Raw genomic sequence first — 57,671 nt, 5'->3', positions numbered from 1 at the left:
CGGCGTTGATCAGATCCGCATCGACATCGGCTTCTTTGGGGAAAGGACCCATGCCCAAAAGACCATTTTCGCTCTGTAACATAACGAATTTGTCTTTTGGGATGTAGTTGGCGACCAATGTAGGAATCCCGATTCCCAAATTTACGCAGTAACCATCTTCAACTTCTTGAGCGATACGTTGTGCAATTTGCTCTCTTGTTAATGGCATAAACTTTCCTAACCTTTGGCAATCGTTTTTTGTTCAATGCGCTTTTGGTAGTTCGTACCTTGGAAGATACGCTGAACATACACGCCTGGAGTGTGAATCTGATCCGGATCCAGTTCGCCAATTTCCACCAGCTCCTCGACCTCGGCCACTGTGATTTTTCCAGCAGTCGCTGCCATCGGATTGAAATTGCGTGCAGTTTTGCGGAAGATCAGATTTCCGAACTTGTCGCCCTTCCAGGCTTTCACAAAGGCAAAGTCACCGACGATGCCTCTTTCCAGAACATAGTCACGGCCGTCAAAGTTTTTAATCTCTTTGCCTTCAGCCACCAAAGTTCCCACTCCTGTCGGTGTGTAGAACCCGGCGATACCCGCACCACCGGCGCGGATTCTTTCGGCTAAGGTTCCCTGAGGGCAGAACTCAAGCTCCAGTTCGCCACTCATGTAAAGCTTTTCGAACAAAGCGTTTTCACCCACATAAGAGGAGATCATTTTTTTGATCTGGCGCTTTTGCAAAAGCAGACCCAGGCCGAAGTCATCCACACCTGCGTTGTTGGAAACGCAGGTCAGATTTTTCACGCCCATTTCATTCAGGACCGTGATGCAGTTCTCCGGGATGCCGCAAAGGCCGAAGCCGCCCAAGACCAGAGTCATGTTGTCCTTGACGTCAAAGAGCGCACTCTTGGCGTCCTTAAAAACTTTTTTGCTCATGACTAAGCCTTCTCGATGATCAAAGCCACCGCTTCGCCGCCGCCGATGCACAAAGTAGCCAAGCCATAGCGCTTGTTGTGTGTGTGCAAAGCGTGAACCAAAGTTGTCAGAATGCGCGCGCCCGAAGCTCCGATCGGGTGACCGATAGCCACCGCACCACCGTGAACGTTGACTTTGGCAGCCGGGATTTCAAGTTCTTTCATCGCCACCTGAGTGACAACAGCAAAGGCTTCGTTGATCTCCCAAAGATCAATGTCGCCCACCTTCAAATTGGCTTTTGCCAATGCGCCCTTGATCGCGCCCACAGGAGCTGTGGTGAAGTATTTTGGATCATGAGCGAAAGTGCCATGCGCCACGATTTTCGCCAAAGGTTTGATGCCACGTTTTTTGGCTTCAGATTCAGACATCAAAACGTGCGCCGCTGCACCGTCGTTGATTTTGGAAGCATTAGCCGCAGTGATGGTGCCAGTTTTGTCGAAGGCAGGTTTCAAGCCTGGGATTTTGTCGAAGTTGGTGTTGAACGGTTCTTCGTCCTTATCCACAGTCACAGCGCCTTTGCGACCTTCAACAGTCACAGGAGCGATTTCGTTTTTGAACAGATTCTTAGCCCAGGCATCCTGAGCTTTTTTGTAGGATTCAACTGCGAAAGCATCTTGTTCTTCACGAGTGAAGTTGTGCTCTTTCACGCAGATTTCCGCCGCATTTCCCATGTGGAAGTTATTGTATGGATCCCACAGGCCGTCTTTGATCATGGAGTCTGTCATTTGTGTTGGACCCATGCGGTAACCAGAACGGGAGTTTTCAAGCAAGTGCGGCGCCAAAGTCATGTTTTCCTGGCCGCCGGCAACAGCGATTTTTGTGTGCCCCAAAGCGATGGAGTCGGCCGCCAGCATCACAGATTTCAAACCGGAGCCACAGACTTTGTTGATGGTCAGACATGGAGTGGAATTTTTAAGCCCGGCGAAAAGAGCTGCCTGACGAGCTGGAGCCTGACCCACGCCTGCAGTCAGCACTTCACCCATGATGCATTCGTCAATTTCGTCAGCAGAAACACCTGCGCGAGTGATGGCTTCTTTGATGGCCACAGCGCCCAGTTTGGGTGCTGGTACGGAAGCAAAACCACCTTGGAAGGAGGCTACCGGAGTTCTCACACTGCTCACAATTACGACATTTTCCATTTTTTACCTCTTTAGCTTTTTGTCCAAGCTTTTCTCTTGGGCTTGGGGGCCCTTGCAAATTTATTGTAAATGCCCGCATACTTTTTTATATTTTAAAGGCAGAGTCAAATGCCAGGGTTAAGGAGTCAACGCATGTCAGCGATCAGTTTCATTCTTGTCCACCTCGTTTTTCAGCCACTGATGGCCGCCACATTTGAAGTTCCCGTCTCTGAAGGAGATCGCCTGGTCCTGAAAGGTCTGGAGGCGCAAGTTCAGATGGTGGGGCAACCCGGCACTGCGCTGCGTGTCTCTGGGGTGGAGCAATCCAGTGCGGAAGGTTTATTCACGATCGAAAAGAAGAATAATATCATCGAAGTCCGTATGAATGAATACGACGGAAAAAGAACCTGGCTGAACATCTTGCCGAAGGCCGCTTCACAAATGAAAAAAATCGAAATTATCGGCCCGGCGCTTCCTGCGGACGTTCAATTGCGCGGTGGGTCTGTGGTGGCGCAGAAGTGGAACAAAGACTTGAAAGTGAGCCTGACTCAAGGGCGTGTGGCCTCCATGAATGGCGCGGGGTCTTTGCAGGTCTATGTGCAAAAAGGGGATGTGTCCGTGGTGGATCACCTGGGGAAAGTCAGTGCAGACTCCTATTCTGGTTCCATGACTTTGAAGAACGTTCAGGGGGATGTTGAGGCGTCCCTTTTCTCGGGGCAGATGAACGTTGAAAAAGTGCGCGGCTTCCTGACTGTTTCAGCCCAGCAGTCCACGGCGAAGGTCAATCAAAGCAACGGAACCATTCAGTTTGAAAGTGGCAAGGGCAGCCTGAATATTCAGGGCTTCCAAGGACGCATCGAGGGCCAGAATCAGGACGGCGCTGTGACGATTGGTATGGCGTTGGATTCGGAAGTGGATGTGAAGTCCAAATCAGGCCGCGTGAGTATTCAGACTCCGCCGGGTTCAGGAGCCAGTCTGAATCTGATGACGGTGGAAGGTGAAATTGTCGTTCCGCCAGAAGTTCGCGTGACGAAGTTGAGCGCGGAGAAAACAGCACGTGGTCGTTTGCGTGGCGACGCGCCGAGAGGAAGCATTTTTGTTCGCAGTCAAGAAGGCACTATTTCAGTGAAATGAGTTGACAGCTTTTCTCAAATGTCTGACAGATGGAATGATCTCTAAAGCACTATCTAGGTAGAACTATGGCAAAAATCGTAAAAAAGAAGCCCGCAGCCAAGGCTGCAGCAAAACCAGCTAAAAAAGCGCCCGCAAAAGCGGCGGCCAAGCCAGCTCCAAAAAAGCCAGCTCCTAAGGCCGTTGTGAAAAAGAAGGCTGATAAGGCCCCTGTAAAGGTGGCAAAAAAGCCTGAGGCGAAGAAAAAACCGGAAGTGAAGCCTGCGAAGGCCCCGGTGAAAGCTGTAAAAGAGACCAAGGAAATTAAAGAAACCAAGGTCGAAGCGGCGAAAAAGCTGGAAAAAAAGGTCACGCCACAGCCGGTTCCTGAAAAAGCGGCGCCTAAAAAAGAGGCGAAAGCCCCTAAAAAAGGCAAAGCGAAAAAGGAAAAGGAAGAGGAAGAGCTGGAAGACGATTTTATCGCCGATGACGACCTGATGGGTGATGAAATCGGTGAATACGAAGAAGAGCTCAAAGCCGTCGAGGAATCCGAAGAGGAAATCGAAGTCGACGAAGAGTGGGTTTCTGAAGAAAAGGTCAAAAACGACGAAGAAGTGGTTTTGACTGACGCAGAGGGTCGTAGATACTGCCGCGCTCGCGATTGCGATCAAATCGCTGTCGTGGATGCTTATTGCCGTTACCACTACCTGATGTTCTGGAAGAAGATCCAAGTTCGTAAGAAGATCCTTCAAGATGGCAAGCTTGAGCGCTACGTGGAAGAACTGACGTCCCGTTATCCAGACAAGTTCCTGGAAATGATCCGTCGTGATTTGCGCACGGAAAAAGACTTCTTGGCTGCTATCCAAGAGCTGGAGATCGATGAATCTGCAGTGGATAATGAGTTTGAAGAGGATAATAGCGCATTTATTGAAGAAGTGCGTGGGATGGGAGAGGGTTCCGGTTCCGGCGTAGAAGACGACGAATACTAGGTCGGCCGTTGAAAAGGGCCCATCCGACTGCGTTGTCGGCCCCTTTTCTTCACTCCGACGTGCTTGGAGCACGCCTCCGTTTCGAAAAGGGGCCTCCGCCTTGCGGATGAACCCTTTTGAACGGTTAGCTCTCGGTTATTGGGGATAAATATAAAGATTTTGGGAAGACCTGCCTGAAGAGGGTGGGTCTTTTTTTGCTTTTTTTTGATGTGCTTAGGTGCGTTAATGGATTTGAATTTTATTGCAAATGGGAAATCTCAACATTACTACTAACCCCGGTTACTCAAATATAAGTCAGAGATAGGGTCTGACGTTTCTACCTGCCACCGTAAAGGGCAGTCTATTTGGAGCGGATATGTTTAAGCGCGCAGCTTTATTTGTTGTGGTTTTGTTCTTTGCAACCTTGTCTCAAGCATTTGAGGCATTTCCTAAAGGGCCGGACGAAGCGTTGACACCGGGCGCCCTTTGTAACCGTCCTAGCGAATACCGATATCCTGAAAAAATCAAATACTGCGAACGTGATGTGTCCACATCTCAAAAAGCAGCTATCTTCCAAAAGTACGATCAACTTGGTTACAGAACTCGCTCTATGAAGCGTCAGGCTTTCAAGATCGATCACTACATTCCGTTGTGTGCAGGTGGCAGCAATGACTCCAGAAACTTGTGGCCTCAGCATGAAAGTGTCTATGAGATCACGGACAAATTGGAAGCTTTGATCTGTGAGAAAATGGCGGCGGGTCGTTTGTTGCAGAAAGATGCCGTGGAAATCATCATTCAGGCCAAACATCACCTGGATGAGGTTCCAACAATTGAAGCTCGCGTAAGAGCTCTTTAATCTACAAGAATATTCTCTCTGTCGAGGGGGCGCCCATGTCTGACGAAGGCATGGGCATTTTTGTTTTTAAGGTTTTTATTTTTCGGATTGAACTGCATTGAACTTTGCAGTGATGCGAGCGTAGGTTCCGTTGCTGATGATGGTTTGTAATCCTTTTTCAAGAATGGCGGCGTACTTGCTTCCGTCTTTGTGTTTCTTTGAAAAACTCAGATATAAACCTGTGCGGGAGATGACTCCCAAGGGTTTTACCTTTTTACTTAAGGCAGGATTTTTCCGCAAAAGATGGGCCGCAGTCAGGCCCCAAAGAACGGCATAGTGAACCCGTCCACTGGCCAGCTTTTCCAGCTGGGATCTTTCGGTGGGACCTGGTGAATGAGTGATGCGTTTGTTCTGCAGAAACTCTGTAGGGTAAGTGTAGCCGTTGGTGGTTCCGACAATTTTGCCTTCCAGATCATTAAAGTTCGTCGGGCGTTTGGTTTCATTCAGCGATCCGTAAACAACCATGTCTGCTTCAAATATCGGTGTCGAATGAAAGATGTACTTCCCTTGGGTTTCGATGCTGATCACGGTGTCAAAGCAGCCAAGGGCCTTGCCTTCGTCCACCTCATGCAGGCAGCGTGCAAAGGGTACGGGGCGGGTGATGACTCGAACTCCTTGTGATTTAAAAGCGGCTTTTACTATATCGGGTGCAAGACCGATGACGTCTTTATAGTCTGGCGAGGCTGATGCATAGGGAGCCCAGTCGTCCTCACCATTGATGATGATAGTCTCGGATTGAGCGGCGAAGGGCGTGCAGAATAGAAGCAAAAAGAGGGCATTTTGAATCATGATAGATTCTCATTATCTCTTGTTCGTGAGAATGAACCAAGTGAAAAAGAATCTTGTTCAAGAAAGCGCAACTATTCTGTTCTGCGGAATTTTGGGAAGCTTTTTAGTGCAAAGACTTCTTCCCTTTTCCGCCAAACATTTTGGGGCCTTTGTCTTCCTCTGAGTCGTCCTCGCTCTCGGTTTCTGAGTCTTCGTCGGTGAAGTCATCTTCATCGCGAGGAGGAGAAAGCTCTTCGCTGTGTTCTGCGCGGCTTAAGGCATCTTCGTCCATTTCATTTTCGTCATCATGAAGCATTTCGTCTTCATTCAAACCTAAAAGTTTGTTGGCCTCGGCCTCCAAAGATGAATTTTCAGTTGAGAAGCGCAGATAGATTTTTTTGCCTTGAAAAGGAACTTCTTTCCAAGTGTAGGGGAAATCGACTTCGCCGTTGTTTTCAAGATACTCCATCATCATGCTGGCTGCGGCATCGACACAGTTGTGGATGCGTGTGATGGCGTCTTGCTGTTCCTGAGAATAGTTCATGGAAACTTCGAAGTTCGCCTGAGCCAAACGACCTTCTTCCAGATAGCCAACGCGTAGCGCTATTTCTTCCTGGTAAATGCGGCCTTCGATAAGAAGTTCGGCGTTGCCAAGATACTGGGCAAAGTTTTCTTTGAAAACTCCCAAAATCTGATCTGAGTACTCTTTAGGGAAGGCGGTCCATTTTTTTGAGCTTTTCAGTCTTGGGTTCATGAGCAGATCTCCATCGAACTTCATTTTTTGACATTTCTAAGACGCTCCTCTATAACTCAACTTTTTTGATGACACAAGAGGTAAGAACTCGTGGATAACATCACTCAAAATCCTGAAAGCGTTGAGAAAAATACGGACATCGGTATGGGCCGAGGGGTCTATATTTCCACTTACGGTTGTCAGATGAACGTGAATGACACGGAACGAATGTACGCCCTCTTGGAGATGCAGAACTTCGTTCCTGTGCGCGATCCGAAAGAGGCGTCGCTGATCATTATCAACTCCTGCAGTGTGCGTGAAAAGCCGGTGCACAAGGTCTATTCCGAGGTCGGCACTTACAAACACATGAAGCGTAAGAATCCGAATCTGAAAATCGGAGTCGGTGGCTGCGTGGGGCAGCAGGAAAAAGAGAATCTGATCAAGACTCAGCCCATGATCGACTTTGTCTTCGGAACCGATCAGATCGACAACCTTCCTCAACTGGTGGCGCAATCGTTCGCCGGCGAAAAGAAACTGGTCAACTCCCGCTTCCAGCACAGGACGCCTTATCATATTGAAACTCTGGTGCGAAATCCCGGTGTGGCGACCTATGTGAATATCACCAAAGGGTGTGACAACTTCTGCACTTTCTGTGTTGTACCCTATACGCGCGGACGTGAAAAGTCCCGCCCGGTTCAGCACATTCTGACCGACATTCGTCATCTGGTGAAGCGTGGTGTGAAAGAAGTCACGCTTCTCGGTCAGAATGTAAACTCTTATAAAGGTGAAGAGGGCGTTGATTTTGCGGATCTGCTGGCCTTGGTGGCCAAAGAAACCGACATTGAGCGCATTCGCTACACGACGTCTCATCCCAAGGATTTCAATCAGAAGTTGGTGGATGTGATGGCAGAGCATTCTGATAAGATCATGGAATACATCCATCTGCCATTCCAGGCGGGCAGTACCAAGGTGTTGGAGCGCATGAATCGCAACTACACCAGGGAAGAGTATCTGCAGCGGATTGCCATGATTAAAAAGGGTCTGCCAAATGTCTGCTTTTCGACCGATATCATCGTGGGTTTCCCTGGCGAAACGGAAGAGGATTTCCAAGACACTTTGAATATGGTGACGGAAGTCGGATTTGAAACGATCTTTGCTTTCGCCTATTCCCCACGTCCGTTCACAAAAGCGGCGAAGTTCGAGGATCAGGTGCCTGAAGACGTCAAAAACGAACGACTGAATCGTCTTTTTGATGTTCATGAGGCCATGGCCTTTGAGGCTGTGAAAAAGTACGAGGGCACCACCATGAAAGTTCTGGTGGAAAGTGTGGATCGGGATCACGGAAAAATTCAGGGACGCAGCACCAGCAATAAGCTTGTGCACTTCCTGGGGACGGCGGATTTGATCGGTAAAACGGTCGATGTGAAAATCACCAAAGCCTTCCCTGCGGTGTTTAGAGGAGAGATGGTTTAATCATGAAAGAAGTTTTGGATTTTGAGAATTTCAAAGCGCAAATCGTCTTTGCAAATGAGACTCAGGAAGAGGAAATCTTCCATCAAAATGAGCTGGTGCAACTTTTTCCTTACGGGCTTTCCGTGACCACAGATGCGACTCGCCCTTTTTTGCTTCTAAAGGACGAAGGGCATCAGTACACACTTCCGGTGGCGGTCAGTGCGATTGATGCAGGGGTTGCGTTGTCTCAAAGCAATCGTATGATTCTGGAATCATCTCCGCACAAGTTCACGGCGATGCTTTTGAATTCTTTGGGAATTGAAATCAAACAGGCTGTCTTTGTTGAAATTAAAGGAGCCCATCAGTATCTGCGTCTTTATATCAGCGGCCATCCGCAGATGAATTCGGTGAAGCTGCGTGCGGATGAGGCCATGTCGTTGTGCTTGTATCTGCAAGTGCCTCTATTTGCGACAAAAAGCTTTATCGGTCGTTCTCGTGTGATGAGTGCTGAGACTGAGGGCGCTGCACAAAAGTTGCAAAATTTTGGTCTGTTGGACAAAGGATCTGGATATTTGAACTAGTTTTTGTAATCATTGAGGCATGCATCATCTGCCTCATTTGATTACGGATCTTGGTTTTATCCTGATGATTGCAGCGTTGTCGACGCTGTTGTTTAAAAAGCTCGGCCAGCCTCAGGTTCTGGGCTATCTGATTGCGGGCTTTTTGGTTAGTCCCCATGTGCCCTTTCTTCCGACGGTTGTAGACAAGGCGAGTATTCAAGTCTGGTCAGAGATCGGCGTGATCTTTCTTTTGTTCAGTTTGGGTCTGGAGTTCAGCTTCAAGAAGCTTTTCAAGGTCGGGGGATCTGCGGCCTTCACGGCCGTCTTTGAAATTATCTTTATGATCGGCTTTGGTTATCTGGTCGGGCGCATGCTGGGCTGGAACAACATTGACAGTTTGTTCTTCGGAGCCATTCTGTCAATGTCCTCAACCACGATTATTGTCAGGGCATTCCATGAATTGGGAATGAAAGGGCAGAAATTTGTAGAGCTGGTGTTCGGGATTTTGGTTGTTGAAGACATTGTTGCGATATTGCTTCTGGTACTATTGGCGGCGATTGCCGGTTCCGGCGCGGTCTCCGGATCGGAGCTGGCCTTTTCAGGTCTGCGTCTTTTGTTCTATATCGCCTTGTGGTTTGTTGTCGGTATTTTCCTGATTCCGATCTTCTTAAGAAAGATACGTCGGCTTCTGGAAGAGGAAACCCTGCTTCTGGTGTCCATAGGTCTTTGCTTTATGATGGTGATTATTGCCGCGGGTGTGGGTTTCTCCCCGGCTCTGGGAGCCTTTGTGATGGGATCCCTGCTGGCTGAAACCCCCGAAGGCCATAAAATGGAGCATGTCCTGACTCCGGTGAAAAATCTTTTTGCCGCCATCTTCTTTGTATCCGTGGGCATGATGATTGACCCCAAGATCCTGATTGAGCGTTGGGATTTGGTGATCCTTGTGACCTTGGTGACGATTGTCGGTAAGTTCATCAGCACCTTCCTGGGGGCAATACTTTCCGGACAAAGCCGAAAGAAGTCTTTCCAGGCGGGGATGAGTCTGGCGCAAATCGGAGAATTCTCATTTATCATTGCGTCTTTGGGCGTGACTCTGAAAGTGACCAGCGACTTTCTTTATCCTTTGGCGATCGCCGTTTCGGCGGTGACCACATTCACGACACCTTACCTGACAAAAGTGGCGGAACCCGTGTATCGCTGGGTTGAGGCTCGGCTTCCCGAGGGGATTAAAAATATGCTGGACCGTTATCAGGCTTCTTTCAATCGGGAAGGTTCCAACGGTGTGGGCTCTTTGATTCTGAAAACCTATGGCATCAAGATTCTGCTAAATACCGTGATGGTCATTGCCATTCTGGGGGCGTACAAAGCCTTGCTGAACGCAGAGGTTCAACGTTACATGGAGCAAAGTCCCTGGGCTGGCGGCATTTCATTGTTCATCTGCTTGGTCTTGATGGCTCCTTTCTTCTGGGGCTTGGTGATGGGAGGACCTGCTTTAAAAGCGCAGCGCGAATTTGAAGAGCTGGAAAAGCTGCGAGGTCTTCAATTTGGAATTTTTGTAGGGCGTATTGTTCTGGCATTGTTGCTATTAAATGCTGTCGTCATTCAGTTTGTGACTTTGAAGATGGCTTTGGGGCTGATCGTGGCGGTGATTGCGATTGCCGCGCTGGCCGGACAGTTCTGGGTTCGCCGTTTGTATCAGTTTATTGAAAAAAACTTCCTCAAGAATCTGACTGAAAAAGAGAGGAAAGAACTGATTTCTTCCGACGTGGCGAAACATTTTCTTCCTTGGGATGCGAGCTTGGGAAGTTACGATCTTTCAGCAGAGTCGGTGCTGGTGGGTCAGAATCTGCGCAGTCTTTCATTCAAAGAAAAGTACGGCGTGAATGTGGCAGCAGTGTATCGTGGTTCCAAGCGTTATTTTGCGCCAGATGGCGAGTTTGTCCTGTGGCCCTATGATAAGTTGATTTGTTTTGGCAGTGAAGAAGAGCTGCAAAGTTTTCATACGTTCCTTGAGCAGGAAAAGGCGGCGCAGATTCTGAATCCCGAAGCAGTCACGCGGCAGGAAGATTATCGTTTGTCGTCCTTTGTGGTGAATGAGACTTCCAAGTGCAAAGATAAAACTATTCGCGACAGCGGGATTCGAGAGGCCTACCACGGCATGGTCGTGGGGATAGAGCGAGGTCCGCAGCGGATTTTGGGCCCGCGGGCCAGTTTTGTTCTGCAAGAGGGGGATCTGATATGGCTGGTCTCTGACAAAAAGCAAAGTCAGGTGACAGTTTAAAACTCTTTTCATTGCTTCAGGCCTCTTCCGCTACCTAAAATTTTAGCAGGAGGGGCTATGCCGACCCTGGGCCTTGTTTTATCTGGTGGTGGTGCCCGTGGGGCTTATCAGGCCGGTGTTATTGCGGCGATAGCCCATATCTGCTCGCGCCAGAAAATTGAAAATCCTTTTCAAATTTATTCCGGAGTCAGTGCCGGGGCTATCAACGTGGCCTTGCTAGCGGCACAAGCTTCCAACTTTGTTCCCAGCAGTAAAAATTTGGTCAACCTCTGGAGTAAAATCGACAGTGACAATGTTTTCTACGCCGATTTGATGGCGCTGTCCCGCGGGGGCTTGCAGTGGATGACGGAACTTTCTCTGGGAAGTCGGGGTAAAGATGGCATGGCCTTGAGATCGCTGCTGAGCACTCATCCATTGAGTACCTTTCTGACGGAGGCCTGCAAGTTTCAGGAAATTCAGAAAAAGATCAATGCGGGACAACTGCAAGCGGTGTCAGTGTCAGCATTGGATTATGAGAGTATCGCCACGGTGACATTTTTTCAGGGGCAATCTGATTTGCCGACCTGGGAGCGTGGAATGCATCGAAGTGAAAAGGCGATTTTGGGGGTGGAACATGTCATGGCCTCCTCGGCTATTCCACTGCTGTTTCCTCCTATTCAGATTCAGGGGCGTTACTATGGCGACGGCTGTATTCGCAATCAGTCGCCTTGTGGTCCGGCCATTTATCTTGGGGCCGAGCGGGTGATTGCCATCGGTGTGCGTCGTCGGCAGGATACGTTCTACAGTTATCACAATAAAGGCGACTCGGAGGTTCCTACGGTGGCTCGCGTGGCTAATGTTTTAATGAACGCGGTGATGATGGATGGGCTGGAGTCCGATATTCAAAGAATCAATCAGGTTAATGACAGCTTGAGTGCTTTGTCTGAGGAAGAAAAGGCTCGGGTTGCTATGCGTAAAGTCGATGCTTTGTGGATTGCGCCCTCAGTTGATTTTTCGGAATTGGCAAAAAAAAGGGAAAATGAGCTGCCACGAATCATTCGTTATATTTTGCGGGGGCCGGGATCTTTGGATGAGTCCAGTGAGATGTTCAGCTATCTTATGTTTACGCCCCAATACTGCCGTCAATTGATCGAAATCGGGTTTTCAGACGGAATGAAAGAACAAGATCGGATCACGGAGTTCCTGACGCAGAATAACCAGGAATCTGTCAGGAAACCGTCAAGATCCGCATAGTACAGGTTGCCTCCTGAGACTTAAGACTTTAGCCTTAAAGTTGAGGTGTCTATGAGTGAATTAGTACGTGCCCGTGGCAAATCCCCGGTTATTGCTGAAAGAGTTTTTATTGCTGATAACGCCCGAATCATCAGTGATGTGGAAATTGGTGAAGGGTCCTCCATTTGGTACAATGTGGTGGTTCGTGGTGATGTGATGCCTATCCGAATTGGCAGAGAGGTCAATGTTCAGGATGGCAGCGTCTTGCATGGTACCTATGGGAAATGGGGAACAACGCTTCATGATCGTGTGACGATTGGGCATCTGGTGATGTTGCATGGTTGCGAGATTGGTCGAGGCACCCTGGTGGGAATGGGTTCCATTGTGATGGATGGCTGTAAAGTCGGCGAACATTGTTTGATTGGTGCCGGAACGTTGTTGGTCGAAGGCACTGAAATTCCGCCACGCAGTCTGGTCGTGGGGCGACCCGGAAAAGTGAAAAGGTCTCTGACGGATGAAGAAGTGGCGTTGCTGGAAAAATCAGCCGATAACTACCTTCTCTACAAGACCTGGTACGAATAAATTATTGTCCCGGTTTTTCTTGAACTGAAGGGGATTTCCGCACAAAATAACAAAAACCTGCCTCTAGGAGCTTTGTTATGGATCGTGAAGTCCCTTACGCATTGACGTTCGACGATATTCTTCTTCTTCCCCAATATTCTGAGATCACCCCCACGGATGTGGTGCCTCGCTCGCTGTTTGCTCGCGGAAAGTACCTGAATACGCCCATTATTTCTGCGGCGATGGATACGGTGACAGAAAACCGCATTGCGCGTGTGATGGCTCAGCATGGTGGTCTGGGGATTATTCATAAAAATCTGGACATCGAAAAGCAGGCCTTGGAAGTCGAGAAGGTTAAAAAGTACGAAAGTGGAATGATCATGGATCCGATCACACTGGGGCCTGATCACCTTGTCGAAGAAGCCGTGGCATTGATGGAGAAGTATTCCATCAGCGGTGTTCCGGTGACGGTGAACGGCGAGTTGGTGGGGATTTTGACCAATCGCGATCTGCGCTTTGAGGAAAACTTTAATCAGCCCATTCGTAATCTGATGACTAAAGAAAATCTGGTCACAGCGAAAATGGGAACCACGTTGGATGAAGCAAAAAAGATCCTGCAAAAACACCGCATCGAAAAATTGCCGGTGGTGGATGCGAAAGGTAAGCTCAAAGGTCTGATCACGATCAAGGATATTGAAAAAGCCAAGAATTATCCACAGGCGACCAAGGACGAGCACGGACGTCTGTTCGTCGGCGCCGCAGTGGGCGTGGGGGCGGATTCTCGCGACCGCGTGGAGGCTTTGGTGGCCGCCGACGTGGATGTGTTGTGTGTGGATACGGCTCACGGGCATTCTAAAAACGTAATCGAAATGGTGAAGTATATTTCTCAGAAGCACAAAGATGTGATTGTGGTGGCTGGTAACGTGGTGACCGCCGAAGGGACTCTGGCCCTGCTGGACGCCGGTGCGGAGGTTGTGAAGGTCGGTGTTGGCCCGGGAAGTATCTGTACAACCCGCGTGGTGGCCGGAGTCGGTATGCCGCAGATCTCTGCGGTGATCGAGTGCGCCAAGGTGGCGCGCGCTCGTGGTAAAACCATTATCGCAGACGGAGGCATCAAGTTCTCGGGTGATATCACCAAAGCCCTGGCCTTGGGGGCTAATTCAGTGATGATCGGAAATCTTCTGGCCGGGGCGGAGGAATCTCCGGGAGAGACCATTTTGTTCCAGGGGCGAACTTATAAGGTTTATCGCGGCATGGGCAGTTTGGGTGCCATGTCCAAAGGCTCCAAAGATCGTTATGGTCAGATGGATGTGGAAGAAAATGACAAGCTTGTCCCGGAAGGCATTGAGGGCAAAGTGGCTTACAAGGGTTCCGCTTCCGGTGTGATCCATCAGCTTGTTGGTGGTTTGAAGTCCGGTATGGGATATGTGGGCGCACGCAATATCGATGAACTGCAAAGCAAGGCGAAGTTTGTGCAGATCTCCGCTATGGGGCTGCGCGAGTCTCACGTTCACGATGTCAGTATCACCAAAGAAGCTCCTAACTACAGAAGTGAGTCGTAAGTTATGCGTGGTTTTGTTATTCTTGATTTCGGTTCCCAGTTCACCCAGCTCATCGCCCGCCGCTTGCGCGAACTGGGTTTTTATTCAGAAATTCATTCTTTCGAATATCCTACGGCAGAGATTCGCAAAAAAAATCCCTATGGAATCATCCTGAGCGGTGGTCCGAACTCGGTTTATGAAAAAGGTTCTCCGCAAAGAGACGTCGCAGAGCTTCGTAACATAAGTCCTGTGATGGGTGTTTGTTATGGGATGCAGCTTTTGACTCATCAGTTGGGTGGAAAAGTCACGAAGGCGGATCATCGTGAGTACGGCTTGAATTATGTAACATGGTCCAGTCCGGTTCCAGGGGTTCCGCAAAAACAAAAAGTTTGGATGAGCCACGGCGACGTGGTTGAGAAGGTTCCGGAAGGTTTTTCGATCATCGGTATGTCAGACGGTCATCATCCTGCGGCGATGCAGGGGCCAGGTGTTCTGGCTGTGCAATTCCATCCTGAAGTGGCGCACACGGATCATGGTTTGGATCTTCTGAAATATTTTGCCTCAGGCATGTGTCAGGCTCCGGCCGACTGGGATGCACCTCATATTAAAGATATATTGATCAAGGAAGTTCAGGAAAAAGTGGGTCCGACAGATCATGTTCTGGTGGGCTTAAGTGGTGGGGTGGATTCCACCGTGGTGGCGACACTGCTGACCAAGGCTTTGGGGGCAGAGCGGGTTCATTGTGTGTTCGTTGATAATGGATTGCTTCGAAAAAATGAATTTGAAAGTGTCTTGGAATCCTATCGCGGCATCGGTTTGAATGTGAAGGGCGTGGATGCCTCGGAAGAGTTTTTGTCTGAGTTAAAAGGCAAGGAGGATCCGGAGGACAAACGCAAGACCATCGGTCGTGTTTTTATCGAGGTTTTTGATAAGAGCTACGATCACAGTTTGCCGATCAAGTGGCTGGCCCAGGGGACGCTGTATCCGGACGTGATTGAAAGTGTGTCTTCGATAGGCGGCAGTGTGACGATTAAATCGCATCACAACGTAGGTGGTCTGCCAGAGAAGATGAAGCTTGGTTTGGTCGAGCCGGTGCGTGAACTGTTTAAGGATGAAGTGCGTGCGCTGGGGGCGCAGTTGGGTTTGCCTCAGGAAATGTTGTGGCGTCACCCCTTCCCGGGACCTGGCTTGGCCATTCGAGTGTTGGGTGAGGTCACGAAAGAGAAATTGAAAATTCTTAAAGAGGCGGATGAAGTTTATATTTCAGAGCTTCGTCGGCGCGGTCTTTATGAGAAAATTTGGCAGGCTTTCTGTGTGCTCTTGCCGGTAAAGACCGTGGGTGTTCAAGGGGACTCCAGGACCTATGATCACGTGCTGGCGTTGCGTGCTGTGACCTCCAGCGATGGCATGACCGCAGACTGGTATCCGTTTGAATTCCAATTTTTGCGTGAAGTGTCCAACCTGATCACCAACAAAGTCAAAGGTGTCAACCGCGTCGTCTACGACATCACCAGTAAACCCCCCGGCACCATCGAGTGGGAATAATCCAAGGTACCTGCTCACTTTTGCAGAAGCTTGGCGTCAAGGGCCGATTCGCGGAACTTGAAAAGTCTAATAGGAATCAAACCTCAATAAGGCAGCATGATGACTTGCTGCTTCTGCAAAAGTGAGCAGGTACCTTTTATGTTTTTAATGATGTTTCTGTAACTGCTTTTGTTGGTGGGGCTTTGTTAGCCTCGATGAAATGAAAACAAAAGCACTTCAGAAATTTTCTAAAGGTATTACATTATTGATCGTTCTTTCCTGTGTGGCGGCCTTGGCTGCTGCCGGGCAGATTCTTTTTGAAAGTTCGGGGATTTCTAGTTTTAAGTTAAAACAGACTGAAGAGGGAATGCGGGTTATTCAGCGGGCCTCGCAGGACTATCAGACCTACCGTCGTTATACGGAAGAGGGCGGGGATGAACTGTTCCTTGTTTCCAGTGCAAAGACTTCAGAGCAGTACCTGGATGCAGAGGGCATTTCGGGCAGTATTTCCTGGAGCGTGCGCAAGGGGGATCGCTTGCAGCAGGTGCTCTGGGGGAAAACAGAAACTGTGACGGAACTCACTGTGCATGACAGTTATCCTGTGTTGGTGTCAGGGCAGGTGGGATGTTGTGCGGAAATGACGGGGTATCGACTGTTTAATCTGGAAACAGGTCGTTTGCTTATGTCGTTCAATGATTTCAACTATCGCCAGAAAGTAACTCAGCCTTTCTCTTTGGAAGTTCCTAACTCGCCTCTGGCGATTCGGTTTATCGGTGTGATTTCTCAAGACAGCACGCGCGATCGTGACTTTGTTGATCCGGTGGCAGGTAAACAAGCCACGTTGTTGATCAAATATGCCAATGAAATGCTTCGTCAGAAAATCCAGGTGGATATGGAAGTTCAAGAAGGTTATGCGCCCAGTGTATTAGAGGTTCGCTTGGAAAAGGATCCGACAGCTCCTAACAGTGATAAGATCGAATTCCGTGAAGATCAGGCGACCTTGTGGAATGTCGACGGAACAACCCTTCCCAGTCATATTTCCGGAGTGCTTCTTAAAGTCGTCTTGGATGCGGGTCTAGGTCAGAAAGTCATCAAAATTCCAGTAAAAAACGACAGATTGGATCTGAATTCGGCCCAAATTCCTGAGGGAGTTTCTATTCATCCCATCGTGCAGCTCCGAACAATGTAACGCAGTGTGAAAGTTGCACTGGAATACCCCCTTTTATTGAATCAAAAAGGGGGCTAAGATATGAAATTGTCATGTCTTTTGTTCATTTACACGTCCATTCAGAATACTCCCTTTTGGAAGCCGCCTGCCGGGTTAAAGCCATTGCTAAAAAAGCAGCTGCGATGCAGATGCCGGCCGTGGCTCTTACTGACAACGGCAATATGTTCGGTGCTGTTGAATTTTTCTTTGCCTGCAAGGACAACAACGTAAAACCGATTCTGGGGCTGGATGCCTATATTGCTCCCGGATCACGTTTAGAGAAAAAGCAAGATCGTGATCAAGTCAGTTCCGGTCCAAGACGATTGGTGCTGTTGGCGCAAAATAACGAAGGCTATCGCAATCTGTGCAAACTTTCCTCGATAGGTTATCAGGAGGGTTTTTACTGGAAGCCGCGTATCGATTACGAGGTTATTCAGCAGTACAATGAAAACCTGATCTGCCTGACAGGGGGGTTGCGGGGGGAAGTGGCGGAAGCCTTCTTGCGGGAAGGTCCTGATGCGGCCTTGGCAAAAATTCGTCAGTTGAAGGAGATTTTCAACGACCGCCTGTATTTGGAAATGTGTCGCACCGGAGTTTCCGAGTGGGATCGCATTAATCCCTTCCTGCTGGAGGCTTCCAAGATCGTGGGTGTGCCAGTAGTGGCGTCCAATGACGTTCATTACATGACCCAGGATGATCAGATGGCTCAGGAAGTATTGATCTGCATTGGATCAAATAAAACCCTGAGTGATGAGTCCCGCTTCCGTTTGGGGACGGATGAGTTCTATCTGAAAAAGCCTGAGCAAATGCAGGAGCTTTTTGCTGATATCCCCGAGGCCATTTCCAATACTTTGGAAATTGCTGAACGCTGTGATGTAAAATTCAAATTGAAAGACGATCAAGGCAAGCCGATCTATCACCTGCCAACGTTCCCGACGGAAGATGGTTTGTCGCTGAAAGAGGATATTGCCCGCAAGGCAAAGGCCGGATTGTTGGTGCGTTTTGAAGAGGCGGCTGCGCGCGGTGAAGCGGTGCCAGAGGATAAAAAGCCTGAGTACGACAAACGCCTTGAGTACGAACTGGGCATCATCGATCGTATGGGCTTTAATGGTTACTTCCTGATCGTTCAAGACTTCATTAACTGGGCCAAGTCCAATGATATCCCGGTGGGCCCGGGACGGGGATCGGGTGCGGGGTCTTTGGTTGCCTATGTTTTGCGTATCACCGATTTGGATCCAATTCCGAACTTCCTTCTTTTTGAGCGTTTCCTGAATCCGGAACGTATCTCGATGCCCGACTTCGATATCGACTTCTGTCAGGATCGTCGTCAGGAAGTGATTCAGTATGTAACCCGCAAGTATGGTCAGGAATCCGTATCGCAGATCATCACTTATGGAAAATTGCAGGCCCGTGCCGCCATCAAGGACGTGGGCCGAGTTCTGGGAATGACGTTCCCGGAAGTTGATGCCGTGACAAAGTTGATTCCGGAAAAACTCGGCATCAACCTGAAAGAGGCCATGGAAATGGAGCCTCGTATCGGTGAAATGATGGAGATGAATCCGACCGTCAACACGCTGATGGATCTGGCGCAAAGAGTGGAAGGGATGGTTCGCCATGCCGGTATCCACGCCGCGGGGGTTATCATCGCCGATGGACAACTGGTTCGTCATGCTCCGCTTTACAAGGGTGCTGATGGCGAGCAGGTTGTTCAGTACGACATGAAGCACGCCGAAAAAATCGGTTTGATCAAGTTCGACTTCCTGGGGTTGAAGACCCTGACTCATATCAATCACGCCTTGAAACTGATTGTGAAAAATCGCGGCAAAAAAATACTGTCGCAGATGATTCCGATGAATGATCCGGCCACCTTTGAAATGATGTCCCGCGGGGACACCGCCGGGGTGTTCCAGTTTGAGGGTGAGGGCATCACCGATGCCACCCGTAAAATCAGACCTTCTTCATTTGCCGATATCACCGCGATCACATCTTTGTATCGTCCGGGTCCAATGGCGAACATTCCGGACTTTACCGATCGTAAGCACGGAAAAGCCCCGGTGGAATACCTGCTGGAAGACACCCGTGAGGTTCTGTCCGAGACCTACGGGATCATGGTCTATCAGGAACAGGTTATGGGTATCGCCTCTCGCATTGCCGGGTATTCCCTGGGTGAAGCGGATATGCTTCGTCGTGCGATGGGTAAGAAGATCAAAGAGGAAATGGACAAGCACCGTGAACGCTTCATGCAAGGGGCGATCGAACGCGGGCATGACAAACAGCGCTCGAACGATCTGTTTGATTTGATGTATAAGTTTGCCGACTACGGATTCAATAAATCCCACGCGGCCGCTTATTCAGTTGTTACCTTGCAAACGGCCTGGTTGAAGTGTCACTATCCGGCAGAGTTTTTCGCGGCTCTTCTGAGTACCGAACTTTCCGATACAGATAAAATCGTAAAGTACTCCAAGGATGCGACCAAGCGCGGTTTGATCGTGCGTTCACCCAGCGTGAATTATTCTGACTATCTTTTCGACGTTCATGGTGATGAAATTTATTTCGGCCTGGGGGCGATTAAGGGAGTCGGTCAGAATGCGGTGGAGGCTATTATCGAGGCCCGCAACAATCTGCCGGATAAGAAGTTCACTTCTTTGGATGAGTTCTTTAATTCCATCGATACTCGTCGTGTGAATAAGAAAGTGATTGAGTGTCTGATCAAGGCCGGAGCTTTTGATGGTTTCGGGGCTCATCGTGCTCAGTTGATGGCCGGTTATCAGAAGTATCTGGACCGCGCGATTGGCTTGCAAAAAGATCGCGAGATGGGTCAATCTTCCCTATTTGATCTGGGGCCTTCCACCGAGACTAAAGTGACTCTGGAGGATGTGAAGCCCTGGGCTCGTACCGCGTCTTTGACCTATGAAAAAGAGGTCCTGGGCTTTTACCTCAGTGATCACCCGTTGAAGGGTTTTGACACTCTTTCAGAGCTTTGGACGACATGCAAAGTGATCGACCTGCCGGCACAGATGCCAGCCCCGGGAAGTCCGGAGGCGGAAGCGTTGAAGGCGGCCAAAAAAGACTGGAAAAACCGGGACGCTGGAAAGAAGCGTGTGGTTGTGGCGGGGCTGATCACGGAGCTTCGTGAGTTGATTACGAAAAAAGGAACACGTATGGCTTTCGGCAAGGTCGAGGATCTGACCGGAAGCTGCGAGTTGGTGATTTTCCCGGATTCTTACGCTCGTTTTGAGGCGCAGCTTCGCGATGAACGACCTGTTCTGGTGGGCGGTGGTCTGGAAGTAGAGGAAGGGGCCGCTAAAATCATGGTCGATACCGTGTCCCCGTTGGAAGATATTCTTAAAAAAACCAAGCGAATGGTTTTAAGATTGGATAAGATAGATCCTGATGACTATCCTCGATTGCAGTCTTTGATGAAGGAGTTCCCCGGAACAACTTCAGTCAGCCTGGAAATCGAGATGGCCGAGCTCAATCGCCGTGTTTTGATGGAGATGGAGGAAGCTCAAGGGATCAATGTGAACAATGAATTCTTTGAAGGCGTTCATTCTCTGTTTGGAAGAACTGACTTTATTGAATTGAGGAGCTAGGAATGCGTTTAGCAAGTGTAGTGGCAGCAGCAGGTATGATCTTCGCTTTGGGCTTCGGCGCAAAGGCACAGCAAACGGAACTGATCGACAGAACTTACTCAGGGGTGTCCAAGGAAACCAACCCTCAGGTCGCCAAAAAGGTGATCCAGGATGAGGCTTTTCAGAAGGTCTCTGAGGAAATTATTCAGGAACTCATCGGCAGCGATCGATTTCTTAAAAACAAATCCCTGATTCAGAGCAAGATTATCAGAAACTCTGCCCGATATATTCCCTTCACCAAACCGTCAGCAATGACCCAGGCCGGTGAGGAATTTAAAATGTCTGTGGCGATGAAGGTGTCGCTGAAAGACCTGAAGCAGATGCTTCAGGACAATTCCCTGTTGAATGAAAACGATGCGGCTCCGGTGGTGCTTCCAATGATCAGCTGGCAGGATCGGGTCGAGGGGCGCAGCTACCGCTGGTGGTTGTCCCTGGATAAAAATCCGGCGGGCTTCCTTTTGAAGGAAGGCCGCTTGTTGGAAGAGGCTTTGCGCGGAGCTTTCCAGAAAAATAATTTTTACCTGATTAAGCCTCAGGAGGCAGGGCTTGCGGCCAATGTGCCTGCAGACTTTCAGAATGAAAAGGTCGGTGGTGAAGACGCACAGTTCTTTGCTCAGTTTTTCAATGCACCGGTGATTGTCGATGGGCAAGTGAATTTGACGAAGGGAGAGACTAAGAACTATCGCATTGAACTTCGTCTGACCGCGATTCAGGTCAGCAATGGTCGTGCTATCGCGGACGTGTCCCGTCGCTTTGATACGGATGGTGGTTCTTTTGAAAGTGCCGTGGATAAAAAGCTGCGTGAGGTTTTGGAAGGCACTGCCAATGATCTTGCTGCACAAGTGATGGAAGCCTGGCAGCGGGGCTCGGTTGGCACCTCTGTGATTCGCCTGACGATCAAAGGGCGTCAGGCGCTTCCAGTCTGGGAAGGGGTTAAGGAAAAGATCCGTTCTCAATTGACTCAAGTGAAAAACATCCGTGAACGCCTGGTCAGTGCGGACTCTGTCAGCTTTGAGGTGGATACATCGGTGCCGGCAGCAGAATTGATTGGGAAGCTGGAAGCCCTGGATCTGGACGGCAAAAAGCTGTCGCGTGTTTCTGAAGGGCAAAATGAAATTGTTTTGAAGTGGGCACAGTAAAAAGGAGTTGGCTGTGAAGAATTTCCTGTTGGCAGTTGTAGTACTTTGTTTGGGGGCCTGTACGACTTTTGATCGCACCAACCCGACTTTGCGACGTGAAATCAAGGATGTGAATTATGAAGCTCGTCGTGATGATTCTGCGCCTCGCAAGCGAATCATGGTGCTGCCTTTTTTGGATGCCGGGGATAAAAGACCCCAGGAGCTTCGCGATCAGGCCCGCAGTGCCTTTATCGCAGATCTGAATCGCACAGGCGAAGTGATCGCCCTGGACAGTCGTGAATTGAAGGTGGATCTGGCCAAGAACATTCAAAATGGTCAGTACAAGCTTCAAGAGATCGCCAAAGAAGCCCAGGCTTTGGGGGTCAGCACGGTCCTGGAGGGAAAGATCATTGATATTCGAATCAAGCGCAAAGCGGACAACGTCGGTGTGGTCCGTCACCTGACCACGGCTTTTGAAGTGGTTGCGCAGGTTCGAGTTGTCACGGGACGTGCCGGGCGCGAAGTATTCAACACGATCAAGACCGTCACCGTTGAAGAACAAGGTGTGCGTGTCGGCGAGCGTGTGGAGACAGACAAGTTCCTGGCCAACAATCCCGAGATGATTACCGTGATTGTGAAGGATGCTTTTTTGGACTTCACCCCTCAGGTGCTGGCTTCCTTGGATAAGGTCACTTGGGAAGGTCGTATTGCTGCTATCAACGGGGACCGCATTTATCTGAATGTTGGCAGAGTTTCCGGAATTCAGGTCGGGGATCTGTTGAAAGTGACCGAGGATGGTGATGACATCTATGACCCTGAAAGCGGGGGGCATATTGGTCGCGTGCCCGGACGACTGAAGGGGACTTTGGAAGTGATCAGTTATTTTGGAAATGATGGGGCTATTGCCGTGATTCACTCAGGCTCAGGCTTCCGCGAAAATGACCGTGTTGAATTATACTAGATTGTTTTGTTCCTAAGTATATCCTGGAGTGTGACGGAGCACCGACGAAAGATTAACAGATAGTAATCATGGATTGCCTGTTTGGAGTCGGTGCCGTACTCGGGTACAATCCCTGCGTGGGACTATTTCTATTTATTTTTTGTACTGCATTTTTTTTCTTTCAATCCTCAGTTGCTGAAACTAATTGGAATGTTCCGGTCTTGTACTGGAGTATGAAGATCGAGGGCCAGATGGCCATGCGCAAGGGCTTTGAAGAGGAGATTCACAAGTTCAACTCTTCAGGTGCTGACAAGATCAATCTGCAAAGTTATGTGGCCGGAGAAGGGCGACGTGGTGTTCTGAACCAGATTCAGCAGATGGATGAAGCCCTCAAAGGAAACCCTCATGTAATTGTGATTCAACCCACCGACAATTCGGCCTTGGCGCGGGGGCTGCAGCAGGCCAACACGAAGGGCATTCCGATCATTGCCTATGATCAGTACATCGTAAATGGGAATCTGGCCTCGTTTCTTTCCAGTGATAATTATCAGGGGGGACGGGACAATGGGGACTATGTCGACAGTTTTTTTGAAAAAGGAAAAACCATCCGGATTGTGGTGTTTGAGTATCCGCGGGTCTCTTCCACAATGGATCGAGTCGATGGGTTCTTTGACTCTTTAAGATCGCGCGATCGTAACTTCAAGGTTCTTAAAAGATACGAGGCGGTGGATCCCGGTTCCGGCGAGGCAGCGGCGAAAGAGTTCCTGAAAGACTTTCCGGATAAAGGAAGTGTGGATTTGATTGTGACGGTCAATGACGGTGGCGGCCTTTCCATCGTCAAATCCCTTTGGGACAAGAAAAGGACTGAGATCAAACATGCGACCTTTGACGGTGATCCGGCTTCTGTGGAGAACATAAAGAACAAACGTCTGACCATCATCGATTCCGCGCAGTTTTGCGCCGAATTGGGACGGGAAACTGCGCGGGCCTTGATTTCCTACCTTAAGAAGAAACGTGTGGCACCCAAGGTGCTGGTGCCGACCTATCCGGTCACGGCGCAAAGTCTAAAAGATTATCCCGGGTGGATGGGGCGACCGACTCCAGCGCCCAAGGCGCCCCCGGCGATCCTTAAACCCGCCACCACCACCAGTAAGGTTGTTGAGAGTCCCCGTTCCTCGAATCGTTTGATCGTTAAAATCGGCGCGGCTCCGCTTTGCCCGTATCTTTGCGAAAAAGGTCCGGGTGTTTGGGGTGGCTATATTTATGATATTTTGAAAGAGGTCTCGTTAGAGCAGGGATTCATTCTGCAAATAGAGAGCATCTCTAACACCCGGGCGGTGGCAAGTCTTCAGGCACGAAAGTTTAACTATGTTATCGTTCCGGCCTATCTTGTTCGCTATCTGCCGGATATCCGGATCGTGGGACCGTCTTTAGGGATGAGCTACCTGGGGGCGCTTGTTCCCAACGCATTTAAAGAATCCCTGATTGATGTGGATGAGCTTGTTTCGCGCAAGGTCGTCTATGCCGATGTTGGCAGCGGCGAAGGACCGGAGTTTTTGTCTGAAAGCCGCTCCAGTAAAGTGATCAAGCTGACAGGATCGGATGTTGTCGATCGTATGGTAAAGATGCTGACTGATCGAAGGGTTGATATGGCTTTGGGAGATTATAATCTTCTGAGTTATTCCATGGGTCGCAAGTCGGGTGTCAGTTTGAAGTTGGTACCTACTTCGGTGGCGGGATTTAGTTCGTTGGTAATGGTAAGTGTTCCCAAGGAGCCTGAATTTGGCTCTGTGCCTCAGCACCTGAACAACTGGTTTATGCGCGCTCGGAGTTCTGGCGAGCTTGAAAAGATCCTGGGACGCTACAGTCTGAAGGACTGGCACCTTTTGTCTCACGATTAGTTTTTGTGAATTTCGGAGATCGATTCATATGTTTCCGCCTCCAGTTATATCACGATGTAAAGCGTGCATGGTTTGTCGATTCGCTCCGAGTGATGCTAAGTCGCTGTTATACTCTTTAACAGGTTCTTGCAAAGATCTTTGAAGACTTTTGGATCATTGCGCAGGCGAGCCATCAGTAATCCGCCTTGAATACTGGACAGGAATAGTTCTGCGGTGGCTTCAATATCCAGATCTTTGCGCAAGGATTTCTGTTCAAGGCCTTCTTTAAAGGTTCTGATTAGCCAGGCACGTTGTCCCAGGTGAAATTCCAAAATCTTTTTCTTAAGTGGTTTGGACAGGCTGTTAAAGTCGGCAGTCAGAACTCCCACGGGGCATATTTTGTGTTCGTCCGACGCAATTTTGTTAAACATGACAAACAGCAATTCAAGTTTTTCAAGCGCGGGCAAAGAAGCGTTCTTGCGCGCCCAGTTTTCGTAGTGCGTGCGATAGTCCTCAATCAATGCCATGCCCAGGTCTTCTTTTGATGCAAAATAGTAATGAAGACTCGCTTTACGAATACCCAGAGCGTCAGCTACCGTTTGAAAGCTAAACCCATTGAATCCAAGGGTTTGCAGGTAGTGACGAGCTAAGTCCAGGGCGCGTGTTCGTGTATCCATTATCAGTCCTTGCTTTGTTTATCACTCTGACCTATTATCTACCTATCAGTAGGTAGGTAGCAAGAAAAAAAGGAAAGGTAGATATGACTCGCAATAAGACACTTCGACCCGTGGCAATTCTGGCTGGATCTCGCACCCCTTTTACAAAGTCCTTTACGAATTATTCCCGCACTTCGAATCGGGAGCTTATGACCGCTACGCTGAAGAATTTGGTTGATAAAACCAATCTGCGCGGGGCGCGTCTGGGGGATGTGGCTCTCGGGGCGGTGATGAAAAATGCTTCGGACTGGAATCTGTCGCGCGAATCCCTGCTGGGGGCCGGACTGGATCCTCACACTCCGGGATATGATGTGCAGAGAGCTTGTGGGACCGGACTGGAAACAGCCGCACACATTGCTTTAAAAATTGCGGCAGGTCAGATTGAAAGTGGTATTGCCGGTGGTACGGACACCAATAGTGACATTGCGGGCGTCTTGCCGCATGAATTTTCCTGGATCATGATGGAAGCGCAAAAGGAAAAATCACTGTCTGCGCGCTTGAAGAAATTTTCTGAATTAAAACTGAGCTATTTAAAGCCCCGCTTCCCCAATGTGCAGGAGCCGCGCACAGGGTTATCCATGGGACAGCATTGTGAAATGATGGTCAAAGACTGGATGATCAGTCGCGAGGCGCAGGATGAGTTGGCATATCACAGTCATCAGAACGCGGCGAAGGCTTACGAGTCTGGATTCTATAAGGACCTGGTGTTTGAATTCAAAGGTCTTGATAAAGACACCTTTGTGCGGGCTGATACCACAATGGAGAAGCTGGCTAAACTCAAACCCGCTTTCGATTTCAGCGGGACTGGGACGCTGACAGCCGGAAACAGCACGCCTTTGACTGATGGAGCCTCTGCCGTGCTTTTGGGTAGCGAAGACTTTGCAAAGAAGCTTGATCTTCCGGTATTGGCCTATCTGGTGGATGCTGAATATGCGGCGGTGGACTACGTAAATGGTGAAGGTTTACTGATGGCGCCAGCTCATGCGGTTGCGCGCATGTTACGCCGAAACAATCTGAAGCTTCAGGATTTTGATTTCTATGAAATTCACGAGGCTTTTGCAGGTCAGGTCTTATGCACTTTGAAAGCATGGGAATCTGATGATTACTGCCGTAAGTTGGGTGAAGAAAAGGCTCTGGGTTCAATTGATCGCACCAAGATGAATGTCAAAGGCGGAAGTCTTGCTTTGGGACATCCATTTGCCGCCACTGGTGGAAGAATTCTGGCAAGTCTTGCGAAGATGTTGGCAGAAAAAGGCTCTGGCCGTGGTTTGATTTCCATCTGTACTGCAGGCGGGATGGGTGTGACGGCGATCGTAGAAAGACCGTGATTTATGAAGATGTCCCTCAGGCAGAAAATGTGGATCGGCTCGTGGCGGTATCTTTCCTGGATGCTGCCACGGCAGACGGCTTTGTGGGCAGAGGAATTATTCTTAACTCCGACCCGGGTGCCGCGTCCTTCTTCTGAAGAAGGGTTTTATCAGACTTCAGAGAAAACGACATTACCTGGTGGAATCGCTGCTTATTCCTGGGGATCGATGAATCGCCCGGTGGTTCTGCTGGTGCATGGTTGGAGCGGACGGGGAACACAGATGGGCGCCTTTGCCCAACCTTTGGTTGAGAAAGGTTTCCGCGTGGTTGCTGTGGACGGCCCGGCGCATGGGTCCTCGGACGGCTTAAGAACCAATGTGGGTGATTATGCCCGTTTTATGATTGAGGTGCAAAGAGCGCTGGGGCCGTTAAAGGCCGTGGTGGCCCATTCATTTGGTGCGGGCTGTTCGGTGCTGGCAGTTCAGCGCGGTATGAAGGCTGAAAAGCTGGTGCTAGTGGCAGGGCCGTCGCATTACGAACTGGTTGTAAAAAACTATCTTCGATCGATCGGCATAAGTTCATTGGCGCAGAAGCACTTCTTGCGCAGTCTTGAGCTGAAGGTTGGTATGCCAGCTTCAGCTATGAATGTGGGGCGTCTTGGAAAAGACCTGAGTGTTCCGGCGTTGATCGTGCATGATGAAGGTGACAAGGAAGTTCGATTTAAAGCGGCGCTTGAAATCCACGAAGCGTGGCCTGGCACCGAACTTTTGGTCACTCAAGGTTTGGGGCACCGGCGGATTCTGAAGGATGACAGGGTGACTCAGAAAGTGGCTGATTTTATATCGCGATAGGAGTGTGCGTTTCCGGGTTGTTGAGTTTGTTTACAAGTCGGAAGTTCTTACATGCACTTCATTTATTAAATTCAAATAATTCGAATAAATTGTTGGCCTTGGTTTATTGTGGTCAAGTTTTATCCTTTTTAAATAAAACGGAGACTGCGATGATTAAAAATATACTAATACTTGTTGTGATGAGTTTTTTGTCCATTACCGCGAATGCCCAAAGCAAGACTCTGATCTGTCGCATGGGTGATATTGCTGATATGGATATTAAGGTTGAGTCCTTGGATAAGAATCATGAAAAACTATCCGTTATCGTTTATGCGATGGATGGTGAAACTTCGACGACTTATGTGAACTCTCATTTTGCTGACGGACTTTTGTCAAAGAAATTAGCCGCTGGTCAGCTGGATGCGATCGTGTCTGTCAGTGATCTGCAGGCTGTATTTGGTGGCGCTTATCTGAATGCGGGCCGCCTGACGATGAACTACAACACGCTGGAAGGTCACTACGACGTTGTGTTTGCCGCGCAGAATGTGGTGTTTCAGGCTTCCTGTAAATAGACTTATCGAAGTCTAACTTTTCAGTGGGCTTGGTCGCTCAGCGTGAGCTGCCAGGCTTGTATTGTAAAGTCACCTCATAGATCTGCTTTTTTGCAGGATTCATTTCTGCTTCCAGAGACTTTCGGTGCATTTGGATAAGCATATCCTTGATCTGCTCCAGATCTTTTCGATCCAATGAAAAGTGAAGACTCAATGCCTCACGTCCCCCCGGAGCTGTGGAATGTGGGCGCAGTTTTTGCGTCGCAGGTCCTGTTGCACTCTCGATAAACAGTCTACGCTGTTCAGAGGTGAGTCCCAATTTATCACACGCAGTCAGGCAGGCTTTAGCAGGCAGACGTCGTTTCCCTTCAAGAATATGTGATAGAGAGCCCGAATTCATTCCGAGCATTTTGGCGTAGGCCCGCAGGGAATACTGTGGGTTTCGCTTTCTTCGTTCAGCAAGTTCTTTTTGCAGAATTTGGAGATAAAAGGGGTTGCGGGTGACAGACATAACATCAAGTTAACAAGGAGCATGGGAAAGTCAAATTGCCTCACGCCCATTTCTGTTCTTCGGTTGTGACATCAGAAATATGATCATGAATTTTTCTTTCAAAAGTGAAGCGGACTGAAGTGCTGCGCGAATTGTGAGAATGCAGCACTTTATTCAGAGGTGTTCCACACATTTTCCTTATGAATCGGGGGTGGAGAAAACTGCCGTGGCAAATTACCAACAATTTTTAGAAATCGTTTTCACGCGAGTATAAACACAGAATGCGAGTTAACTCTGAAATTTGGGAATTTTCGACTGTGATGTAAGAATTTAGCATTTAAGATCAAATCAAGACTTAAAATTCAGACTCTTCGTTCCGATGGGGCAGGCTATGAACGTGGGTCCACTGCAAAAAAAGATCACGACTAAACTAATAATGGGTTTATCCTTGCTGGGGTTGATCTTTGTGGGTGCGTATTTGCTTGGGCCAGAGCAAGCTAACATCAGCCCTGTGGATATCGAGCTTTTGCAACCAACGCCTGAACAGATTGTGTGGGGGCGGGAACGTGATGTCTCATTTGCCTGGAAATTTAAAGGTAATCCGGACCAGATGCCATCGACTTTTGAAGTTGAGGTTTCAAGCGATCCTCAATTCTCTAAAATCGTGGCCAAGAGCCAGGCCGGAACTTCTTCGGCCTCTTTGAGTTTAAACACCCCTGGCGTCTATTATTGGCGCGTGCGTGGGGAGGGCATTGAACCGGCCGGTAATCCTGTTTCGTCATTCTCACTTTATCCATTGCTGGCACCAATGGTGTTTGCAGATGCCACTGTTGAAATAGATCCGGACGAGCGTGGGCACATGAAGAACCCGATGATCTTTGTCTGGACCGATCCGTCGTTGAGCTCAAGTTATGATTTCCAGATCAGTGACGTTCAGGATTTCAGTCGAGTCGTGCACGCTGAGGAAACAACTAAGAGCCGATTGCTTCTTCCAAACCTGAAGGTGGGAACGTATTACTGGAGAGTGACTTCACGTCATCCAGAGCGTGCTGATTTGGTTTCCAAGATTGGACATCTTCATATTCGCGCCAAAGACTCGCACACGCCGGTGACTCCAGATCTGGAGAGCACAGAAATAACTCAGGCATCGAATGTGTCCACCAAAAAGAAAATTCGCACGCGGCAGGCTCCCGTGGCCTCGGTGGATCTTCCTTCTGAAGTTCCTACAGAAGTGGCAGCTTCAGCCCCTGAGGATCGCCCTGTTGAAGAGACTTTGCGTCTTCCTGAGTTGGCGGCGCCGCCAGATGTGCGGCGGGTTTATCTTTATTTGGGAACGGGTGCAAACTATCTTTCGATGGAGCAAATAAGCTCGGACAACACCGAGTCGGGGAAGTATGCAACCTTAAAAGGGCCCACGGCCATCATAGGGGCACAAATTCACTTTAACGAGCAGCATTCTTTGGAGTTGCAGTACAACTCTTGGCCGGGAGAGGTGCGGGCAGATCCAGCAATGGCGACCCTGCGGGAAAACACATTTAACTGGAACTCTTACCTCGCGGAATATCAATACCAGTTTTCCAGCCAAGGGCCTCGTCGGTACAGTCTGCTTTTAGGTTTGCAGCGGCATGAGATCCCTTTCCTGAGCACCGCAGGTGATGGCGTTGTGGATATTCTGCAAAATGATTTTATGAATGGGTCCTTGGGTTTCAAAGTGTCTCATCTTGGCGATTCCGGATGGGTTTATGAAGCGTTCTTGCGATATCAGCACCCTCTCAGTGCGCAGTCAGCCCAGGGATATGACTTTACGACTTCTCCAAAGATGATGTTTGACGGTTCATTGGGAGTGTCCCGTAAATTTGGCGAGCATCTGCGTGTGGGAGCGTATTGGTTCGGACAATACAATAGTTATGACTATACTTTTGACCGTGACGGTTCTCCGGTTTCAGGAACCCAATCCCTGTTAAACTCAAATATTCAAGTGCGATTCGGCTGGGAGTTCCTTGGCATTCTTTCTGTCGGTGTGATTCCCCTTGTGAGACGGCGTGCTCGCAAGAAAAAACCGAAAGCGAAATCACATTAATTCGAATAAGAAAATACTCAAATTCGTAATATGAGAATTGTGGTGCTGCTGCCACATTTTAGGAATGAAGCAGCACTTTTTTGCGAGTGAGTTAAGGATTGTAACGAAGGGATCCGATAAGAAGTTTCAAGTGATGGGAGATTGTACGTTGAGGAATCATCAGTTCTTAAAAAGAATATGTCAGCAGTGGAGATCTGTCGCAGGTCTTGTTGGCATGATGATCTTAACTGCTTGTACAGATCAATTTTTGGCGTGGACGCCAAAGGCTGTGGATATATCGGGAAAACTCTTGGTGCAGCCCGCGGGGACCCTGCAAAACAAAAGCGCCAATTCAGTCGCGGAAAGTTTGTCCTGCTCTGGTGCGACGGCCAAAATTTATAAACTCGACTCAAATGGTGAAGTGATAAAGCCATCCCTGGGGGAAAAAACTCTTTCTGCTGAGGGGACATACTCTTTTAACGCCGACGAAATAGGGGTGAAGATCAGTCAAGGCCGCCCTGAGTTTCCTTTGGTGGTGAACATCGAAGCTTGTGGGGATGTTCTTAGTCGTCCTGTGACGGGAATTAAAGATCAGGATGTGTCCCAGGGATCTACACTGCTGGGATATATTTTAAATACCGGCGAAAAAAAGAAACTTGTCGAAAGTCTTCTGACCAACAAAGAAAAAATCGAATCCATGATTTCGTCCCTGCAAAATGCGGGGACGGTGGAAGAAGCCTATAACAATCTGACAGCAAATTCGGATATCCGAGGCACCTTTGTGGAGATCCTTGGTGTTGAACCGATGATCCTGGCAGAGGCGTCCCCGCAGATTCTGTCTCTGGAGATTCCGACAACGTTCCGCGAGCTTCAGGCCGGTTCAATGACTGTCAGTGCCAGTCATTGGTCACCTTCGTATCAGACCGTCTATCTGTGGAAAATCGATAACACCAACCATTCCACGAACGCCAGCACCACTTACACCCCTGGGGCCAACAGTCAGGGGGCGCACACGATCCGGTTGTATATCGGTAAGGACGATGGTTTGGGTGGTTTGGATTTGACGAAACCATACAAAAGCATTTCACAGGCGATCGTGGTGGAAAACGAAGCTCCAGCCACAGCTCCGGCCTTGACTCTGGTGACCGCCTCGCCCACGAGCGTAAATAATATCCAAGTTGTGATAAACACAGGTGCGGGACTGGAGAATTGTGCCAGCTTTTCAAAGTTGGCATTGACGGTGGATGAACCGACGGCTCCGCTTGATTTGTCCCGCTACAACATCACTTGCAGTCAGGCTGGATCGCAGACCCAGGCAGTCACGCTGCCATCAGGCGATGGAAGCAAGGTGCTTCGCCTGTGGGCCCTGGACGCCAGTAATAATATCTCCGGGGTGGCAAGTTCCGCAAATATTATTCTGGAGCAGAATCCACCAGTGGTGACCCTTCAGAATCTGGCCAGTCTTATCCGCGGTGGCTCCGTACAGAATGTGGCATTTACGGCTGTGGATTTGGGAGTCGGCGTGGAACAGGTGCTACTGGAGTACGCTCCGGATGGCACCACCTTCTCTGAGTTAACCTCTTATACCAACCCTAGTGCAACCTCTTGGAATTTCTCGTGGACAGTGCCTGTTCAGAACACAACAACGGGAGCTTTAAGAGTGCGGGCCCGGGACCGAGCCGCAAACTGGAGTGAGATCAAATCTGCAGTCTTTGAAATTGATAGCACGGCTCCGAGTCTGAGTCTGACGTCTTTGAACTCGGGATCTTATCGTGGTGGCAGCACTCAGGATATCACCTGGAGTGCCAGCGATCTGCACCTGTCGGCGACGCCGATAAAGATTGAATACTCTGCGGATAACGGCAGTACATGGTCTTCTATTGTTGCGGCCACGGCCAACTCGGGAACTTATTCCTGGGCCCTGCCGACGATGAATTCATCCGTCGTGCGTATCCGTGTGACTGCGACAGACGCTGTTGGTAATGTGTCCCAGGCTTCTTCGGCGTCGGCAATAACCATTGATTCAATAGCTCCGGCTCTGCCGACGGTCAGCTTGCTCAGTGGTGTCTATTCCAACAGTGCCACTGTGAACCTCAGTCTCTCGAGTTGTTCCGATATTTCAAAGATTCTGATAAATGAATCTCTGGTGACTCCGGGAGCCGGTGCGGCGGGATGGCAGGCTTGTAGTTTAACTCCATCCTATATTGTTTCGGGTGAGGGACTTCATACTCTGCAGGTGTGGGTTCAGGATTCTGTGGGCAATGTGAACTCCAGCTCGGTCACAAAAAGTATGACATTGGACACGACCGCTCCATTGGTCTCTTTGACCTCTTTGAACTCGGGAAGCTTCCGAGGAGGAGAAGTGCAGAGCCTCACCTGGACTGCCAGCGACATCAATGTCTCTGCGACTCCGATAAAGCTTGAATATTCCAGTGACAATGGTGGTGCATGGACGGCAATTCAGACCAGTATTTCTAACAGTGGATCCTATGCGTGGACACTGCCTTCGATAAATTCCAGTCTGGTCAAGGTGCGTGTCACCATGACAGACCTGGCAGGGAACACCAACAGCGCGACGTCGTCAGGCAGTCTGGTGATTGATAGCACAGCTCCTTCGGCCTTGAGTCTGACGCGCACCTCTGGCAGCCCTAGCAATTTATCCAATGTGGAGATCTCTGTGTCGGGTTGCTCTGGCGATGCCACCCACATGATCTTTAGCGAATCAGCCAGTACTCCGGCTTTAGCATCCCCGAACTGGGAAGCTTGCGGAGCTGGAAAAACTTTTGTGGTTTCAGCAGGAGATGGAAACAAGACAGTTTATGCGTGGGCCAAGGATCTTGTCGGCAATGTCTCGGCAGTATCGTCCGTGGTGATGAATCTGGATACCACCGTGCCTTCGTTGGCTTTGACAACCTTCCAGGCTGGGGCCTTCCCAGGTGGTACGACAAGGGCCATCGCCTGGAATGCATCGGATATGAATTTTACGGCGACACCGATTCAAATTGAGTATTCCCAAGACAACGGCACCAGTTGGCAGACGGTCACTGCGGGTGTGGCGAACTCCGGGAACTCATGCACGGTCCCCGTGGGCAGCACGGGCTGTTATAACTGGAGCCTTCCCTCAATTGACAGCACTCAGGTGAAGGTGAGAATCACGGCCCGGGATCAATTAGGATACGAGTCTGTGGTGACTTCGTCTGTGGCTCTGACTATCGATTCCACGCCACCGCTGGTAAACTCTTTTGCTGTGAATAGCGGTGTGGCGACGACCACTTCCAGCACGGTCCCCGTGGGACTTTCTGCCCAGGATAATATTTCGAAAATCAGTCATTTCTGTTTGAAGTACACGATGGGTGTGCAGACGCCCTCGGCACCCGCTGTCGATGATGCCTGCTGGGTGGCGGTGAATGCGCCTTCTCCGGGTGTGAGTCCGGCCTTGAGCATTAACTTCAGCGGTTTCTATTATGCTCTGGGTTTGACCAATGGTCATTACCGGATTTTCTCATGGGTAAAGAGTGAAGCGGGTCTGATCTCAGAACTGAGTGCCGCGGGCAATGGTACCTTGGGTGTGGATCAAGGAGAAGTGGAGTATGCTCCAGGAGCGCCAGCGACGGTTGTTAACGTGATCGGTGTTGGCGCAGACACTCATGCGACGCCTCCCACATCGACTGAAACGACGGTCGCGGCGGGGCAGACTTTGATAGTGAAGTGGAAGATCACTGACGATGCGGCCCTTCCAAATAACAATATTAAGATCTATTACACTCTGGATGAGAAGAACTACACCTTGAAAGCGGAGAATATTTCCAATCAGGCCAACGGTGGTTGTTCGGTGGATGGAGTGAACTATACGGGTTGTTATGTGACGACGTCACCTTCTTCGGCCTACTTTAAATTGCGATTGTCAGTCTTGGATTCTTCGCAGAAGGTGTCATTGGCCAGTGCTTTACCCAACAATCTGGGCGCTTTCCGGGTGTTAGCGGGCAACACCGAAACTGGAATTGGAGGCAGTGCCAACAGTGCGGTCTTCAATGTGAATTCCTCCGGGACCACGTCCGGACTTCCAGGAACCCTTGCCATCACCGATGACGGAACTGTGTTTGTTCGGGACACCCTTAACGGAATCCTGCGTATCAATCCTGCGACGGGTCTTGTGGAAAGCTTTATCCCCACAACCGGAGTCATAAATGATGGTCCGATTGGAACGGCGACATTACGTAATGCCAGTGCCCGCATCAGTGTGGATTTTGCCAATAATCTTCTGATTATGGACTATGACCGTATTCGCAAAGTGAACCTCACAACAAATACAGTCTCTACGCTGATCGGTGGAGGTTCGACCCGGGCTTCTGGCACAGCGGCCAGCAGTTTCCAACTCACGGTCTCTTCGGGATGTAATACTTGCACCCTGACGGCTTTGCCAAATGGAGACATCTTGTTCTTTGATGGATTGAGCACAGAGAAAGTGATCTGGCGCTATCAGGCCTCGGATCAGAAAGTTTATGGCTTGCCTATCTCAGGGACCGGGATGACGGGGCGTCCGGTTACAGATGATATTGCTTCTGCAGATTATCTTTTCCGCCACTTCTCGGCGGCATTTGATGTGACGAGTTCACAGATCACGACGCTCATTACTCAATTCCACCCGACGGTTTGCCCCGGCTGCGGCGCCAATGGTATTCCCGCATTTATCGATCCAAATACGGGGCAGACAATCACATCGCCGACTCCGCCAAATTTCCAAAGCGGCAACTTTAAACCCAGTGTGACTGCGCGGGATGGAAAAATCTATTTAGTCTCTGTTGAAGGCAGTCGACGTCTGGGACGATACAATGCTGACACCAACACCTGGACGCCGGTTCTTGGGACGGGTGCGATCGGATTCTGCGAAGACGGGATTGATGCATTGGCTTGTAATGTGAATATCATGGATGCCTTTGTGACCTCCGACAGTCGCATCTTCTTCATCGACAACGGTCTGGTTCGAACAGTGGATAGTGAAAACAAAGTCCGCACCTTGTTCGGGCAGCGTTTGACCTTTGGTGATGGCGGTTTGGCCGTTTCAGCCCGCATTCAGACAGCAAACTTCTTCGACTTCACATCCTCTGGAGATGTTGTTTTCATTGATGGCATTCAGAACGTCATCCGAAGATTCGCTCCGGGTGGCAATATCAGTCTGGTGATGGGGAATGGCAATGCGCAGAATGCAACCAGCGGATCTCCGGCAGTCACCTCGCCATTGACAGGGTCTTGGTGGGGTGGTCGTTATCAGGTCTTCGTGGATAAAGCCACAGACGATATTTACGTCAACCAGGGAAGTTGGATCGGTCGTATTTCAAATGCTGATGGCAACATCTACCGCGTGGTGGGATTGGGCGGAACCGGCTACTTTGTGGCGGATGGTTTGCCAGGATCTTCTATCAATGTGACAGGGGGCGAGAGTGCTCAGTTGATGGCTGTTACCAACGGGAAGCTGTTGGTGGCGACGAGTTCACGTAATGCCAGTGCACAAAACTATCGCTGTTTCATGAAAGAATATGACATTGCCAACAGCTTTACGCAGTCCCATGTCGCGGGTAATGAGAATCTTTGTGTTAATTCCTACCCAGCAGACGGCACCACCACGGCAACGGCAGATACGGGGAACATGTCTTCGAATCTGCATATGCCAGCGCAATGGAGTACGGAGCTTATGGGCTGGATCTCCCCTAGAACCGGCACTACAACTTTAAAAGCCTATGTTCCCGGCGGTGTGATTACGACGGTGAAGTCAGGTTTGCCGCGAATGTATTCGTCCATGACGGTGGTTAAGAACGCCAGTAATCAGAACGTTCTGTATTATTGCGGCGGAGGGCGTATTTATAAATACAACGTGGCCACCAGCACTGAAACCGCACTTCCATGGCCAAGTTCTGCTTATGTTTGTAACGGATATTCAATTCACTACAATGCCGCTCGAGGAACGGTTGTCTTCCCGATCGTGCAAAATGGCCTGACTTCTTTGGTTGAGATTGTGGACACCCCTTAAGGTGATGGCGGTATGAAGAAGAAACCTTTTGCAAGAAATCTTGTGATAACAGCCGTGTGGACGACCTTGATAGTCTGCGGTGTGCTAGCGGTGACGTCCTATCAGGATTACCATCGTCGGCACAGTCTGGGCACGGATCAGGCTAGGGTGGTGCAGGATCTTGGCAAAGAATGGCTGCAAGAGGCCCAGATGCACAACCGCGTGGCTATCAGTAAAGTGTCTTTGAAAAAAGATGCGGATGATAAAATCGTGGAGGTGCGGGTGTATTTAAACACGTCAGAAAGCTTAAAAGAGAATTATCAGGAAAAGCTGATTGCCTATTTGAATTATCGTGGCATTACGCAAACCGGTGTGCCTTATCAGTTCTTGTTTTGATCTGGAGAGGAGAACTTAAAGATCAGGCAGAAAGAAAAAAATGGTGCGAATAACTGGACTTGAACCAGTGACCTCTTCCATGTCAAGGAAGCGCGCTACCAACTACGCTATATCCGCACAATGCAAAAAATCTATCTGAATAGTACCGACCCGGCAATCATAGATGCACTTGGTCAAGAGTCCCGTTTTGCAGAATATGGACCTATGCTCTGGGGGTTAGTCCGCAAAGGAGATCTGAATGATTGAATTCTATACCGCTCCCACTCCAAATGGTCGGAAAGTCGCTATCATGCTTGAGGAACTGGGCCTGAAATACAATGAGCACAAGATTAACTTGAAGGAATTAGAGCAAAAGCAGCCTCAATTCCTGGCAATGAATCCCAATGGGAAGATTCCCACTATCGTTGATCCCGAAGGCCCACAAGGGAAAACCACGGTCTTTGAAAGTGGTGCGATTCTTTTTTACCTTGCAGAAAAATATGGAAAATTCATTGGAAAAAGTCTGACGGAAAAAACTCACGCCATGCAGTGGGTGATGTTCCAGATGTCGGCGATCGGACCGATCTTTGGAAATTACTATTACGGTCTGAACACCTTAAAGCCGCATAATCCCGGCTTCATCGAGCGGTTTGAAAAAGAGGCGCTGAGACTGTTAGGGGTTATGGAAATGCAGCTTAGTGATAACGATTATTTGGCGGGGCCCGAGTACACCATCGCCGATATTGCCACCTATCCTTGGATTGCCGGGTTTATTCATGCCCAGCCGAAATGGTTCGAGGATAAAGCGGCCATCAAGGCCTGGGCTACTGGTTTGGCAGAGCGCCCGGCCATCAAAAAAGCGATGGTATAAGCAAAGTTTTTTGCTGATTATGTCTTCAGATTTTTGAAATCCCAGAGCTCTTGATCCATCAACTGGCTGGGTTTCACATTCGACATCGCTGTCTGAATGGAGGCGTAAATGTTCGGGATCTCTTTTTCGAGGTCTCGAACCAGTCTTTTTACGCGCTGGCGTTTTAAGCCATCTTGTGACCCGCACAAATTGCATGGAATCACCGGGAAAGCCCAGGCAGCGGCCAGTTCTTCAATATCCCTTTCTGAAACATAACACAACGGGCGCACCAGAATATTGCGCTCGTCATCGGATTTCAGTTTTGGTGGCATGCTGGCAGTTGTTCCCACATAGAACAAATTCAACAAAGCAGTGTGAACCACGTCATCGCGGTGATGGCCCAAGGCCAGTTTGGTAAAGCCATTGTCATGGGCAAAATCATACAGAATCGCCCGGCGCAGACGGGAGCATAAAGAACAGAAGGTTCCACCCTGAACTTTTTCTTTCACGATGGAATAGGTGTCTTTTTCAATGACATGCAACTTCACACCCAGGCTTTCAACCCAAAGTTTGAACTGAGTGGCATCAAAGCCCGGCTGTTTTTGATCCAAAATCCCGGCTTCGATTTGAAACTTACGCTCAGAACGTCGTTGGATCTCAGTTAAAAGAGCCAAGAGAACGCTGGAGTCCTTGCCGCCAGAAACGCAGACCATGATTTTGTCGCCGTCTTCAATCATGTTGAAGTCGTTGAGCGCCTGCACGATCTGCTTGCGGATTTTAATCGCTAAGGGGTGTTCAAAGTTGACTGCTTGTGTTGTCATGGCCCGCTGTTTTATCCGATAGCTCAATGACTTGTCGAGCTAATTTCAGGCCCTGAGCCTTCAAAGCCTCGATTCCACGCACATAGACCTTGTCGCCGATATTGAACTGAGATCCGTAATTATCGATAAAGTAGATAATTTTCAGTTCCACCCAGTTTTCATTGGCGTCACTGACATAGGCCCACGGGGCTGGAATGCCGCGGATTTCACCAATACCGGCCACCGTTCTTTCCAGAATCTGCTTGGCCAGCTCAATATTTTCCCCATAGGCCAGGCGGAAGATCTGACGGCGGACAATGGGATTCTCCGGTGGAGAGAAGTTGGAAATCTGAGCATTGGCCATAAAACGATTCGGAAAGGTGATCAACTCGTCGGAAAAACCCACCAGTGTGGTGGAGCGCCAGGTGATCTCACGAACCTGACCTGTGGCTTTCTGAATACCACTCGTAATTTCCAGCCAGTCGCCGATTTCAAAGTTGCGATCAAGCTGTAAAGAGATCCCGGCAAAAAGATTTCCCAGCGTGTCTTGCAACGCCAGACCCAGAATCACGGAGGCAGCGGCAGACGTTGCCAGTAAAGGTCCCAGCTCCAAACCAAAGACGTGAGTGATACCCCAGAACAATAATACGATCGAAAGAATCAGCGAGAAAATGTTCACCAGCAACAGTGGAACACCGTGTTTCATCGAGCCCAAAAACAGGTATTGCAGGACGATCAGACGGGAGGTCTTAACAAAAACAATATTGCCCCAGAGGAACGTCAGAAAGGCGATGTAGGGCATAAACTTGCCCAATCGACCCAGTTGGGGTTCTGAAGTTTGCAGAAAAATGAAAGTCAAAAACAGGAAAGCCAAAATGATGTAATGACGCAGCAACGTGCGGAAGTGATTGCGGATACTGCGATGGCGTTCGTCGGAAGCTTCCTTGAGGAAGAACTTATAAAACACCCAGGTGATGGCAATAAGGCAGCCCAAAAGGATAAAAGGCTCCAGCTCCAGAAGTCCGTAAAGTGCCTGAATTTTGATAAACTTTTCTGCCATGTTTTTTAGTCCCTCGTGAACTTCGATTATAGTGACTATTTTTTAGTCTAGTCGAGTCTAAAATTCTTCCTGACCGTAATCTGTCGCAGTCACCCAGCCGATAAGTTCGGTATGAAAAACTACGGAATGACACTGTTATTAGGGATGATGATGACGGCCTGCGCTCCACAAGGGTACGAGGCCATGAACAATATTGCTTCCAATGTCACAAATGACATTGCCTGTAAGGATTCAAAGCTGGAGATGAAGCTTTGGGACGGTTTGAAGGAGCATCTGATTGCACAAAAGGAATTGCCATCCGCCGAAGCTTTAAAGCAGGCTTTGCGTGATCAAGTGCAAAAACTGGCAGATGAAAACCCCCAAATGCGCCAAGAAGATCAAGAACGTCTGAATGCTGATCTTGAACGGTTGGTGGTGTCTTTGTTGGAAGAGGCCCCGAAGGGGGAGCGTGTGGAAACACCCGAACAACTTTTGATGCTTTTGTCGGCTATTGACGTCGGCGACCGCTCCACAGTTTTCCGTTCCTACATGCAGGATAAAGTTCGTGGGGACTTTGCCCGTTTGAACAAAACCATTGAAACTTTCGATCTGAATTGCCCTTCAGGTGACAGCAGTCAGGACAACGCCTCTTCCGGCACGCCGTCCACTCCTGATGAAGGGGGCGAAGATCAGAGCAATAACGTGGTCGAAGAGCTCCCTGCAGAAGTGAACCGCGATTATGCCTACCACAAAGCTCAGGCTCTTAATGCCGGAGAATCCCTGGCAGTCTTTGGCGCGCGTTGGGCCTTCGCCACGACTTATCAAACGTGCCAAAGCGTGAGCCTTCCAGACATGGACGCGCAAACGCCGGACTTGCAAGGAATCAAGATCACAGGCAAGCATTCGGATGGCGTGGGCAGCAAACGAGAGATTGCCAGCTTGTCACAAGTGCAAAGCACACATCCCTATATCAAGAATGTCACCAGTTATGGCGAAGGCTGCTTTAATGTGAAGTCCAATCCTTTGATCTATGATTACGGTGGAAAACCTTACGGGACCACGGCTGCAGATTCAGCTATTGATATGTTTAAAAATAACGGCGACGGCACCAAGGTTCTGGGGATTGACTGTTCCGGTTACGTTTACACGTCCATGGCAACAGCGGGCTTGCGCCTGAAGGCGGGCCGCGCTTTGAAGGCATCGGATTCCTGGGCTTGGGGTTCTAGTTCTTACGTGGAGCCTCAGAACAACGGCCTGACTTGCCTGAATAAGATCTCTGTGACGCCGACGACATCCTTGAAAGCGGGGGACATCGTGGCGGTGTACGGTCACGTTCTGATTATCGATAAAGCGGGTGCAGATCCTTTTGGTATTCGCAATGCGAAGACAGAAAGCGATTGTTCCAAGTTGAAATCTTCAGGTTTTGATTTCACGGTGGCACAAAGTTCACCAAGCAAAGGAGGAGTGGGTATTAACTTCTTCGATGCTCGTGTGTATCTGCCAACAAGTTCCAAGATGCAGACAGGTATGGAAAAATACGCTTACTATGCATGTCTTGCGAAGGTGAATAACAAGACCTACACGCCGAACCTGGGAACCCTGTCAGTGGTTCGCCACAAAGGGACGGCCGAGTGCATGGCTCCTCGTGTGAAGATGGCTCGTGAGTCTTGTATCCAGGGCTGCTCCTCCTTGCGTCGCTAATAAATCCAACTGCTATAATTCCGGTTTACAAGCCCCTTTTCCATGTGGATGGGGGCTTTTTTTATGGGGCTCTGGAGGCCCAAAATAGGCGACTGTCGAGGTCTTGGACAGCCGCCTTGGATTTAAACGCTTTTCCGGGGCGGCCTTAAAGTTGCTGATTGGAGCCTGTGGAATAATTTCCGAGGATGTGAGGTCTTCATGAAACGATTGGTCTTGATAGCGACTTTGTTGGGATTAACTCAAACGGCGCTGGCGAATAAGTACGACTGCAAAAATATCGATTATATCGGTGAAGATTCGGCTTTGGTGGACCTATCCAACGAAACTGTGGCCTCGCTGCAGAAAAAGAAGATCTCTGGAAACCGTATTGTGGTTTCAAAAGAGGGTAAAAAGCTGTACCTGTTTAATGGGGACACTCTTCTCAGAGCGTACCCGGTGGCTTTGGGGCGTTCTCCGTATGGAGACAAACTCAAAGAAGGCGACAATAAGACCCCTGAAGGAAAATACATCGTCGATTTCAAGAAAAAACAAAGTGAATACCATCGCGCGCTGCACATCTCTTACCCAAATCAAGAGGACCTGGCTCAAACCAAAGAGCTTTCCAAAAAGACTGGTCAAGAGCTGAGTCCCGGTGGAGATATCATGATCCATGGTCTTCCGAATGATGAAACCTCACAGACGCTGGTGGGGTTGGCTCATCCGATTATCAACTGGACTCGTGGATGTATTGCCGTGACGAATGCCGAAATCGAAGAGCTGTATGCTTTGGTTCCGGTAAAAGCGGAGGTGGAAATCTGCCCCGCTCGCGAACGAGGTGCGACCTCGAACCCTCTTAAGATGGCTGAAGACATTGCTAAACAGGAACCCGAACTAAAAAACATCAGCATCCCGGGTAAAGCGCAATAACACTTTAATTCCCAAAACACACCGAAGACCCCCGGAGCAATTCCGGGGGTCTTGTTTTTTTAAAGACACTGCGATTTATAGTATTTCATCAAAGCCGTTTCAATCAGGCTGCGATCATATTCATCCACTACAAAAACACCCAGGGCGGCCTGGGGGTCTTTCACCTTAGCAAGTCCCCGCACGATTTCCGGGGCAAAGAAATCCTCTTGGCTGGCGTCATAAGTCAGAATCTGATCTCGCAAGGGTTGATTGGAATCATAAACCACAATCTCAGTGCGGCCATTGCTAAGAAGGCGGAACGACTTGGCAATCACAACGTGCTGGCTCATTCGGGTGGGGCGCAGAATCAGCAAGGTCATGCGGTGGGATTCCAGATTGTTCAGAATCTGGTTGCGGGTGAGTCGATTTTTTTTGGCGCTGCGGGCATCATCTCCAATCACCAACTTCAGGTTTTTTGCGAATTCATGAAAGCGCTCTTTCTGATACTGTTCAATGTCGCCCTTCCACGATCGGTACAAGGACTTTCCTGCCCCTAGATTCTGCGTATAACCATACTGCAGACCCGCCCACAAAGGGGATGTGTTTTTCCAGGTCGGGTCTTTCTGGGTGAACACTTTAAAATCAGTGACGGGGGATTCTTCTATTCGCTTTAGATACTTGGTCAGATAGGGCCTGCTGCCGCGAACCATATCCAGAATATCTGAAACCCGGGCTGAGTCCTGCGGATGATTCCATCGCGCCAGATAGAAAAACAATCTCTGTGTGCGCGCCAAGGACCAACAGGCGGCCAAGTCGTAAAGTTTAGTTGCAAAAGGCCAGTTGACGGAAAGATTGTGATACTGGCTGGAGAAAGCCTCCGGCCTGATACGTCGATAGATTTCGTCCGTGGAAACCCGCGAACAGGCCAGATTCTCGACCAAAGAGTCGGAAATCACCTTGTGGGGTGAGGCTCCGGAACGGGGACTCAGCAAAGTTAAAAGAAGGGCGACCGAGAGTAAGGGAGATAAAGCTTTTTTGTTCATAACTAAGGTCTAGAGACCTCAAGAGATGATTCCCGGTCAAGTTGCTTTCGTTTAACATACTTTTGGAGGTTTCATGGAAAGTGAGCAATTAAAAAGGCCAACAGGAGTTTACCTATTGGCGATTCTTTTTATTCTTGCTCCTTTGGGGAACATCTTTTTAAGTCTTTGGGGTGGTGGTGCTGTCAGTTGGCAGCATCCTCTGCAGTGGCTGTCTGCTTTAAATTCAATTACAACGCTGGATTGGTTATGGCTGGGGCTTTTGTGCCTGACAGGAATTTTGTTGCTTCGACCGCACAAGGCCACGTGGTCCCTGGCAATCGGTACTTTGATGTTGGTGCTGTTTATTAATCTCTACCGCTGGGGTAACGGAGAGTTCGAGGAAAGTGGTGCCTTGATTCACGGGCAACTTTTTATTTCGTGTCTGATCACGGCGTTCTTTTTGTTGCTGGCATTTTATTTCCGCTTCCCCTATCTGGATCGTCGTGCGCAATGGATGTTTCAAGCGGCCGCTCGCTATGAGTTGCGAACGCCGGTGGATGTGGTGGCGCAGGATATCTTTAGTGGGGTGACAGAATCGGTTTCCTTAAGCGGTGTCCGGGTTCGTCTGCAAAGGGATCTGGAAAAAGCGCAGGAGTTGCGTTTTGTGGATGTGATTTTTCCTGACGTTCGTAACATTAAGGTTAAAAGTCGAGTCGTGGAGTATCGCGACAATGTACTTCGCCTGAAGTTTAAGGACCTTACGGGTCGGGATCGGACCTATTTGCAGGACTGGCTGCGGTCTCAACTTGAGACAATGCCGGAAAAGCAAGGTTAAGTCCGGGTTCTTGTTAAGTAATTTGAAAAGTGTACCGAAAAGACTCAAAAGCATGAGGTCGTTATGAGATGGATGTTTAAACCGAAGTCATTAGTAAAGAGTGTTGCTGCATGCGCGTCGGCGTTTACGATGTGTATGGCTCCTGTTGCGCAGGGCGCGGCTGCGAAGGATCAGAGAAAACTGATCAATCAATACTTGAAGGAGACTGGGCTCACTACGAAGAAAATGACTGTGGGTGAATTCTACAGAATGGTTCGCCACGTTTATCCGCAAAAACTGCGTGGGCAGATGGATCAATGGGTGGCGCTGAATCGTCACGAAATGATGCCTGCGGTGGAAGCCTCCAGCTATAAAGACTCCAGCGGAAAAGAACAAGTGCGTTTGACACTGACTCATGCCGGTCAAACGACGACTTTGACTTTCACTGGTGATGAGGACACTCCGTTAAAAGTTAACGGTGTTTCTTTCGGTCGCAAAGAACTGATGAATTATAACAGCTTCAACAAGATCGCCGGTAAAATGGCCAAGCTGGATCCAGTGGTGGCTAAGGCCTTGAAAACCGGCAAGCAAAAGCCTTTGAGCAAAAACCTGCGTCTGACCTACAAAGAGTTCAATCAGCTGACTCCGCGCCAAAGAGCGGAGTACTTCGTGCGTATTCGTGGAGCCATGGAGGCTGCGCAAAGAGTCTATCAGGTGATCTATGGCGCTCAGGCCATGAATGAGATGAAAAACAAGTACGAGTGGGTGTATCAGACGTTCTTCGGTGAAGAGGCTTATGCGGCTTCCAGCAGCCTGACGGGCAAGCCTTGTATCGTGGCAGGTTATAAATCCACTTACGGTGAAAACGGTTCCTGCGGTGGCTCCAGAAGCGGAGCTGAAGATCTGACTCGTCAGATGCGCGGCATGAACGCGATGTGCTCTGGCAACGCGGTGTCTTGTAACCCGATGGTGTATGGCTATGATGGTAACGGCTCCCCGCACTGCGTGAGTCGTTCGGATGTGAAGTATGCCACTCGCGTTTGTAATCAGAAATCCCCTCTTCGTCGCGGTGATATCAAGTCCGAGAGTGAAGACAAGAAACGTATTATTGAATCTTACTTGAAGAAAAATGGTCAGGACATCAATCTGGTTCTGAATGAGGAAGGGAAGATTTCCCAGGAACAGTTTGATCAGATCTCCAAGTATTTGGGTGATCTTGAATCCTTCATCCAGACGGCTGTAGGTGCGTGTGACCAGGCTCCGTTGAAAGACATTCAAAAACATCGTGAAGACCAGGTGTCTGCATGTAATGAAATCAGAACTCGTGCGTTCTCGTTGCAATCCTTCGTGGTTTCTCCGGAACCTCTTCCACCTCCAGGTCCGGTGGCTGGCGACTGTTCAGTAAACAAGCCAGGCTCAGTGACAGGTGCTGACGGTAAAGGTTGTGTGTGCCCTGAAGGCACGAAAGAGTCTGAACCAGAAGAAGGAAACTCTCAACCGACTTGCGTCGTCATCGAAACGGGCGGCGAAGGTGAGTTGCCTGATGGTAAAACTGAAGTTGGTCAGGGTGCCGAAGACAGTTGTGGCTTCTGGTGTCGTAATAAAAACTGGATCATCCCAGTGGGCGTGGGCTTGTTGGCTCTGGGTGCCTTCTGGTGGTTGTTCAGCAAGAACAAGTCTAAGTCCAAGGACAACACCAATGACTACGTGCCACCAGTAGCGCCGCCAGCTCCAACAGCCACGGCGACAACAACGGTGACTCCGGCTCCAGTGGATCCACCTCCAACGGCTCCATGTCCTGCACCGAACAAGTTGGTTAATAATGTCTGTGTGCCGGTGGTGGTGACGCCTCCGCCGACTCCGGACTCCGAAGGTGGCACCTTGAATGACGGCTCCATCCGCGCAGGCGGGGTCCGCTAAGGAACCACAACTGAATGAATATCGACAGACATCAAGATAAAATCATTCCACAGCGGGCTCCCCAGCAAAGGGAAGCCCCTGTGCCGTTAAGGGGGCCTGTGGTCCGGCGTCGCCGGGCACCGGCAACGCCAGCCCCTTCACGTGTAAACGGTCTGTTTAAGAACCGTCAGGGATTGAGTTTTGAACAAGGCACGGGTTTTCATGGCGGCCCTTCTCGTCGTAAAGGGGCGCGTCTGGCTTTGTGGTCATGGCTGGCGTCTTTTATCGACGGCCTGATTCTGATCGCCTTAAGCTGTGTCTTTATGCTGATGTTCTCGCTGATGTTGAATACACCTGTGGGGCATGTGCTGAAAGGCCTGTCGCACAGTCGCCATCAGATGATCTTCTTTGCTGAAGTGTTTGTGGTTTTTGCCTGGTTTTATATGATCACCATACGCAGCCTGATGGGCTCAACGATCGGTGAATGGGCGTGTGATCTGCGCTTGGGGCAGCCGCACGAACGATTGCATGTCAGTTATGTCTTCAAGGTCGCCTTACGCAGCACTTTGATTCTGATAACGGGAATTGTGACACTGCCACTTTTATCTGTGGTGTCTGGAAAAGATCTGGCGGGTTCTCTGTCCGGATTACGCCTTTTTTCTTTGAAGTAACGTTAAAACCTCATAGTGCGATGTTTGCGGAAACTGATCCAGGATATAAAGTTCCTGGATCTGATAATCGCATTCATTCAGTGTCACCAGATCCCGGGTCATAGACTCCGGGAAGCAGGACATATAGATGAAGAACTCCGGTCGCTGTGGCAACGACAGTTCTTTCAGTGGATTCAGAAAATTCATCAGCCCGGAACGCGGAGGATTGGCCAGGATCAGATCGAAGTCAGAAAAATCCTGTGTCAGTTTTTTCTGAAAATCACCGCGATAAATCTGCACACGATTCTTAAGATGTGCCAGACTGGGGGGAAGTTGATCCAGAGAATGCTCCAACCCCTGCAAGGACAGATCATCAATTTCGCAAGCCAGCAGACTGTCGGCCTCCGACAATGCCGGGAAGGTCAGATTGCCAATCCCAGAGCCAAATTCAATCACCCGGGACGAGGGCGCCTTTTGCACCCATGAGGCAATCACATCGCAGATCAACTTGTTGGCTTTGTGGCTGGGTTGAGTGAAGCTCGCCACCTGACAGTATAGATCCACCGGGACCTCACCCACCCAGGATTGAAACCACGTATGGTGTTCCGGATCGCGCAGTTTGAATTCAGCCCCGGTCCAAACCGGCACTTTGCGGCGCTGGCCAATTTCCACAAAGGCCTGGGCCTGCAATTTCTTTAAAATATTCTGTTCATCCAAAAGGGTTTTGATATCGATATTGGCCAGGTCGATCCACACCCCGCGGCGTCCGTGCGGGGCGATACGCAGCCGGAAGGAGCCTTTCTTAAAGGGCCACTGGATCTGGCGGAAGTCCGTCAGCCAGGATTGCAATTCCGGTGAAAGCTGGGCGCAAACTTCAATATCCAAAACCTCGTGACGGTCCTTGCGATAAAGCCCCAGGCGGCCGTCTTGCAGACTGAAATCCAAACGGTCCCGCAGGTGCGAGGCGCCCGCTGAGAGGGTCTTAATATCTGCCGGAAGGGGAATGTTTGCCCCCTTAAGTAGCTGCAAAAGCTCGGCCTTTTTTCCTTCTATCTGGTCTTTGTAGGGCCTTTCCAGAAGCTGGCAGCCGCCACAGTCCTGGGCGTAGGGACATTTCACCTTGAGGTCTTTGTCAAAGGTTTCGAAATCATGGAAGTTTGGCATTGAATGCTTGCCCCGGCCGGATTGCTGTTATATCAAAACCACATCTTAGCAAAACTTAGGGGGAATGGTGAGAATTTTATTGCTTGCTGGCATCATGATGATCTTCGCCGGAACTGTCACTTTGGCGGTCGCCAGCAACCCTTGGATGCGCGCATGCCGCATTGAAGAAGGCCAATTCTGGGTTCTTAAAGCCGGGTCTGAGGAATACTCCATGTGCTTCTTTGGCAATGCCGCCATTGGAGCGGAAGCACTATTCATGTTTAAAGCTAAGACGGGCACGACTGAAGCCCTTCAGGCTTACAAGGGGCGCAACGCTTCTTCAGCTCGCGGTGGTGTGTGTGGTTCCTTTGATGCGGAGGTTGTTCAGGGTAAAGACAGCGAAGGTCAGACCTTCAATCTTTGTCAGTTTTCAGATCATTCCCTGATTGAAGAAACAACTTTGTGGATGGGCCCGGGGTCAGATGACAACCAAGGCCTGGATAAAGCGTTGTCTAAGACGTACTAGTTTTTCTTCTGCTCTTCGGGGCGCAGCGAATAGATGCAAGAGCTGGCGTCCTTGATCACACCATCTTCAAAGTGAAGATCTTTTTTGGTAAATCCCAAAGTCACATGCGGATAGAACTGGTCAGGGTTGAAGTCTTCAGCCTTGCCGCCTTTTGAAGTGTAAAGCATGTGAATCGCCTTACGAATCTGGAAAAGACGATCAGACTCAACCACAGCGTAATAAGTGCTGTCTTCTTTGACAGTCCCTTTTCCCACACACAGCAGGTGATACGGGGCTTTTTGCAGATCCATTTGTTCTGCCAAAGCGTGGATCTCGTTCATGGAGATTTTCTTTTTTAATCGGCTGAATTCCACAGGATTGACGACCGTGATGTGAGCTTCGCCCCGGTGCTGAAGGGTCACGTGCTGGTTTTTCTCCACCTCATGGCGCATTTTTTCAAAGGCCGCATAGGGAAGATCCAGGGAAAGGTAACTTTTGGATTTTTCCTTGTGCGAAGAAACTGATGCGACACTTCGGGTGGCCTGTGGCTTTAAGTCTTCATTTGAGTACGAAAGGGAGGAAAGAGCATAAGGGGATTTACTGGCGCAGGCAGTCAGTGAAAGCGAGATGATAACCAAGTGAAACGCACGCATCATGATTTCCCTTTTCTTTCGGTTGAGTTGACTTAAGGTGGGCCTCCTTTTAGCCTACACAGACTATGAAAAAAGTGAAAGTTCTTCTTACAAGTGCCTGCATTTTCTCGCTAATTTCCTGCCAGGTGAAGGATACCAAACCGGCAAAATCCAGTTCTGAGACTCCGGCAAAAGCCACCGGATCTTTTGTTAACGAGCCCAACACACTAGTCACAGATCCCCGTCAGATCACGTTTGCGGGGCCTAAGTCGGGCGAAGGTTATTTCAGTCCCGATGGTACGAAGATGATCTTTCAAAGTGAAAGACATGCTGGCAACCCTTTCTATCAGATGTACATTCTGGATCTGAAGTCCGGACAGACCACTTTGGTATCCCCGGGCAAAGGAAAAACCACCTGTGGTTGGATCCATCCTTCCATGAAGAAGGTCTTGTATTCCTCGACGCATCTGGATCCGCAGACGGACAGGAAGGCTCAGGAAGAGTTTGAAAATCGTAAAAAGGCCGTCAAAGCCCGTTACTCCTGGAGCTTTGATGAAAACTACGACATTTTCAGTTCGGATCTAAAAGGGCAGGGCATTTTGCGCCTGACCAAAGAAAAAGGCTATGATGCCGAAGCGTCTTACTCCCCGGATGGGCAATGGATCGCGTTTGCCTCTAATCGCGCCGGCTACACCGAAAAACTGGATGGTGAGGATAAGAAGCTCTTTGAACAGGATCCCTCCTACATGATGGATATCTACATCATGAAAGCGGATGGTACCGAGGTGAAGCGCCTGACGAACTCCAAAGGTTATGACGGTGGTCCGTTCTTCAGTGCGGATGGAAAAAAAATCACCTGGCGCCGATTCTCTCCGAACGGTTCCACGGCGGAAATCTTCACGATGAATGTGGACGGCAGCAATCAGACACAGGTGACTCAGTTGAAGTCCATGTCCTGGGCTCCGTACTTCCATCCATCAGGGGATTATATTATTTTTGGGTCCAGCATTCTGGGGTATTCCAACTTTGAACTGTTTATCGTGGATGCGGCTGGCACGAAAGAACCGGTGCGTGTGACTTTTGATGAAGGCTTTGATGGTTTGCCGGTGTTCACTCCTGATGGCAACGGTCTGTCCTGGACTCATCGAAATGAAAAAGGGGATTCGCAAATCTTTATTTCCAAATGGGATGATGCGCAGGCGCGAAAACTTCTGGGCCTTGCTGCTCATGACCCGTTGGCGGTCCCTCTTAGTCCTGAAGTGAAAGTGGAAGATATTAAAAAATGGGTTCACTATCTGGCCTCCCCTGAGCTGCAAGGTCGCGGCACAGGGACTGGCGAAGAGAAGATTTACACTGAAAAGATCGCGCAGGCCTTTAAGTCCTGGGGTTTAATCGGGGCGGGGTCGCAAGGTTCGTTCTTTGAAACCTTCGAATTTACTTCAGGGGTGAATTTGGGGTCTAACAATTCACTTGAAGTAGTGGGTTCTTATAAAAAGAACTATGTGCTTTCCAAGGATTTCGAACCCGTATCGTTCTCCAAAACCGGAGAGTTCAAAGAAGCTCCCATTGTGTTTGCTGGATACGGCATCAAAGCCCCTGCCAGTGACAAAGAGCCGGAATATGATTCTTTCAAAGGTCTGGATGTTAAAGGCAAGTGGGTGTTGGTATTAGCAGATCTTCCTGCGAATGTGACGCCTCAGCGTCGTCATTATTTGAATTTGTATTCTCGTTTGCAACACAAGGTGACCGTTGCGAAAAACGAAGGTGCTGTGGGTATTCTGGTTACCAACGGGCCTGAAAGCGGACTGCCTGAAAAGTTTGGCAAACTCAAATTCGAAGGGGCGTTGTCTGAAAGCACCTTGGGGGTGATTCGCCTTTCTACGGACGCGGCTTCGGGGTTGTTGCGCTATGCCGGACGCGATTTGATCTCGATGCAAATGAAACTGGACAAGGGCGAGATGATTGAAGGCTTTGCGATTCCATCTACCTATGTGAAAGCTCGAGTGGATCTGCAGTTCCAGAAGGCGCAAGGGATCAATGTCGTAGCCAAGCTGCCGGTGTCTGGCGCCACGTCTGCGATTGTGATCGGAGCCCACGGGGATCATTTGGGTTATGGGCAGTTCGGCAGCAGCCTGGCTAAAGGGGGCGAAGTTGGAAAGGCGCACGTGGGCGCTGATGACAATGCCTCCGGAGTGGCTGGTGTGATGGAATTAGCCCATCATTATGCACAGTTAAAGAAATCAGCTGCACATAAACTTCAAAAGAATATGTACTTTGCTGTTTGGTCTGGCGAAGAGCTGGGGAATTTGGGATCGTCTTATTTCACTAAGAATTCAGCGAAACATAATATCGCCGCTTATATCAACATGGACATGATCGGTCGCTTCAAAGACCGTGTTTTTGTTCAAGGTTTAGGATCCGCTGACAACTGGACCCGTCTGGCAGAGGAAGTTGGTGTTCGCACAGCTGTGCCGATGATCGTCCAGGAAGATCCTTATCTGCCAACGGATTCCCTGGCCTTCTATATGGCCGGCATTCCCACGGCCAACTTCTTTACCGGATCCCATGGGGAGTATCACAGCCCGCGCGATACGGCGGAGCTGATCAATTACGAAGGTGTCGCTCGCGTGCTTTCTGCGGTTCGTGGATTGACGGACTTGTTGGTGGATACGAAACTTCCGATGGTGAAATATGTTAAGGTGGCCAGCGCCCAGAATCGTCTTGAAGGCCGCAGCTTCCGCATTTACCTGGGAACGATCCCGGATTATTCCCAGGAAGGTGTTAAAGGGGTGCGCATCTCTGGAGCCTCCAAAGACAGTCCTGCGGAAAAAGCCGGCCTGAAGGACAAAGACATTATCACAGAGTTCGGTGGAACCAAGATTGAGAATCTGTATGACTATGTCTACACCCTTCAGTCAGTGAAACCGAATCAGGAAACAGTCATAAAGATCCTGCGGGAAGGCAAACCGATGGAGTTGAAAATCACTCCGAAGTTAAAAGAGTAAGTTATTATAAAGACTGAAAAAACAAAAAGACCTGAAGTGAATTCTTCAGGTCTTTTTTTATGTCTGAATTGTGTCAGGACTTAGAAGGTCAGTTGCGGACAGCGGCTTTTTAAAAGACTTTGCAGTCCTTTGTCGGAGTGTTTGAAGATCACATCGCCATCGGAGGTGTACTTGAACAGCTCGTAGTTCTGAAGGCGGCAGGTCTTTCCGTTGCGGTCCGTGAAGGTGGAATAAGCACGAGAGTTCCCGGTGGGAGCTGATCCCATCTTAAAGCCTCCGTCCAGTAAAAGCCCCTGATAGTTTAGAATCTCAATGCCCCCGCGATTGGAAGGATGGATGTCGGTGGCGCGGCGAATGGTGGCGCCGCTCATTCCCACAAGTTCGGCGTCCTCGTAATCGAAATAGGCCTTGTTTCCGTTCACAGTGGTGATAATCAGGCGGCGGGTTTCATCGTTCCATTCGTAAGTCGGGGTGACTTGCACGCGGGGAAACATGAAGAACTCACGTGCGCCAGTGGTTTGGGATTCGTCCCCGGGCCCAAACGAATTGAAAATCATCAGTTCGCCATCGGCCGTGAAAAGGTAGTCACGGTAAAGCAACCCTTGAGCTTTGCGGTTATGAACAGAAATAAAACAATTATTGCCATCCGCAGAGGGGATCATCTGCATCTGAATACTGCCTCGTCTTTCTACGGCATCCTGGCAGACGGCCGCCTGCTCTTGAGCGGAAGCTTGAAAAGTCCAAAGGGTCGATACGAAAAAGATGGTTCCAAGTAGTTTCATGTGCACCTCGTTGTAATAAGCAGAACCCAGTCAAAACAGGCTGTCAGCTTCGGAGGCAGAGCGGCAAGGAAAATAACCAAATCTGGACTCGATTGGCACTAACCGATTGTGTTTTTATAAGAGTCTCTCTAGGAGCGAGGAAGCGGTTCATGTCTTCATTTGTGGAAGAGTTCAAAAAATACCAAAGACAAGAAAGAATGTGCACCGGCGGACTTGTTCTGCTGTCAGTCCTTGCTCCTGTGTCTTTTACCTGGTTGATCAATCAAAAAGTTCATTGGCTTTTGGCAGGCTCGGCGGCGGCATTGTTTGTGGCTGGAGCTGTTTTGCTTCATCTTCTGCGTGCTCAGGTGGGCAGTAAGTTGCTGAGCAAATACGAAAAGCTGGATGTGGGGTCGGTCTTGGCGAAAAAGATTTCTCCACAAAGTCCCCGTCGTTTTGTGGTGACCAACAGAGGTTACAATCACTTCTATCTGCGCTGCCTGAATACGGGCGAGCAAGTGCTCGTGTCTAAACACAGAGTTCGCGAAGATTTCGATATTGCAAATTGATTTTTCCATTTCACCAAGGGAACCTTTTTTACAAGTGTAGAGGGGGTTTTATGAAAAGTCTGATTTTGGCTTTTCTCCTTCTGTACGTTTCGCTGACAGCTTACGCAAGTGAAGATCTTTTATACGAAGAAGATGTGCCGGAAACGGAGTTCAGTCGTTTCATCTGCGGTTCAGAAGAACTGCAAGGGGGGAGCTTCCGATATTGCTTTCGTGATCCCGATGGGGTTAATCACAGCGATATCGTCTACTTCTTCCACGGCTTGGGCGGGTCAGAGAAAACCTGGCACCGTCAGCTTCTGGGAACGAGAATGATCCAGGACTGGTGGACCTTGCGGGGGTACCGGCCTCGTGTGGTCTCGGTGTCTTTTGGATCCCAGTGGTTGATGGTGGACAACAAACGCTATCCCCTGATCACCTACTTCACCAAGGTGATCATGCCCTTTTTGGAGAAGAAAATGGGCGGGCTGCGGGGCGGGCGACGGCACATTATCGGCCAGTCGATGGGTGGATTTAACGGAGCTGAGTTGGCCTTGAAAAAGCCAGGAATGTTTTCCCGAGTGGCGTTACTTTGTCCGGCAATTGCCACCGTGGGGCCTTACTCCAGTGATCGTGAGATCGAGGACTATATCGAGCGCACGGGGGCACGGCGCCGTCTGGTGAATAAGATGTTGCGAATCTCGCGATCCGTCTTCATCGATAAAAAGGATTGGGATAATCACGATCCTTTGCGGCTGATGAAGAATTATTCTTCCAGCAAAAAACCGCGGTTTTATGTCTCCGTCGGCACCAGTGACGGCTATGGTTTCCAGGAAGGGTCCAGAGTGTTCACACAAAGGGCCAGTGCATTTTCCTTCCTGTTTAACTGGGTCCCGGTGCCGGGTGGGCATTGTAATTTCAAAAGGATTGGCACAGCTAATTTCATCATGGGGGATTAGGTTCTATGAGTGACATCGAAGCCTTTAAGTATGAAGAACGTAAGATCAAAGGGGCTGATATCGATCCGGAGCAATACCGGGAGGAGATTCGTCAGCTGATAGAACATATCGTAAAACTTCTGGTGGATCACCCTGACACCGTGACTGTGAGCACCTATGTGGGGCCCAAAACCACCGTTTATCGGGTGAACTGCGCCAAGGAAAATCTGGGGCAGGTGATCGGCACACAGGGCAAGACCATCATGGGGCTGCGGGCTGTTGTGCATGCCATGACGGCACGGACAGGCATTCGTTCGATTGTCGAAATACCGGTTTAAGGATTTTACGGGATGTCTGCAATAAGTTTGTAATTCCACTTGGATTTTGGCTTGCGGCGCATGTATTCTTGATCCAGTGATGAAAAATTCGGCGGACCGTGAACGATTGCAATCCATTTTGGAGTACTGGCCCTTGGGCTCCATCTCTTCTGTTGATGAAATACTCAACGGTGCGGTCAATCAGGTTTATCGCGTCCAAGCCAGTCTGGGGAACTTTTATTTACGTCTGTATAAAACCAGTGAGCGTGCCCGGGTGGAACGCGAACATGCTCTTTTGGAGTATGTAGCGGCCCATAATCTGCCCGCCGTGCAGACACTGCCATCGCGTTATGGTTCATCTTTGATTGAGCATGACGGTAAGTTTGGCGCTCTTTATTTTGAATCACCGGGAAAACAGGTACCCAAATCTGAACTGACGGCTGTGCATGCTCAAGCTGCAGGGAAAATGTTAGCTCAGCTGCATAAGATCCTGGAACCACTGCCGGATGTGGGATATCGCAAGTATTCCTTGAGCTGGAATGGGCCGGAGTGGGTTGAGCGTCTGACACGTATCGAAACAGCGATTCTGGCCCGATCTTCTTTAAGTGATGCGGATCAGTGGGTCTTACAAAGACTGCGGGCACAAAGGGACTGGATGCAGAATCCCGCCTGTGTGCACATTTATATTCCCAAGTATCCAGCCCAGGTTCTGCATGGGGATTACCACCAGGGAAATCTTTTCTTTCAGAAAGAAACCGTGTGTGGAGTGATCGACTGGGATCAGGCTGTGTATATGCCACGGGCCTTTGAGCTGGTGCGTGTGGCTTCGTACATGTTTGATCTGCGGCCGGAACTCACCCGGGTGTTCATGAAAGCGTATCTGGATTTGAATCCCTTAACGTCAGACGAAATAAATGATGGGGCGAAGGCCTGGGGCAGTCACAGCGATCACTATGTCTGGGCTCAGGAAGAGATCTATCTCAATAACAACGAACGGGCCCGCGTCTTTATTCCAGACGTTCCATTTGTGCCGTTTCATATTCTTTGGGAAAAGCTTGGTCTTTAGCAGCCCGTCGGCCTGAAGAAGTCCGAACAGATGATTTCGTGGTATCTTGATGTCACGAGGCTCTTATGAAAGCGGCAGGCTTGTTCCTTCTGTTTTTTCTAAGTCATCAATCCGTTGAGGCACACAATATTGAGGCCCAATCGTGGGTTCTTTTTAAGACTCCCTCCGGAGAAATCCTGGACGCCTTTGAGCCCGACAAGAGATTCTCACCGGCCTCATTAACAAAAGTCCTGACGGCCTATGTGGTTTTCAAAGAAATCAAAGAAGGGCGTTTAAGCTTAAGGACTCAGATTGAAGTACCCGCATTGGTCCTGCAAACCCGCCCAGGGGAATCGCAGATGCAATTAAAGCCAGGTGAATACATTAGCATTCGAGAGCTCCTTAAAGGGCTTATCGTCGTGTCCGCCAATGATGCGGCCTTGGCTTTGGCAAACCATGTCGGGGGCAGCCTGAAGCGCTTCGTTGGTATGATGAACCTGGCAGCCCAGGAGATCGGAATGCAGAACAGTTCGCTTGTGAATCCGACAGGATTATTTACGTTTGGCCATTACTCCACGGCCCGGGATCTGATGAAGCTGGCACAGGCGATCAGTCAAAAACATCCTGAGTACTTTGAATATTCCTCTTTGCCGGAGCTCACTTACAATCAATTCAGGAAGAAAAATACCAATGAACTTTTGGGCTCCTCGACGGCCGTGGATGGGATGAAGACCGGGTATATCAAAGCTTCGGGTTGGTGTGTGATGATCAGTGCGAAAAAAGCTTTGGCAAAAGGCGGGGAGAGGACGATTGCTGTTGTACTGGGCTCCCCGTCCCATCAAAAAAGAATTCAAGCCGGGCGGGAGTTGATTCGGCGGGGACTTGAGGCGTCCGCGGAACTGGACTAGGTCTTTGTCGTTGGAAAGTTTAATCTGATTTTATGCCATACGATCTGTTTTTGTTTGATCTGGATGACACCCTGCTGGATTTCAAGGAATCCGAACGGCTTTCTTTTGCAACTGTTTTACAAAGCTTGGGGGTGCATGATCGCCTGGATGAATTGTATCGCATGTACCAGGTGGAAAATCGCCGGCTTTGGACTCTTTTTGAAGAAGCCAAAACATCCAAAGAACACCTGAAGGTGGAACGATTCCGCCGTGTCTTTGAGGCCTTTAAAATTGAAATCGATCCCCACAAGGCCAGCGACCGCTATCTGGAGGCTTTGCCAGAAACCGTGGTGCTGATGGATCACGCCGAAGAGATCTGTCAGTGGCTGGCGGCCCGGGGTGAAATTGGCATTATCACCAACGGAATGCACGCGGTTCAGATGAAGCGCATTGAAAATTCAAAGTTGGCTCCGTATATCAGTTTTACCAGCGTGTCGGAAGAATGCGGTTATGCGAAACCCGATGTTCGCTTTTTCGAGCACAGCGCCAGGATGGCGAAAAGGTTTCATAAGGATTCTGCCGTGGTTATTGGTGATCGGATGGAAACCGACATCCTGGGAGCATGTAATTTTGGTTTGCGCAGTTGCTGGTTTAATCCGGAAAAGTCGAAACATAATTTTTCTTTTCAACCAGACTACGAAATCACCCATCTCTCGGAAATTCAAAACCTGCTAAAGAAATAGTCTCTTACAAATGAAACTTACAGTGAGTTTTCACAATCCTCAGGGGACGAAAAAGAATGTCGTCGCACATAATGTAATGTTTAAGATTGAAATAAGACTTTTGAATGGCGAGCCGTGGAGGGATAATAATCACTGGAGATTTGTTTGAAGGCATTGGTTGTTTTTTTTATTTTGGCCTTTACATCCCTCAGTGAAGCTCTGACCCCGCTGAGGGTGGCCTTTTCTTTGGACAAACCCCCTTATGTGATTCGAGACACAGAAAGCGGCCTGGAAGTTGAAATTCTTCGTCGGGTTTTTTTGGACATGGGTTATGAGATGACCCCGATCTTTCAACCTCCGGCAAGATCTGTAAGAAGTCTGGAACTGGGGCGGGTGGATGCGATGGCCACGATCACCAACATGCCAAAATTTCATTTATCAGAACCCTATATCACATTTAAAAATTTCGCCTGGACCCTGAAAGATCGCAAGATTGATCTTAAAGCCCTGAATGATCTGGGCCGTTACAGAGTTATAGCTTTTCAAAATGCCCGTTATTTTTTTGGATCGCAGTACAACAAGGCTGTAGAGAAAAATTCAAATTACGAAGAATACGCCGATCAGAAAAGACAGCTCAAAATGCTTTTTGCAGATCGCGTGGATGTGATCATCTGCGAAGAGCGTACACTACAGATAAATAAAAAAGACATCGAGGGCACCA

The 57,671-nt window shown here is 49.4% G+C and carries 49 protein-coding genes, 1 tRNA gene and 1 riboswitch (2 of these 51 running past the window's edge); of the genes, 36 read left to right on the top strand and 14 right to left on the bottom strand.

The features are described from left to right. The 3 genes in view from ACZ5ZZ_RS09010 to ACZ5ZZ_RS09000 are tightly spaced (at most 8 nt apart) and all read right to left on the bottom strand, a layout consistent with a single transcriptional unit that may run on beyond the window. Positions 1–208, bottom strand: partial view of a CoA transferase subunit B gene (locus tag ACZ5ZZ_RS09010; RefSeq protein ID WP_464139001.1) — the start only. The gene continues 449 nt to the left of window position 1, outside the view; only the first 208 of its 657 coding nucleotides appear in the window; the start codon lies at positions 206–208; the stop codon falls past the left edge of the window. Positions 209–216: 8 nt separating this feature from the next. Continuing rightward, the gene (locus ACZ5ZZ_RS09005; protein WP_464130745.1) at positions 217–915 is read right to left on the bottom strand and encodes a CoA transferase subunit A; all 699 of its coding nucleotides are present in this window, start codon (positions 913–915) and stop codon (positions 217–219) included. Between the two features lie 2 nt (positions 916–917). Further along, positions 918–2,093 carry a thiolase family protein gene (locus tag ACZ5ZZ_RS09000; RefSeq protein WP_464121312.1) on the bottom strand — a complete coding sequence of 392 codons (1,176 nt, stop codon included), beginning with the start codon at positions 2,091–2,093 and terminating at the stop codon, positions 918–920. Positions 2,094–2,225: 132 nt separating this feature from the next. On the opposite strand from ACZ5ZZ_RS09000, the gene ACZ5ZZ_RS08995 reads away from it, so the two are divergent. From ACZ5ZZ_RS08995 to ACZ5ZZ_RS08985, 3 genes are all read left to right on the top strand, one after another. Beyond that, positions 2,226–3,206: a DUF4097 family beta strand repeat-containing protein gene (locus tag ACZ5ZZ_RS08995; RefSeq protein ID WP_464130744.1), complete on the top strand. Its 981-nt coding sequence runs from the start codon at positions 2,226–2,228 to the stop codon at positions 3,204–3,206. 65 nt (positions 3,207–3,271) lie between these two features. Beyond that, positions 3,272–4,171, top strand: a complete 900-nt coding sequence (locus ACZ5ZZ_RS08990) for a hypothetical protein (protein WP_464130742.1) — start codon at positions 3,272–3,274, stop codon at positions 4,169–4,171. 265 nt (positions 4,172–4,436) lie between these two features. After that, a riboswitch (purine riboswitch) is annotated at positions 4,437–4,534 on the top strand. Beyond that, positions 4,527–5,006 carry a hypothetical protein gene (locus tag ACZ5ZZ_RS08985; protein WP_464121309.1) on the top strand — a complete coding sequence of 160 codons (480 nt, stop codon included), beginning with the start codon at positions 4,527–4,529 and terminating at the stop codon, positions 5,004–5,006. It overlaps the preceding riboswitch by 8 nt. 75 nt (positions 5,007–5,081) lie before the next feature. On the opposite strand, the gene ACZ5ZZ_RS08980 is transcribed toward ACZ5ZZ_RS08985, so the two are convergent. Together ACZ5ZZ_RS08980 and ACZ5ZZ_RS08975 are read right to left on the bottom strand one after the other, a co-directional pair. Continuing rightward, entirely contained in the window at positions 5,082–5,834 is a 753-nt protein-coding gene (locus ACZ5ZZ_RS08980; protein WP_464138999.1) for a substrate-binding periplasmic protein, read from the bottom strand. A gap of 103 nt (positions 5,835–5,937) precedes the next feature. Then, positions 5,938–6,567, bottom strand: coding sequence for a hypothetical protein (locus ACZ5ZZ_RS08975; RefSeq protein ID WP_464130740.1), 630 nt, complete (start codon positions 6,565–6,567; stop codon positions 5,938–5,940). Positions 6,568–6,657: 90 nt separating this feature from the next. Here ACZ5ZZ_RS08975 and miaB point away from each other — a divergent pair, with 90 nt between their 5' ends. The 12 genes from miaB (at position 6,658) to ACZ5ZZ_RS08915 (ending at position 24,475) form a co-directional block, all read left to right on the top strand. Next, positions 6,658–8,019 (top strand): tRNA (N6-isopentenyl adenosine(37)-C2)-methylthiotransferase MiaB, encoded by a 1,362-nt coding sequence (miaB, locus tag ACZ5ZZ_RS08970; RefSeq protein ID WP_464121306.1) that lies wholly within the window; start codon positions 6,658–6,660, stop codon positions 8,017–8,019. A gap of 2 nt (positions 8,020–8,021) precedes the next feature. Further along, positions 8,022–8,579 (top strand): bifunctional nuclease family protein, encoded by a 558-nt coding sequence (locus tag ACZ5ZZ_RS08965; RefSeq protein WP_464130738.1) that lies wholly within the window; start codon positions 8,022–8,024, stop codon positions 8,577–8,579. Positions 8,580–8,598: 19 nt separating this feature from the next. Continuing rightward, positions 8,599–10,839, top strand: coding sequence for a cation:proton antiporter domain-containing protein (locus ACZ5ZZ_RS08960; protein ID WP_464138998.1), 2,241 nt, complete (start codon positions 8,599–8,601; stop codon positions 10,837–10,839). A 57-nt stretch (positions 10,840–10,896) separates the two neighbouring features. After that, a complete protein-coding gene (locus tag ACZ5ZZ_RS08955; protein ID WP_464130735.1) occupies positions 10,897–12,072 on the top strand; it encodes a patatin-like phospholipase family protein in 1,176 nt (391 codons plus the stop codon). A 51-nt stretch (positions 12,073–12,123) separates the two neighbouring features. Then, positions 12,124–12,633, top strand: a complete 510-nt coding sequence (locus ACZ5ZZ_RS08950) for a gamma carbonic anhydrase family protein (protein WP_464130734.1) — start codon at positions 12,124–12,126, stop codon at positions 12,631–12,633. Positions 12,634–12,710: 77 nt separating this feature from the next. Beyond that, positions 12,711–14,174: an IMP dehydrogenase gene (guaB, locus tag ACZ5ZZ_RS08945; protein WP_464138996.1), complete on the top strand. Its 1,464-nt coding sequence runs from the start codon at positions 12,711–12,713 to the stop codon at positions 14,172–14,174. A gap of 3 nt (positions 14,175–14,177) precedes the next feature. Continuing rightward, complete coding sequence (gene guaA / locus ACZ5ZZ_RS08940) at positions 14,178–15,698, top strand: glutamine-hydrolyzing GMP synthase (protein WP_464130731.1); 1,521 nt, start codon at positions 14,178–14,180, stop codon at positions 15,696–15,698. Between the two features lie 199 nt (positions 15,699–15,897). Further along, complete coding sequence (locus tag ACZ5ZZ_RS08935) at positions 15,898–16,866, top strand: hypothetical protein (protein ID WP_464121298.1); 969 nt, start codon at positions 15,898–15,900, stop codon at positions 16,864–16,866. Between the two features lie 71 nt (positions 16,867–16,937). Beyond that, positions 16,938–20,477 carry a DNA polymerase III subunit alpha gene (gene dnaE / locus ACZ5ZZ_RS08930; protein WP_464121297.1) on the top strand — a complete coding sequence of 1,180 codons (3,540 nt, stop codon included), beginning with the start codon at positions 16,938–16,940 and terminating at the stop codon, positions 20,475–20,477. A gap of 2 nt (positions 20,478–20,479) precedes the next feature. Then, on the top strand, positions 20,480–21,655 hold the full coding sequence (locus tag ACZ5ZZ_RS08925; RefSeq protein WP_464130728.1) for a hypothetical protein: 1,176 nt from the start codon (positions 20,480–20,482) through the stop codon (positions 21,653–21,655). 13 nt (positions 21,656–21,668) lie between these two features. Then, on the top strand, positions 21,669–22,595 hold the full coding sequence (locus tag ACZ5ZZ_RS08920) for a hypothetical protein (protein WP_464130727.1): 927 nt from the start codon (positions 21,669–21,671) through the stop codon (positions 22,593–22,595). 212 nt (positions 22,596–22,807) lie between these two features. Further along, entirely contained in the window at positions 22,808–24,475 is a 1,668-nt protein-coding gene (locus ACZ5ZZ_RS08915; RefSeq protein ID WP_464130726.1) for a substrate-binding domain-containing protein, read from the top strand. 95 nt (positions 24,476–24,570) lie between these two features. On the opposite strand, the gene ACZ5ZZ_RS08910 is transcribed toward ACZ5ZZ_RS08915, so the two are convergent. Continuing rightward, a complete protein-coding gene (locus tag ACZ5ZZ_RS08910) occupies positions 24,571–25,131 on the bottom strand; it encodes a TetR/AcrR family transcriptional regulator (protein ID WP_464130725.1) in 561 nt (186 codons plus the stop codon). Positions 25,132–25,214: 83 nt separating this feature from the next. Here ACZ5ZZ_RS08910 and ACZ5ZZ_RS08905 point away from each other — a divergent pair, with 83 nt between their 5' ends. From ACZ5ZZ_RS08905 to ACZ5ZZ_RS08895, 3 genes are all read left to right on the top strand, one after another. Beyond that, positions 25,215–26,498, top strand: a complete 1,284-nt coding sequence (locus ACZ5ZZ_RS08905; protein WP_464138995.1) for an acetyl-CoA C-acetyltransferase — start codon at positions 25,215–25,217, stop codon at positions 26,496–26,498. A gap of 60 nt (positions 26,499–26,558) precedes the next feature. Then, entirely contained in the window at positions 26,559–27,329 is a 771-nt protein-coding gene (locus ACZ5ZZ_RS08900; protein ID WP_464138994.1) for an alpha/beta hydrolase, read from the top strand. 149 nt (positions 27,330–27,478) lie between these two features. Further along, positions 27,479–27,880 (top strand): hypothetical protein, encoded by a 402-nt coding sequence (locus ACZ5ZZ_RS08895; RefSeq protein WP_464130720.1) that lies wholly within the window; start codon positions 27,479–27,481, stop codon positions 27,878–27,880. Positions 27,881–27,917: 37 nt separating this feature from the next. On the opposite strand, the gene ACZ5ZZ_RS08890 is transcribed toward ACZ5ZZ_RS08895, so the two are convergent. Next, positions 27,918–28,370 (bottom strand): hypothetical protein, encoded by a 453-nt coding sequence (locus ACZ5ZZ_RS08890; RefSeq protein WP_464130719.1) that lies wholly within the window; start codon positions 28,368–28,370, stop codon positions 27,918–27,920. 415 nt (positions 28,371–28,785) lie between these two features. Here ACZ5ZZ_RS08890 and ACZ5ZZ_RS08885 point away from each other — a divergent pair, with 415 nt between their 5' ends. The 3 genes from ACZ5ZZ_RS08885 (at position 28,786) to ACZ5ZZ_RS08875 (ending at position 36,811) form a co-directional block, all read left to right on the top strand. Next, positions 28,786–30,429: a hypothetical protein gene (locus tag ACZ5ZZ_RS08885; RefSeq protein ID WP_464142351.1), complete on the top strand. Its 1,644-nt coding sequence runs from the start codon at positions 28,786–28,788 to the stop codon at positions 30,427–30,429. A gap of 214 nt (positions 30,430–30,643) precedes the next feature. Next, positions 30,644–36,436: a hypothetical protein gene (locus ACZ5ZZ_RS08880; RefSeq protein ID WP_464142350.1), complete on the top strand. Its 5,793-nt coding sequence runs from the start codon at positions 30,644–30,646 to the stop codon at positions 36,434–36,436. A 12-nt stretch (positions 36,437–36,448) separates the two neighbouring features. Next, positions 36,449–36,811, top strand: a complete 363-nt coding sequence (locus tag ACZ5ZZ_RS08875; protein WP_464142348.1) for a hypothetical protein — start codon at positions 36,449–36,451, stop codon at positions 36,809–36,811. Between the two features lie 41 nt (positions 36,812–36,852). Here ACZ5ZZ_RS08875 and ACZ5ZZ_RS08870 read toward each other — a convergent pair. Next, positions 36,853–36,928 (bottom strand) — tRNA-Val (locus ACZ5ZZ_RS08870). Positions 36,929–37,049: 121 nt separating this feature from the next. On the opposite strand from ACZ5ZZ_RS08870, the gene ACZ5ZZ_RS08865 reads away from it, so the two are divergent. Next, a complete protein-coding gene (locus ACZ5ZZ_RS08865; RefSeq protein WP_464130714.1) occupies positions 37,050–37,661 on the top strand; it encodes a glutathione S-transferase family protein in 612 nt (203 codons plus the stop codon). A gap of 17 nt (positions 37,662–37,678) precedes the next feature. Here the strand turns inward: ACZ5ZZ_RS08865 and ttcA are convergent, their stop codons facing one another. Together ttcA and ACZ5ZZ_RS08855 are read right to left on the bottom strand one after the other, a co-directional pair. After that, entirely contained in the window at positions 37,679–38,461 is a 783-nt protein-coding gene (gene ttcA / locus ACZ5ZZ_RS08860; protein WP_464130713.1) for a tRNA 2-thiocytidine(32) synthetase TtcA, read from the bottom strand. Next, complete coding sequence (locus tag ACZ5ZZ_RS08855; protein ID WP_464130711.1) at positions 38,436–39,500, bottom strand: mechanosensitive ion channel family protein; 1,065 nt, start codon at positions 39,498–39,500, stop codon at positions 38,436–38,438. The genes ttcA and ACZ5ZZ_RS08855 overlap by 26 nt, the downstream gene beginning before the upstream one ends. A 111-nt stretch (positions 39,501–39,611) precedes the next feature. Here ACZ5ZZ_RS08855 and ACZ5ZZ_RS08850 point away from each other — a divergent pair, with 111 nt between their 5' ends. Next, positions 39,612–41,180: a hypothetical protein gene (locus ACZ5ZZ_RS08850; protein WP_464142346.1), complete on the top strand. Its 1,569-nt coding sequence runs from the start codon at positions 39,612–39,614 to the stop codon at positions 41,178–41,180. 198 nt (positions 41,181–41,378) lie between these two features. Next, the gene (locus tag ACZ5ZZ_RS08845) at positions 41,379–42,086 is read left to right on the top strand and encodes a L,D-transpeptidase family protein (protein ID WP_464121273.1); all 708 of its coding nucleotides are present in this window, start codon (positions 41,379–41,381) and stop codon (positions 42,084–42,086) included. 59 nt (positions 42,087–42,145) lie between these two features. On the opposite strand, the gene ACZ5ZZ_RS08840 is transcribed toward ACZ5ZZ_RS08845, so the two are convergent. Further along, positions 42,146–43,108, bottom strand: a complete 963-nt coding sequence (locus ACZ5ZZ_RS08840; RefSeq protein ID WP_464130709.1) for a hypothetical protein — start codon at positions 43,106–43,108, stop codon at positions 42,146–42,148. Between the two features lie 115 nt (positions 43,109–43,223). On the opposite strand from ACZ5ZZ_RS08840, the gene ACZ5ZZ_RS08835 reads away from it, so the two are divergent. From ACZ5ZZ_RS08835 to ACZ5ZZ_RS08825, 3 genes are all read left to right on the top strand, one after another. After that, a complete protein-coding gene (locus ACZ5ZZ_RS08835) occupies positions 43,224–43,922 on the top strand; it encodes a PilZ domain-containing protein (RefSeq protein ID WP_464142344.1) in 699 nt (232 codons plus the stop codon). Between the two features lie 63 nt (positions 43,923–43,985). Beyond that, positions 43,986–45,821, top strand: a complete 1,836-nt coding sequence (locus ACZ5ZZ_RS08830) for a hypothetical protein (protein WP_464130706.1) — start codon at positions 43,986–43,988, stop codon at positions 45,819–45,821. Positions 45,822–45,835: 14 nt separating this feature from the next. Then, complete coding sequence (locus ACZ5ZZ_RS08825) at positions 45,836–46,471, top strand: RDD family protein (RefSeq protein ID WP_464142342.1); 636 nt, start codon at positions 45,836–45,838, stop codon at positions 46,469–46,471. On the opposite strand, the gene ACZ5ZZ_RS08820 is transcribed toward ACZ5ZZ_RS08825, so the two are convergent. Then, positions 46,448–47,614, bottom strand: a complete 1,167-nt coding sequence (locus tag ACZ5ZZ_RS08820) for a class I SAM-dependent RNA methyltransferase (RefSeq protein ID WP_464130703.1) — start codon at positions 47,612–47,614, stop codon at positions 46,448–46,450. The genes ACZ5ZZ_RS08825 and ACZ5ZZ_RS08820 overlap by 24 nt on opposite strands. Before the next feature lie 64 nt (positions 47,615–47,678). On the opposite strand from ACZ5ZZ_RS08820, the gene ACZ5ZZ_RS08815 reads away from it, so the two are divergent. Next, a complete protein-coding gene (locus tag ACZ5ZZ_RS08815) occupies positions 47,679–48,119 on the top strand; it encodes a hypothetical protein (protein WP_464142340.1) in 441 nt (146 codons plus the stop codon). Here ACZ5ZZ_RS08815 and ACZ5ZZ_RS08810 read toward each other — a convergent pair. After that, entirely contained in the window at positions 48,116–48,754 is a 639-nt protein-coding gene (locus ACZ5ZZ_RS08810; RefSeq protein WP_464130702.1) for a hypothetical protein, read from the bottom strand. The genes ACZ5ZZ_RS08815 and ACZ5ZZ_RS08810 overlap by 4 nt on opposite strands. 62 nt (positions 48,755–48,816) lie before the next feature. Here ACZ5ZZ_RS08810 and ACZ5ZZ_RS08805 point away from each other — a divergent pair, with 62 nt between their 5' ends. Further along, positions 48,817–51,735, top strand: a complete 2,919-nt coding sequence (locus tag ACZ5ZZ_RS08805; RefSeq protein ID WP_464142338.1) for a M28 family peptidase — start codon at positions 48,817–48,819, stop codon at positions 51,733–51,735. Between the two features lie 80 nt (positions 51,736–51,815). Here ACZ5ZZ_RS08805 and ACZ5ZZ_RS08800 read toward each other — a convergent pair whose 3' ends face one another. Then, positions 51,816–52,517: a hypothetical protein gene (locus ACZ5ZZ_RS08800; protein WP_464142336.1), complete on the bottom strand. Its 702-nt coding sequence runs from the start codon at positions 52,515–52,517 to the stop codon at positions 51,816–51,818. 149 nt (positions 52,518–52,666) lie between these two features. Here ACZ5ZZ_RS08800 and ACZ5ZZ_RS08795 point away from each other — a divergent pair, with 149 nt between their 5' ends. The 7 genes from ACZ5ZZ_RS08795 to ACZ5ZZ_RS08765 all read left to right on the top strand — a co-directional run. Continuing rightward, on the top strand, positions 52,667–53,065 hold the full coding sequence (locus ACZ5ZZ_RS08795; RefSeq protein ID WP_464142334.1) for a hypothetical protein: 399 nt from the start codon (positions 52,667–52,669) through the stop codon (positions 53,063–53,065). A gap of 50 nt (positions 53,066–53,115) precedes the next feature. Beyond that, positions 53,116–54,000, top strand: a complete 885-nt coding sequence (locus ACZ5ZZ_RS08790; RefSeq protein ID WP_464142332.1) for an alpha/beta hydrolase-fold protein — start codon at positions 53,116–53,118, stop codon at positions 53,998–54,000. Between the two features lie 5 nt (positions 54,001–54,005). Next, complete coding sequence (locus ACZ5ZZ_RS08785; protein ID WP_464121259.1) at positions 54,006–54,317, top strand: KH domain-containing protein; 312 nt, start codon at positions 54,006–54,008, stop codon at positions 54,315–54,317. 79 nt (positions 54,318–54,396) lie between these two features. Continuing rightward, positions 54,397–55,362: a phosphotransferase enzyme family protein gene (locus tag ACZ5ZZ_RS08780; RefSeq protein ID WP_464130695.1), complete on the top strand. Its 966-nt coding sequence runs from the start codon at positions 54,397–54,399 to the stop codon at positions 55,360–55,362. A gap of 65 nt (positions 55,363–55,427) precedes the next feature. Further along, complete coding sequence (locus tag ACZ5ZZ_RS08775) at positions 55,428–56,249, top strand: D-alanyl-D-alanine carboxypeptidase family protein (protein ID WP_464142331.1); 822 nt, start codon at positions 55,428–55,430, stop codon at positions 56,247–56,249. 32 nt (positions 56,250–56,281) lie between these two features. Continuing rightward, positions 56,282–56,971 (top strand): YjjG family noncanonical pyrimidine nucleotidase, encoded by a 690-nt coding sequence (locus ACZ5ZZ_RS08770; protein ID WP_464142329.1) that lies wholly within the window; start codon positions 56,282–56,284, stop codon positions 56,969–56,971. Between the two features lie 144 nt (positions 56,972–57,115). Then, positions 57,116–57,671: the 5' portion of a substrate-binding periplasmic protein gene (locus ACZ5ZZ_RS08765; RefSeq protein WP_464142327.1), read on the top strand. It continues 167 nt past the right edge of the window; the window shows 556 of its 723 coding nt (coding positions 1–556); the start codon lies at positions 57,116–57,118; its stop codon lies beyond the right edge, outside the window.

This window comes from Bdellovibrio sp. HM001 (genome assembly GCF_055397275.1).
Note: the sequence above shows the minus strand (reverse complement) of the source record. Positions and strands in the feature narration are given on the sequence as shown.

Coding starts and splice junctions, on each gene's coding strand:
- ACZ5ZZ_RS09005 (WP_464130745.1), bottom strand. CDS start 915: ATGAGCAAAAAAGTTTTTAAGGACGCCAAGAGTGCGCTCTTTGACGTC.
- ACZ5ZZ_RS09000 (WP_464121312.1), bottom strand. CDS start 2,093: ATGGAAAATGTCGTAATTGTGAGCAGTGTGAGAACTCCGGTAGCCTCC.
- ACZ5ZZ_RS08995 (WP_464130744.1), top strand. CDS start 2,226: ATGTCAGCGATCAGTTTCATTCTTGTCCACCTCGTTTTTCAGCCACTG.
- ACZ5ZZ_RS08990 (WP_464130742.1), top strand. CDS start 3,272: ATGGCAAAAATCGTAAAAAAGAAGCCCGCAGCCAAGGCTGCAGCAAAA.
- ACZ5ZZ_RS08985 (WP_464121309.1), top strand. CDS start 4,527: ATGTTTAAGCGCGCAGCTTTATTTGTTGTGGTTTTGTTCTTTGCAACC.
- ACZ5ZZ_RS08980 (WP_464138999.1), bottom strand. CDS start 5,834: ATGATTCAAAATGCCCTCTTTTTGCTTCTATTCTGCACGCCCTTCGCC.
- ACZ5ZZ_RS08975 (WP_464130740.1), bottom strand. CDS start 6,567: ATGAACCCAAGACTGAAAAGCTCAAAAAAATGGACCGCCTTCCCTAAA.
- ACZ5ZZ_RS08965 (WP_464130738.1), top strand. CDS start 8,022: ATGAAAGAAGTTTTGGATTTTGAGAATTTCAAAGCGCAAATCGTCTTT.
- ACZ5ZZ_RS08960 (WP_464138998.1), top strand. CDS start 8,599: ATGCATCATCTGCCTCATTTGATTACGGATCTTGGTTTTATCCTGATG.
- ACZ5ZZ_RS08955 (WP_464130735.1), top strand. CDS start 10,897: ATGCCGACCCTGGGCCTTGTTTTATCTGGTGGTGGTGCCCGTGGGGCT.
- ACZ5ZZ_RS08950 (WP_464130734.1), top strand. CDS start 12,124: ATGAGTGAATTAGTACGTGCCCGTGGCAAATCCCCGGTTATTGCTGAA.
- guaB (WP_464138996.1), top strand. CDS start 12,711: ATGGATCGTGAAGTCCCTTACGCATTGACGTTCGACGATATTCTTCTT.
- guaA (WP_464130731.1), top strand. CDS start 14,178: ATGCGTGGTTTTGTTATTCTTGATTTCGGTTCCCAGTTCACCCAGCTC.
- ACZ5ZZ_RS08935 (WP_464121298.1), top strand. CDS start 15,898: ATGAAAACAAAAGCACTTCAGAAATTTTCTAAAGGTATTACATTATTG.
- dnaE (WP_464121297.1), top strand. CDS start 16,938: ATGTCTTTTGTTCATTTACACGTCCATTCAGAATACTCCCTTTTGGAA.
- ACZ5ZZ_RS08925 (WP_464130728.1), top strand. CDS start 20,480: ATGCGTTTAGCAAGTGTAGTGGCAGCAGCAGGTATGATCTTCGCTTTG.
- ACZ5ZZ_RS08915 (WP_464130726.1), top strand. CDS start 22,808: ATGAAGATCGAGGGCCAGATGGCCATGCGCAAGGGCTTTGAAGAGGAG.
- ACZ5ZZ_RS08910 (WP_464130725.1), bottom strand. CDS start 25,131: ATGGATACACGAACACGCGCCCTGGACTTAGCTCGTCACTACCTGCAA.
- ACZ5ZZ_RS08905 (WP_464138995.1), top strand. CDS start 25,215: ATGACTCGCAATAAGACACTTCGACCCGTGGCAATTCTGGCTGGATCT.
- ACZ5ZZ_RS08900 (WP_464138994.1), top strand. CDS start 26,559: ATGCTGCCACGGCAGACGGCTTTGTGGGCAGAGGAATTATTCTTAACT.
- ACZ5ZZ_RS08895 (WP_464130720.1), top strand. CDS start 27,479: ATGATTAAAAATATACTAATACTTGTTGTGATGAGTTTTTTGTCCATT.
- ACZ5ZZ_RS08890 (WP_464130719.1), bottom strand. CDS start 28,370: ATGTCTGTCACCCGCAACCCCTTTTATCTCCAAATTCTGCAAAAAGAA.
- ACZ5ZZ_RS08885 (WP_464142351.1), top strand. CDS start 28,786: ATGGGTTTATCCTTGCTGGGGTTGATCTTTGTGGGTGCGTATTTGCTT.
- ACZ5ZZ_RS08880 (WP_464142350.1), top strand. CDS start 30,644: ATGATGATCTTAACTGCTTGTACAGATCAATTTTTGGCGTGGACGCCA.
- ACZ5ZZ_RS08875 (WP_464142348.1), top strand. CDS start 36,449: ATGAAGAAGAAACCTTTTGCAAGAAATCTTGTGATAACAGCCGTGTGG.
- ACZ5ZZ_RS08865 (WP_464130714.1), top strand. CDS start 37,050: ATGATTGAATTCTATACCGCTCCCACTCCAAATGGTCGGAAAGTCGCT.
- ttcA (WP_464130713.1), bottom strand. CDS start 38,461: ATGACAACACAAGCAGTCAACTTTGAACACCCCTTAGCGATTAAAATC.
- ACZ5ZZ_RS08855 (WP_464130711.1), bottom strand. CDS start 39,500: ATGGCAGAAAAGTTTATCAAAATTCAGGCACTTTACGGACTTCTGGAG.
- ACZ5ZZ_RS08850 (WP_464142346.1), top strand. CDS start 39,612: ATGAAAAACTACGGAATGACACTGTTATTAGGGATGATGATGACGGCC.
- ACZ5ZZ_RS08845 (WP_464121273.1), top strand. CDS start 41,379: ATGAAACGATTGGTCTTGATAGCGACTTTGTTGGGATTAACTCAAACG.
- ACZ5ZZ_RS08840 (WP_464130709.1), bottom strand. CDS start 43,108: ATGAACAAAAAAGCTTTATCTCCCTTACTCTCGGTCGCCCTTCTTTTA.
- ACZ5ZZ_RS08830 (WP_464130706.1), top strand. CDS start 43,986: ATGAGATGGATGTTTAAACCGAAGTCATTAGTAAAGAGTGTTGCTGCA.
- ACZ5ZZ_RS08825 (WP_464142342.1), top strand. CDS start 45,836: ATGAATATCGACAGACATCAAGATAAAATCATTCCACAGCGGGCTCCC.
- ACZ5ZZ_RS08820 (WP_464130703.1), bottom strand. CDS start 47,614: ATGCCAAACTTCCATGATTTCGAAACCTTTGACAAAGACCTCAAGGTG.
- ACZ5ZZ_RS08815 (WP_464142340.1), top strand. CDS start 47,679: ATGGTGAGAATTTTATTGCTTGCTGGCATCATGATGATCTTCGCCGGA.
- ACZ5ZZ_RS08810 (WP_464130702.1), bottom strand. CDS start 48,754: ATGATGCGTGCGTTTCACTTGGTTATCATCTCGCTTTCACTGACTGCC.
- ACZ5ZZ_RS08805 (WP_464142338.1), top strand. CDS start 48,817: ATGAAAAAAGTGAAAGTTCTTCTTACAAGTGCCTGCATTTTCTCGCTA.
- ACZ5ZZ_RS08800 (WP_464142336.1), bottom strand. CDS start 52,517: ATGAAACTACTTGGAACCATCTTTTTCGTATCGACCCTTTGGACTTTT.
- ACZ5ZZ_RS08795 (WP_464142334.1), top strand. CDS start 52,667: ATGTCTTCATTTGTGGAAGAGTTCAAAAAATACCAAAGACAAGAAAGA.
- ACZ5ZZ_RS08790 (WP_464142332.1), top strand. CDS start 53,116: ATGAAAAGTCTGATTTTGGCTTTTCTCCTTCTGTACGTTTCGCTGACA.
- ACZ5ZZ_RS08785 (WP_464121259.1), top strand. CDS start 54,006: ATGAGTGACATCGAAGCCTTTAAGTATGAAGAACGTAAGATCAAAGGG.
- ACZ5ZZ_RS08780 (WP_464130695.1), top strand. CDS start 54,397: ATGAAAAATTCGGCGGACCGTGAACGATTGCAATCCATTTTGGAGTAC.
- ACZ5ZZ_RS08775 (WP_464142331.1), top strand. CDS start 55,428: ATGAAAGCGGCAGGCTTGTTCCTTCTGTTTTTTCTAAGTCATCAATCC.
- ACZ5ZZ_RS08770 (WP_464142329.1), top strand. CDS start 56,282: ATGCCATACGATCTGTTTTTGTTTGATCTGGATGACACCCTGCTGGAT.